The organism is Bradyrhizobium sp. USDA 3364 (assembly GCF_054056355.1).
Genome location: NZ_JBSRYG010000002.1, coordinates 4290726 through 4348396, shown reverse-complemented (window position 1 = coordinate 4348396; position 57671 = coordinate 4290726). Strand labels below are relative to the sequence as shown.

Sequence of the window (57671 nt, the reverse complement as noted above, 5' to 3'; positions counted from 1 at the left end):
ATGCGCTGAGCATCGCCGAGCAGCTTGGCGCGGCCGGCCTCATCCGGCGTCGCCATGATCTGCCGGTACAGCGCGTTGAACGCCTCGGACTTGTAGCCGAGATAGTAATCCGGCTCGGTCAGCTTGACGAGGTCGAACGGCTCGACATGCGCGACGATGGTGAGATCGTAATTGTGCGGGCCGGTGAAGACCTGCGACAGCCACTGCGCCCATTCCACGTTCTCGATCTTGGCGATGATGCCGACCTTGGCGAGTTGCGCCGCCAGGATCTCGCCGCCCTGCCGCGCGTAGGACGGCGGCGGCAGCTTGAGGCTGAGCTCGAGCGGCGTCTTGACGCCGGCTTCCGCCAGCAGCTTCTTGGCGAGTTCGGGATCGTAGGGATTTATGCCGGTGGTATCGAAATAGCCGAGCGAACCCGGCGTGTAGAAGCTGCCGATCGGGGTGCCGAAGCCGTCGACCGCACCATCGATCATCGCCTTGCGGTCGATCGCGGCCAGGATGGCGCGGCGAACCCTGATGTCGTCGAGCGGCCTCTTGCGCTCGTTGATGCCGACGATGGTCTTGGCCTTGGAGCCGCCGATCAGCACGTTGAAGCGCGGATCGGCCTTGAACTGCGCGAGGCTGCGCGCCGCCGCGACCCGCGGAAACGCGTCGACATCGCCCGACAGCAGCGCCGCGACCTGGGCGGCGGGATCGCCGATGAAGCGGATCGTCACCTTGGAAAGCTTGATCGCGGCGGCGTTGCGATACTCCGGCCATTTGACCAGCGTGATCGACGAGCCCTTGGCCCAACTGCCGAGCGTATAGGGCCCGGTGCCGACCGGCTGCGTCACATCGGTCGGCGCGCTCTTCGCCTCGACGATCGAGCCCGATGCCTGGCCGAGCAGGAACGGCAGGTTCGGCTCGGCGTACTTCAGCGCGACGACGACGGTCTCCGGATCGGGCGCCGTCACCGACGCGAACGCCTGGTACAGGCTCCTGTCCTTGTTGGTCGAGGTCGGCGCCGCAGCGCGGTCGTAGCTGAACTTCACCGCCGCGGAATCGAACGACTCGCCATTGTGGAATTTGACGCCCTTGCGGAGCTTGAAAGTGTAGGTCTTGAGATCCGCTGACGCCTGCCAGCTCTCGGCGAGCAGCGGCGACACCGAGCCGTCCTCGTTGATCTTGGTCAGCGTCTCATAGACGTTGTAGAGCGTGACTTCGGCGATGGCCGCGGCGGCCGCGTTGGTCGGATCGAGCCCCGGCGGCTCCAGCGTCATGCCCATCACGACGCTGTCCTTCTTGCCCTGCGCGAGGCTCGGCAGCGGCGCTGCGGCGAGCGCCGCAGCCGCCGCGATGACGCACAATTTCCTCAACATTGGTCTGCTCCCCGGACGTGCTCTTCCATCGGCCTGGGCAGTCCTGCACAAAAGACTAATCGGCCTCGGCGACCACAGGCGGCAGGGCCATCACCGCTTCGGCGTAATGGCAGGCCGCCAGATGGGCGTCTCCTACCGTCCGTAGCGCAGGCGCGGTCTCGCGACAATGGCGGCCGGCCAGCGGGCAGCGCGGCGCGTAGGGGCAGCCGGTCGTGGCCGAGGCCTGCGAGCCGATCACCGGTGCGGCGCGGCGGCGCCGGACACCACCGGCGCGCGCCCGCGGAACCGCATCGAGCAGCGCACGCGTATAGGGATGGGCACTCCGGGCGAACAGATCGGCCGGCCGCCCCTGCTCGACGATCCTCCCCTGATACATCACCGCGATCTCGTCGCAGATGAGATCGACCACCGCGAGGTCGTGACTGATCAGGATGTAGCTCAGGCCGAACTCGTCCTGCAGATCCTGCATCAGATTGAGCACCTGCGCCTGCACCGAGACGTCGAGCGCCGAGACCGGTTCGTCGGCGACGATCAGCTTCGGCTGGGTGATCAGCGCGCGCGCAATCGCAATGCGCTGGCGCTGGCCGCCGGAGAATTCGTGCGGGAACTTGTCCATGTCGGCATCGCGCAGCCCGACCTGCCGCAGCACCGTGGCGACACGCTCGCGCAGGCCGGCGCGATCGATGCGCCCGATCGCCGTCAACGGCTCGGCCACGATGCGCGCAATGGTCTGCCGCGGATCGAGCGAACCGTAGGGATCCTGGAACACCATCTGGAAATCGCGGCGCGCGCGGCGCAGCTCGTCGGGCGGCATCCGGTTGAGGTCGCGGCCCAGCAACACGACCTGCCCCGACGTCGGCCGCTCCAGCGCCATCACCAGCCGCGCAAAGGTCGATTTGCCCGAACCGGATTCGCCGACGACGCCGAGGCTCCTGCCCGGCATGACCTGCGCGGTGACACCGTTGAGCGCATGCACCTGCGCCGCCGGCTTGAACAGGCTTTCGCGCGGCAGGGTGTATTGTTGCGCGAGATCGGTCACCGCAAGCAGCGGCGCCGCAGGCGCGGATTGATCAAGCGCCGTCATGCGCCAACGCCCCCGTCGGCCATCGAGACGTCGGTCCTGACGCAGCGCACGCCATGGCTCGCGCCGACATCGACCACGGCCGGCAGCGCCGCGCGGCAACGTTCTTCCGCGATCGCGCAGCGGTCGGCGAAGGTGCAGCCCGCGGGCAGATCGGCCAGCTCCGGCACGGTGCCGGCGATGGTCTTGAGCCGCGTCCCCTTGCGGGCGCCGAGCCGCGGCCGGGCGCGGAACAGGCCCTGCGTATAGGGATGGCCCATCCGCGTGAACACGGCATCGGTGGCGCCGCTTTCGACGACGGTGCCGCCATACATCACCATCATGCGATCGACATTCTCGGCGATCACGCCGAGATCGTGCGAGATCAGGATCATCGACATGCCGCGCTCCTCGACGAGACCGGCGATCAGGTCGAGGATCTGGCCCTGGATCGTGACGTCGAGCGCGGTGGTCGGCTCGTCGGCGATCAGCACATCAGGCTGGCAGGCCAGCGCCATTGCAATGGTGATGCGCTGGCGCTGCCCGCCGGAGAACTGGTGCGGATAGGCATCGACGCGTTTTGCCGCATCGGGCAGGCCGACGCGATCGAGCAAGGCGATCGCCTCCTGCCGCGCTTGACCCGCCGAGACGGCGGTGTGGCGCAGCAAGGGCTCGGCGACCTGGTGTCCGATCGTGTGCATCGGATTGAGCGCGGTCATCGGCTCCTGGAAGATCATGCTGATGCGGTTGCCGCGCAGCTTGCAATAGGCCCTATCGGATAAGCCGACGAGCTCCGCGCCATCGAGGCGGATGCTGCCGCTGATCACCGCGCTGTCCGGCAACAGCCCCATCAGGGCCAGCGCCGTGACCGACTTGCCGCAGCCGGATTCACCGACCAGCCCGAGCGTCTCACCGCGGCGAAGCGCAAAGCTGACGCCGCGCACGGCCAGCGCCGGGCCGCGGCTGGTGTTGAGCCGGACGCCCAGATTTTTCACCTCGATCAGCGGCGCGTCGCTCATGCTCAACGCTCCCGCGCCAGACGGGGATCGAGCAGATCGCGCAAGCCGTCGCCGAGCAGATTGAGCCCGAGCACCGCGATCGCGATCGCGGCGCCCGGATAGACCGCGAGCATCGGCGACTGGAACAGCAAGGTTTGCGCGTCGTTGAGCATGCGGCCCCAGGACGGCTGCGGCGGCTGGGTGCCGAGCCCCAGATAGGACAGCGCGGCCTCGGCGAGGATCGCGAGCGCGAACTGAATCGTCGCCTGCACGATCAGGATCGAAAGGATGTTCGGCAGCACATGCTCGATGGTGATGCGGAATGAGCCCTTGCCCGCGGCGCGCGCGGCCAGCACGAATTCACGGGCCCAGATCGCATTGCCCGAGCCGCGGGTGACGCGGACGAAGGTCGGAATCTGGAAGATGCCGATCGCGATGATCGACGTCAGCATGCCGGGGCCGGCGACGGCGGCCAGCATGATGGCCGACAGCACCGCGGGGAACGCGAAGGTGAAGTCGCTCATCCGCATGATGAGCTCCTCGGTCCAGCCCTTGCGGGCCGCCGCGATCAGGCCGAGGCAGACGCCAAAGCTCAGGCCGATGCCGACCGCGATGACGCCGACCATGATGGTGGAGCGTGCGCCGACCAGGAGGAGCGAGACGATGTCGCGGCCGAGCACGTCGGTGCCGAGCCAGTGTGCCGCCGACGGCAGGCGCAGTTTCGAAGCGACGTCGATGTCGTAGGCCGACCACGGTGTCCAGACCAGCGACAGCAGCGCGGCGCCGAGCACGAACAGGCTGAGCAGCGCGCCGAGCACGAAACTGCGATGGCGCAGCGCACGGCGCCAGAAGCCGGTCACAGGCCTTGCGCCCGGCACGATGGCCGCGGTGACGGCGGATGCGGTCAGCGGCGCGCTCACAGGTTCGCGACCTTGATGCGCGGGTCGATGAAGGCATAGAGCACATCGACCACGAAGTTCACGATCACGACCATCGCGGCGAGCAGCATCACGCAGTTGCGCACCACGATCAGGTCGCGGTTGGCGATCGACTGGAAGATCAGCCGGCCGAGGCCCGGCAGGTAGAACACGTTCTCGATCACGATGGTGCCGGCCAAGAGATTGGCGAATTGCAGGCCCATGACCGTCATGACCGGGATCATCGCGTTGCGCAGCACGTGGCGCCACAGCACCTCGCGCTTGCCGAGCCCCTTTGCGCGCGCGGTGCGCACAAAGTCCTCGCGCAGCACCTCCAGCACCGCCGAGCGCGTGACACGGGCGAGGATCGCGGCCTGCACCACGGCGAGCGAGATCGCGGGCAGCAACAGCGAGCGAATGCCGGGCCAGACACCGTCATCCCAGCCGGCGAACCCGCCGGCTGACAGCAATTGCAGCTTCACCGAGAACAGCAGGATCAGGAGGATCGCAAACCAGAAGTTCGGCAGCGCGATGCCGACCTGCGTCAGCGACATCACGCCGACATCGCCGAGCTTGTTGTGGTTGGCGGCGGTATAGATGCCGGCGGCGAGCGCCAGCACCACCGTGATCGACATCGACATGATCGCGAGCGGGATCGTCAGCACCAGCCGCTCCGCGATCAGGGCCGCCACCGGCGTGCCATGGACGTAGCTGTTGCCGAGATCACCGACCGCCATGCCCTTGAGCCAGAGCAGGTAGCGGACCATGAGTGGCTGATCGAGCCCGAGCTTGACGGTAAGCGCGCGCACCGCATCGGGCGAGGCGTCGGCGCCCATCAGCATCTGGGCGGCGTTGCCGGGCAGCGCATCGAGCACGAGGAAAATGATCAGCGACGCCGCGAACAGCGTCGCCATTAGGGTCAGGATTCGCCGCAGGAAGAATACGCTCATGCCCGTTCGACGCGTGAGGAACAGGCTGCAGGTTTCACCATGTTCGCGAACGAATGCAAGCCCTTCACGCGGCTAGCGCCGGCCAGCGGCCGAGCAGATCGCTCGCCTGCTCGAACAGCGCCGCCGCGCGCAGCAGTTCCGCATCGGCCCGGAAGCGGCCGACCAGATGCAGGCCGATCGGCAGGCCGTCGCGGCCGAAGCCCGCGGGGATGCTGACCGCGGGATGCCCGGTCATGTTGAACAGCATGGTCCAGGGAAACCAGTGCGGGCGGACGTTGTCGAAGCTCTGCCCGTCGATCTCGATGGTGCCGAACAGATCCTGATCGATCGGCAGCGCCGTGCGGGTCAGGGTCGGCATCGCCAGGAGGTCACCGCGCGCGAACAGCGACTGCACGCGGCGGAACAGCGCGGTGCGCTCGAACATCGCCTGCTGGTAGTCGACGCCGCTGACCCTTGCAGCGAGCGCGAGCTGCTTCAGGAACGTTGCACTGAGGTCATCGGGATGATCGGCTGCGAGCGTCTCGAAGCGGCTGCGCCAGACCGTGTGATTGATGGCGCGCCAGATCGGCTCGATGTCAAAGCCCTCGCCGGAGAATTCCTCGAGTTCCGCACCCAAGCCGGCCAGCCGGTCGAGGCTCGCCTTGAACGCAGCGGCGACATCCGCGGTCACCGGGCGGCCCGGCGGCGACAGGCAGAACAGCACCCGCCTGCCCCTGAGATCACCGCGCGGCGCGGCGCGGTCGAGATAATCAGGCACCGGCACGCCGATCGACCACGGGTCTGACGGATCCTCGCCGGCCATCGCCTGCATCATCAGCGCGGTGTCAGCCACATTGCGCGTGGTCGGGGTGACATAGGTCTGGTTGCCGAAGGCGTCCTGCACCTGGCTGTGCGGGATCACGCCGTTGCTCTGCTTGATCCCGACCACGCCGTTGCAGGCCGCGGGAATCCGGGTCGAGCCGCCACCGTCGGTCGCAACCGCCAGCGGCGCGATGCCGCTTGCGACCGCCACCGCCGCGCCGCCGCTGGAGCCGCCGCTGGAGCGCTCGGCACTCCACGCATTGCGGGTGCGGCCGAACAGCGGCGAGTCGGTCAGGCACTTGCTGCCGAATTCCGGCGTCGTGGTCTTGCCGAGCAATATTCCGCCCTGCGCACGGAGCCGGGCGACTGCGACCGCATCATTGTCGGGCACGTTATCCTTGTAGGGTACCGCGCCGAAGGTGGTCCGTACGCCCCGGGTGCTGACGATGTCCTTCACCGTGAAGGGGATGCCGTGCAGCAGACCGAGCGGCTCGCCGGCCGTGATTTGGCGCTCCGCGGCCTTCGCCTGCGCCATCGCCTCCTCGCCGCACAGCGTGATGAAGCAGTTCAATTCGGCTTGCAACCGCTCGGCGCGCGCCAGCACCGCGGCGGTGATCTCGACCGGCGACACGTCCTTGCGAGCGATCCGGGCGCGAAGTTCAACGGCTGACAGCAGGCACAGGTCGTCGCTCATTCGGCACGCGCTCGCATCGGTATTCGATGAGGGCATCGTGCCGCGCCCCACGCGGCAAGTCCATCGCCCCGCGCGCATGGCTTACCAGGTGTCGGCGGGCAACTCCCGGCTGCGCGGCGGATCGGCGCCCGCGCGGGTGCAGGTGAAGGCGGCGCATTTGCAGGCAAAGGACAGTGCGCGGGTGAGTTCGGCCGCGGACATGCCGGCGAGCCGCTGCCGCGCGATCCGGTCCAGCCGATGCAATGCGGCGAGCAAGGCGGCCTGAAAACTGTCGCCGGCGCCGATCGTATCCACGACGTTGACGACAGGCGCCTTGACCTCGATCGGTCCGGCCTTTTGGTGCCAGGCGGAGGCGCCGTCATTGCTGCGCGTGATGACGACCAGCGATGCGCCGCCGGACAGCAGCGCCCCGGCCCGCGCCGCATAGGCCTCGTCGCCGAACAGATAGGCGAAGTCGACGTCGGACATCTTCACGATGTCCGCCTTGGCGCAGAACGCCAGCATGCGTGCGCGATAGGCGTCCTTGTCCTTGACCAGATTCGGCCGGCAGTTCGGATCGAGCGCGATCGTCACATGCAGGCGCGCATCCTCGATGAAGGCCAGCGTCTCGGCCGCGCCCTTGTCATGCACCAGCGTGGTCGATCCGGTATGCAGGCAGGTGACGCCGTCGAGCGCGATCGCCTCGCGCCGATAGGTCCAGTTCCGCGATGCGGTGTCGGCGTCGTAGAAGGCGTATTGCGTCTCGGTGCCGGTCACGCGCGCAAACGCCAGCGTGGCCTGGCGATCGCTGCGGGTCGCGCGGTCGAGATCTACGCCCGACGCCGCGGCATGATCGGCGATCATCCGGCCGAACGTGTCGGTCGCGATGCCGCCGACAAACCCGGTGGGAACATCGAGCCGCGCGCTTCCGATCGCGACGTTGAGGCAGGAGCCGCCGACCGCGGGCGTCATCGCCTCGCGTCCATCCGCCGTCCGTGACGGCAGGAAATCGATCAGCGCATCTCCGCAACTCAGCAGCATGCAAACACCCTAGGTCGGCGCCTCGCCGGGCGCCCGCTTCATTGCCTCGCGGCTGTCGCGATCGAGCGCCCGCAACATCTTGTGCACGCCGCGCTTCTGGCGGTGGAAATCGGCAAGCTCGAGCATGGTCGGCTCGCTCAACCGCCCGAGCGCCGACATGCCAGCCATTGCAGAGTTGATTGAATGATGCGCGCCGCTGGCGACTGCGCCCAGCATCGCGGCACCGAGCAATACGGGTTCTTGCGTCTGCGGCAACGCCACCGTGTAGCCGGTGGTATCGGCCATGATCTGGCGCACCAAGGGGCTGCGGCTCGCACCACCGCCGATCACGATGGTCTTGCCGCTGACACCATGGGCCTGCAAGGCGTCGATGACGTCGGCAAGGCCGTAGGCAAGCCCGCACAGGCCGGCGACGAACAGCCGCTCCAGTGCCGACACGTCGGTGTCGAGATCGAGCCCCGCGATCACCGCGCGTGAGCCGGGATCGGCATAGGGCGAACGGTTGCCGAGGAATTCCGGCAGGACATGGACGTTGCGCGCGAGCAGCGCGGCCGCGCCGGCATTGCCGCTGCGCGCCAGGATGCGCTTCTCGAGATATTCGATGACGTCGACGCCGTCGCTCTTCGCGGCGGCCGAAACCTCGGCATGCGCCGGATGCGACTTGAGCAGATGATCGATCGCGGCGCCCGCTGCCGACTGCCCGCCCTCGTTGAGCCAGAAGCCCGGCACCATGCCTTCGAAATACGGGCCCCAGACGCCGGGCACGAAGCAGGGATCGACGGTGGTCGCCATGATGCAGGCCGACGTTCCCATGATGTAGGCGAGCCGCTGGCAGACATCGACCTCGGCGCCGGAGCCGCCGCGGCCGCCGATCGCGCCGACGCCGCCGGCATGGGCATCGATCAGCGAGGCGCCGACCGCAGTTCCCGGCATCAGGCCCAGATCGCGCGCGGCATCGTCCGACAGCCCGCGGCCGAGCGGCGAGCCCGGCGGCACGATCTCGGTGCCGATCCGCGCGAAGCGATCGGCCGCGAGCGCCTCGAGCCCGACCCGCTTGAGGAAGGGTTCGCTCCAGCCGCCCTCGCCCGCCACATAGGTCCATTTGCAGGTGACCGTGCAGGTCGAGCGCGCCAGCGAGCCTGACGCGCGGAACGACAGATAGTCGGCGAGATCGAAGAAGTGCCCGGCGGCCTCGAAGGTCGCGGGTTGATGCCGCTTCAGCCAGAGGATTTTCGGGATCTCCATCTCCGGCGAGATGGCGCCGCCGACATAGCGCAGCACGCGGTCGCCGGTCGCGTTGACGAATTCGGTCTCGTCCATCGCGCGATGATCCATCCAGACCACGACGTTGCGCGCGGCATCGCCGGACGGGCTGACGGTGAGCGGCCGCCCTGCTTTGTCGAGCACGACCAGCGAACAGGTCGCGTCGAAGCCGATGCCCCTGACCTGCTCGGGCGCGACTGCCGCCTCGCGCAGCGCATGGCGCACCGAGGCGACGCAGGCCGCCCAGATATCATCGGACGACTGCTCGACGATATCGCCCGGCTCATGCCAGACCCGGATCGGATGCCGGGCCGAGCCCAACAGCTTGCCGGTCTCGTCGAATACACCCGCGCGGGCGCTGGTGCTCCCGACGTCCACCCCGATAAAGGCCTGCCGCATGACCGCTCCGTTATTTGCGGGGCAAGCCTACCAGCAAGTGTAGCCGCCATCGACCAGAACGATGCTTCCGGTCATCAGGCTCGCCGCCTCGGAGGCAAGGAACAAGACGACGGAGGCGATCTCGTCGACCTGTCCCATCCGGGCCATCGGGGTTCCACCGATCCAGGCGTCATACATTTTGGGGCTGTTCTTCACGAAGGCGTTCAGCGGGGTCTCGATATAGGTCGGCGCCACCGCGTTGACGCGAACCCCGCGCGCGCCCCACTCGGCCGCGAGCGATTTGGTGAGATGATGTACCGCGGCCTTGGAGGCGTTGTAGAAGCATTGTTCCTGCGGCTTGTTGACGATGAAGCCGGACATCGAGCCGACATTGACGATGGCGCCGGACTTCGCCTTCAGCATGTGATTGCCGAACGCGCGGCAGCACCAGAAGGTGCCGTTCAGATTGACGTCGATGACGTTGAGCCAGTGCTCGTCGGTCACGGTCTCGGCCGGCGTCTCGCTGCGCGCGATGCCGGCATTGTTGACGAGGATGTCGACCTTGCCGTACTTGCGCACCAATTCGTCGGCGACCGCCGAGACGCGCCCGGAATCCGTCACGTCCATCAGCGCGATATCGGCGTCAAAACCCTTGGCCTTCAGCGCCGCCTGCGCGTCATTGGCGGCCTTGGCGTCGCGGTCGCCGATGATGACCTTGGCGCCGGCCTCCGCCAGCGCTTCGGCGCAGGCGAGCCCGATGCCCTGACCCGCGCCGGTGATGATGGCGGTCTTGCCGCCGAGCCTGAATTTCTCGAGATACATTTTCTTCTTCCTTTGCCTAGAGCCCGCATGTCGCGGACGTGCCGCCCCGGCCAGGGCGAGATCGACTGTGGAGATCCTCCGCGCCCTATGCGTGGATCGATTTTCCGCTGTCGTCGAAACGATGGATGCGCGCCGGATCCGGGATCAGCGACACCTTGTCGCCGGGATGCAGGTCGAGCTCGCCGACATAGCGCGCGGTCAGCATTCCCAGCGGTCCGGCGTCGACATAGAGGAAGGTGTCGCTGCCGAGATGCTCGGCGACCGAGACGGTGCCGTGCCAGCCGCCCTGCCCGTCGCGCTCGACCTTGAGATGCTCGGGGCGCACGCCGATGGTGGTGGCGCCCTGCTGTCTCGCTAGATCGCCGGTGACGAAATTCATCTTCGGCGAGCCGATGAAGCCAGCGACGAACAGGTTGGCCGGCTTCTCGTAGAGTTCGAGCGGCGAACCGTATTGCTCGATCTTGCCGCCGTTCAGCACCACGATCTTGTCGGCCATGGTCATGGCCTCGACCTGGTCGTGGGTGACGTAGATCGCCGTGGTGCCGAGCTGTTTCTGCAAGCGCGTCACCTCGAGCCGCATCTGCACGCGCAGCGCGGCGTCGAGGTTCGACAGCGGCTCGTCGAACAGGAACGCTTTCGGCTCGCGCACGATGGCGCGCCCGATCGCAACGCGCTGGCGCTGGCCGCCGGAGAGCTCGCGCGGCTTGCGGTCGAGATAGGGCGTGAGGTTGAGGGTCGCCGCCGCGGCCTCGACCTTGCGGTTGATCTCGTCCTTGGCGATCCCGGCCATCTTCAGGCCGAACGCGATGTTGCCGCGCACGCTCATATGCGGGTAGAGCGCGTAGGACTGGAACACCATCGACAGCCCGCGCTTGGCCGGCGGCACGTCCACCACGTTGCGTCCGTCGATCAGGATGGCGCCGCCGGTGACGTCCTCGAGCCCCGCGATCAACCTGAGCAGCGTGGTCTTGCCGCAGCCGGACGGACCGACGAAGACGACGAAGGAGCCGTCGGCGATGTCTAGGTCGGCGCCCTTGATGATATGGACCGGCCCGAACGATTTTTGCACACCCTGCAGCGTAATCTGACCCATGGAAAAGCCTTTCTGCTACTTGACCGCGCCGAAGGTCAGGCCGCGGACGAGCTGCCGCTGACTGAACCAGCCGAGCACGAGAATGGGCGCGATCGCGAGCGTCGACGCCGCCGACAATTTCGCCCAGAACAATCCTTCCGGGCTGGAATAGGATGCGATGAACACGGTGAGCGGCGCGGCCTCGAGCGTCGACAGGTTCAACGTCCAGAACGCCTCGTTCCACGCCAGGATCAGGTTGAGCAGCATGGTCGAGGCGAGCCCCGGCACCGCCATCGGCGTCAGCACGTAGATCAGCTCGCGCCCGATCGTGGCGCCGTCCATCCGCGCCGCCTCGAGAATGTCCTTCGGGATCTCCTTGAAATAGGTGAACAGCATCCAGATCACGATCGGCAGGTTGCCGAGGCAGAGGATGAAGATCAGGCCGCTGCGGGTGTCGAGCAGGCCGAAATTCCGGTAGATCAAATAGATCGGCACCAGCACGCCGACCGGCGGCATCATCTTGGTGGAGAGCATCCAGAGCAGCACGTCCTTGGTCCGCTTGGTCGGCGAGAACGCCATCGACCACGCCGCGGGGATCGCGATCAGCATCGCGATCAAGGTCGAGCCGCCGGCGATGATGATCGAGTTGAGCGCGTGGTGGAGATAGTCGCTACGCTCCTGCACCGTGACGTAGTTCTCCGTGGTCCAGTGGAAGAACAGGAACGACGGCGGGATCGCGAACGCTTCGAGCTCGGTCTTGAAGCTCGCCAGCACCATCCAGAGGATCGGGAAGAAGATCAGGAAGCCGACCAGCCAGGCCGCCGCCGTCGAGATCACCTTGTTCCGTGTCGTGACCATCCGCGCCATGACGTTATGCCTCCAGATTCCGGCCGACGATGCGAACGAGGAAGAACGCGACGATGTTGGCGAGCACCACTGCGACCAGTCCGCCCGCCGAAGCGCTGCCGACGTCGTACTGGATCAGCGCCTGCGAGTAGATCAGGAAGGCGATGTTGGTGGTCTGCAGGCCGGGGCCGCCGCCGGTGGTGACGAAGATCTCGGCAAACACCGTGAGCAGGAAGATGGTCTCGATCAGGATCACCACCGTGATCGGACGCGCCAGATGCGGCAGCGTGATGTAGATGAAGGTCGAGATCGCGCTCGCCCCGTCCATCTCGGCCGCCTCCTTCTGCTCCTCGTCGAGCGATTGCAGCGCGGTGAGCAGGATCAGGGTCGCGAACGGCAGCCACTGCCAGGAGATGATCAGGATCACCGAGAACAGCGGCGCGTCGTTGAACCAGTCGATCGCCGGCAGGCCGAACAGATGCGCAATCCAGGCGAACAGGCCCGACACCGGATGCATCAAGAGGTTCTTCCAGACCAGCGCGCTCACCGTCGGCATCACGAAGAACGGCGCGATCACCATCAGCCGGACGATCGAGAGCCCGACCACCTGCTGGTCGAGCAACAGCGCCAGCGGCACGCCAAGGATGATCGTGATCGCGAGCACCGAGCCGACCAGCACCAGCGTGTTCTGCAGCGAGGCGAGGAAGGCGGGATCGGTGAGGAAGTAGCGGAAGTTCTCCAGCCCGACGAAGGATTCGGAGCCGGGATCGAGCAGATTGTAGTGCAGGGTCGCGAAGTAGATCGTGAGCGCCAGCGGCACGATCATCCAGATGAACAGCAGCGCCACGGCCGGCGTGAGCAGCGTGCGTGCGAGCAGTTGGGTCTGCTGGGTCGCCATCCCCGCCTCCTTCTTAAGGAAAGGAGCGACCATCCAGCTGCGGGACAGGATGGTCGCGAGTGGCCCAGCTCGGGAGGTCTAAGCTGGTCGGGAGGCCGGGGCGTTTGACACGCCCTGGCTGTTGTCAGGCGTGCTCTACTTGATGTAGCCCGCGCGCTTCATTTCGCGCTCGGTCGCGGATTGCGCGGCTGACAGCGCCGCATCGACTGACGTCGAGCCGGACAACGCGGCCGAGAACTGCTGGCCCACCTGGGTGCCGATGCCCTGGAATTCAGGGATCGCCGCATATTGCACACCCACGTAAGGCACGGGCTTCACGGTCGGGTGGCTCGGATCAGCCGCATCGATCGAGGCCAAGGTCATCTTGGCGAACGGCGCCGCCTTCAGATACTCGGGATTCTGGTACAGCGAGGCCCGTGTTCCCGGAGGCACGTTGGACCAGCCTTCCTTGGACGCGACGAGCTTGGAATAATCCTTGCTGGTCGCCCAGGCGATGAACTTCTCGGCCGCATCGACCTTCTTCGAGCCGGCGGGGATCGCCAGGCTCCACGCCCACAGCCAGTTGGCGTTCTTGCCGAGGCCGGTGTTCGGCGCCAGCGCGAAGCCGACCTTGCCGGCGACCGTGGACTGCGCCGGGTTGGTCACGAAGGATGCCGCCACCGTGGCGTCGATCCACATCGCGCATTTGCCGGCGTTGAACAGCGCGAGATTCTCGTTGAAGCCGTTGGAGCTGGCGCCGGGAGGGCCGGCCTGCTTCATCAGGTCGACATAGGTCGTGAGCGTCTTCTTCCATTCCGGCGAATTGAACTGCGGCTCCCACTTCTCGTCGAACCAGCGCGCGCCGAAGGAATTGGCCATCGCGGTCAGGAACGCCATGTTCTCGCCCCAGCCGGCCTTGCCGCGCAGGCAGATGCCGTAGACGCCGGCCGACTTGTCGGTCAGCTTCTTGGCGGCGTCGACCACGAAGTCCCAGGTCGGGCTTTCCGGCATCTTCAGGCCGGCCTTGTCGAACAGGTCGGTGCGGTACATCACCATCGAGCTCTCGCCATAGAACGGCGCGGCGTAGAGCTTGCCGTCGACCGACACCGCATCCTTGATCTTCGGCAACAGGTCGCCGACGTCGTAATCGGCGCCGAGCTTGTCGAGCGGCACCAGCCAGTTCTTCTTGGCCCAGATCGGCACCTCATAGGTGCCGATGGTGAGCACGTCGAACTGGCCGCCCTTGGTGGCGATGTCGGTGGTCACGCGCTGGCGCAGCACGTTCTCTTCGAGCGTCACCCATTTGACTGATATGTCGGGGTTCTTCGCGGTGAATTCGCTGGTGAGCCCCTGCATGCGGATCATGTCGCCGTTGTTGACGGTCGCCACTGTCAGCGTGGTCTGGGCGATCGAGGGGGCAGAGATCAAAAGACTGGCCGCGCCCGCAACGGCGCAAAGGACGTTTTTCAAGGTGACCTCCCTTATGTCACGTTGAGCATATGCCCACGTGTTGAGCGTATGTTCATCCTGTCGTCAAAATTTGTCAAGCGCGCGGGGGGCGCCGCCGTGCGCGATTGCGGGTTCCACCACAGCCTGGAATGGAGGTTTTTGCGGAAGCGAACAGGATCGTTCTATGCCGCGGCACAACCGTTACTCCTCATCCTGAGAGCTTGTGAAGCTATTCACCCGTCATTGCGAGGAGCGATAGCGACGAAGCAATCCATGCTTCCGCGTATGCCGCGCGATGGATTGCTTCGCTTCGCTCGCAATGACGCGGATAGAGCTGCGCGCCCCGTCACCCTGAGGAGCCTGCGAAGCGGGCGTCTCGAAGGATGCAGGCCCGAGATGTAAGCCCAACCGGGCCTCATGGTTCGAGACGCGCATCCCGCGCTCCTCACCATGAGGGGCAAGACGGCAAGCTACCGATCGAGCACCACGCGTGCCGTCGCCTCATCGGTGATCAGGCCGTTGATCACCCGGCCGACCAGCGCGGCCTTGATCGACGGCACCTTGGCGGCGCCGACGGCCGCGGCGATCGTGGTCGAGACCGCGGGGATCTGCGGCGGAATGCTCGTCAGCCGCTTGTTGGTGCCGCCCTTGATCAGACGGCCCTTGGCATCATAGGCCCACCCCGTGATCTCGCCGACCGCGCCGAGCCGCATCATCTCGAGCAGCTCCTCGCGGGTGACGAAGCCGTCGACATGGACCTGGGCCTTCTGGTCCATCTGGCCGATGCCGATCAGCCGAAGATCGGCCTTGGCGGCGACCGCCCTCACCCGGGCGATCGGATCGATGCGGACCATGCGGTTGCGCTCGTCCTCGCTCGACATCAGGAACGGCAGCGGCATCGGGTAATGGCGCGCGCCGGTGCGGTCGGCCAGCCGCCCCACCGTGTCGTAGAAGCTCGCCGAGCCGTCGGCGGAGATGTTGCCGACCAGCGAAACGATCTGGTGATCGGGCCGCTCGATCGGCGAGACCCGCTCGACCGCGGCGCGCACCGCGCGGCCGGTGCCGAGCGCGACGATGACCGGCGTCTCCGAGCGCAGCGTCATCTCCAGCAGATTGGCGCTGCGCTCCGCAATCCCGGCATTCGACAGCGGCGCCGCCGGATCAGTCGGCACCACGTCGCAATGCACCAGACCGAACCGCTCCTTGAGCCGCGAGGCCAGCTCCATGCAGGCCGCGATCGGGTGTTCGAGGCGAAACGTGATCAGCCGCTCCGCCAGGCACAGCGAGACCAGGCGCTGCGCCGAGGCGCGCGACACCTGCAGCATCTTTGCAATTTCGTCCTGGGTGTGGCCCGCGATGAAATAGAGCCAGCCGGCGCGCGCCGCATCGTCGAGGCGGGACTTTTCGTTGTCGGGCGCAGCCATCGTCCTGTGTCAGCCTTCCATCCAGAAATCCGTCATCGCGGCGAAGATTCGATCCGCCCCGGCCCGCCGCAGCAGAGCACTGCCATCCGCCAACCGATAGTGGGCGCCGCCGACAAATCCCCACACTTTCATGCCCGCCGCCTTCGCGGCCGTCACCCCGCTGACGCTGTCCTCGATCACGAGCGTGCGGCGCGGCTCGGCTGCCATCGCGCCTGCCGCATGCAGGAAAAGATCCGGCGCCGGCTTGCCGTGCCTGACCACCTGCGAGGAGTAGAGCCGCGGCCCGAAGAACGCAGCAAGGCCGGTCAGCTCCAGCGAGAACCTTACCCGATCGAGATCACTCGATGAGGCGACGCAATACGGCAGCCGCAATTCCGTGAGCACCGCCGCGATGCCGGCGATCGGCGTGAGCTGCGAACGAAACGTCTCACGCACCTGATGCGCCAATTCAGGCAGAAAGGTCGCGGGCAACGGCTTTCCCACGCCACGACAATAGTCGACCAGGGCCGTGGTGCTGCGCCCGAGAAAGAGCTCCAGCACCCGCTCGGTGCTCATCTCGATGCCGGCCCGCACCATCGCCTCGGCGAGACAGCGGCAGCTCAATTCCTCGCTGTCGACAAGCACGCCGTCGCAGTCGAAGATGACCAGATCTGTCTCGGGAAGCCGCGGATCCATCCCGACATGAGATCATATGCTCACGCCATGAGCAATAGATCACAATTTTCGCGCGGAATGCCGCGCCTCAAATGGTCGCGGTGCACCGCCGGGGATGCTGTGCGACAAGGCGAAATGCCGCATGACACACCTCTGATCGCGACCGTCGTCGCGGGTCTTGGATTAGCTTTCGTCTTCGGAACCATCGCCCAGCGCTTCCGGGTTCCGCCACTGGTCGGCTATCTGCTCGCGGGCGTCGCGGTCGGTCCGTTCACGCCCGGCTTCGTCGCCGACCAGGCGCTGGCCACCGAACTCGCGGAGCTCGGTATCATCCTCCTGATGTTCGGCGTCGGCCTGCATTTCTCGCTGAACGATCTGCTGTCGGTGCGCGCGATCGCGGTGCCCGGCGCGGTCGCCCAGATCCTGGTCGCGACATTGATGGGCCTCGGCCTCGCGCTCTTGATGGGCTGGACCGTCGGCGCGGGCCTGGTGTTCGGGCTGGCGCTGTCGGTCGCCAGTACCGTCGTGTTGCTGCGCGCGCTGCAGGAACGGCGGCTGATGGACACCGAGCGCGGCAAGATCGCGGTCGGCTGGCTGATCGTCGAAGACCTCGCCATGGTGCTCGCGCTGGTGCTGTTCCCGGCGGTGGCGAGTTTTCAGGGCGGTGACGGCGCAGCACTCGTCTCCGATCCGCTCGCCGCCCGCTTCGGCCTCGGGCTGACCGGCGTGCTGGTGCTGACGCTGATCAAGATCGCCCTGTTCATCGCGCTGATGCTGGTGGTCGGACGGCGGCTGATCCCGTGGGTGCTGCACTACATCGCGCACACCGGCTCGCGCGAGCTGTTCCGGCTCACCGTGCTCGCGATCGCGCTCTGCATCGCGTTCGGCGCGACCAAGCTGTTCGGGGTTTCGCTGGCGCTCGGCGCCTTCTTCGCTGGGATGATGCTGCGGGAATCGCCGCTCAGCCAGCGCGCCGCCCAGGAGACGCTGCCGCTGCGCGACGCCTTCGCGGTGCTGTTCTTCGTCTCGGTCGGCATGCTGTTCGATCCGCTCAGCGTGGTGCGCGAGCCCTGGCCGTTCGCAGCGACCTTGTTCGTCATCGTGGTCGGCAAGTCGCTCGCCGCGCTGCTGATCGTCGCGCTGTTCCGGCATCCGATGGCGACCGCTTTGATGATCTCCGCGAGCCTTGCCCAGATCGGCGAATTCTCCTTCATCCTCGCGGAGCTCGGTGTCGCGCTCAATCTGCTGCCCAAGGCCGGCCGCGACCTGATCCTGGCCGGCGCGATCTTCTCGATCATGCTCAACCCGCTGGTGTTCGCGGTGATCGACTGGCTGACGGCGCGGCTCGAGAAGCCGCAAGCATCGTCGCCAACCGTCGCGACCGCCGAGCCGATCCCGGTTACCGACTTGCAGGGTCACACCATCCTCGTCGGCTACGGCCGGGTCGGCAGCATTGTCGGCGACGCCTTGCATCAGCGCAACGCGCCATTCCTTGCGGTCGAGGCCTCCGACGACATGGTCGCGAAACTCAGGCAGCGCGGCATCGAAGCCCTGATGGGCAACGCCGCGCGCGCCAGCGTGCTGCGCGCGACCAATCCGGCCGGCGCGCGATCGCTGGTCATCGCCATTCCCGAAGCGTTCGAGGCCGGTCAGATCGTCGAGCAGGCGCGCGCGGCGAATGCCGAGATCCAGATCATCGCGCGGGCGCATTCGGACGCCGAGGTCGATCATCTGAAGGGACTCGGAGCCGACATCGTGATCATGGGCGAGCGCGAGATCGCCCGCGGCATGATCGAGGAGCTCGACCGGGGACACGCGGGTGTGGCCACGCCAGATGCGGCGACCGTAAGGGAAGATTCCGCAGCCTGAGCTGGCGGCGCACACCGTCCAGGGCTATGCCCGTGCCTTGCGCGGAATGAATGGAGATCGAGAGATGGCGTTCAAGAGCCCACACGTTTCGCTGGTGTCGTTCTCGATCGAGATCGGCGCCGAGGACACCACCAGCGTGATGCAGATCGAGACCGATTTGCATCTGAACCCGCGTCATCCAAGCTACGACACGGCCGCAGTGGAGCGGCTGGTGCGCGACGCGCAGGCCTATCTCGCCGGCAATGCCAGCCAGGTCACGCAAGTACGGCTGGTTTCCAATCGCAGCGGCCAGACCTGACGAGATCAACCACCGAGGAATGCAGGCGCCAGATCTTCCTGCACGATGATGTTGGCGGCTTCCGTCGTCAGCTCGCTGCCGACAAGGTCGAGATTCTTCGCGGCTTCGAACAGCATCGAGCGGACGTCATCCGGCGTCAGCACGCCCTTCGCGATCAGCTTGCGCACCAGCGCCTGCAAGATGAGAACGTCGATCTCGCCATGGGCGAGCGGCGTCGGCTTGTCCGTCATGATCGTCTCCCGGGCTGGGTTCGGTGGGGTGCGGCGGCTAGCGCGGCGGTGACGCGATGTCCTTGTGCAATTGCTCGAACGCGCGGCGCAAGCCGTGCAGCTGATCGATCAGATGCAGGATGACGTCGATCCCCTCGTCGTTGACGCCGAGGTCACCCTTCAGGTCGCGGATCAGATGCGCGCGCGCCACGTCGGTGTCGGAAAAATTGATCTCGCTCGCGGTCTCGTCCGGGACCAGCCATTGCTGCTCGATCCAGAACTCCAGGGTCTGCACCTCCAGACCCGCATCGATGAGAAACTGCTGCTTGTTCATGATGCACCATCCTCGCGCGGATTGAATGCCTTGCGATCCCAGCTCGACACGAACGCTTCAAGCGCGGGATCGGGTCCCTTGGGCAGGACCACCTTCAACTTGACGAACTCATCGCCATGACCGCCGCCGGCGCGCGGCGCGCCCTTGCCGCGCAACCGCATCGTCGTGCCGGTGTTGGCGCCCTTCGGCACCGTCATGGTCACGGCACCGGTCGGCGTCGGGACGTTGACCTTGCCGCCGAGCACCGCCTCGGACAACGAGATCGGCAATTCCAGCGAGATGTCGTCGCCCTCGCGGGTGAAGCGCGGATCGGGACGAACCTCGACCTCGATCAGCGCATCGCCGGGACCGCCCTTGCCACTGCCGGGCATGCCCTTGCCGCGCAGGCGGATGACCTGGCCATCGACGAGTCCCGGCGGGATCGTCACGTCAAGGGTGCCGCCGTCGGGCAATGTCAGCCGCTTGCTCGCACCGGTGATCGATTCCGCGAAGTCGATCGCAAGGCCGTAGTGCAGGTCGCGGCCGCGCCGGTTGGCACGTGCCTGCTCGCTGCGCCGGAGCAGCTCGGCGAATGCGTCGTCCTGGTCCATGTAGTCGGCATAGCCCGAACTGTCGGCATAGGGATGCCCCTCATCGGCGGTGGCGAAATCCCGGTAGTAGCGATGCTGCGGCCGCTCGGCGCCGCTGGCATCGATCTCGCCGGCGTCGAAGCGCTTGCGCTTGTCGGCATCGCTCAGCAGATCGTTCGCGGCAGCGACTTCCTTGAACTTGTCTTCGGCCGCCTTGTCACCCGGATTGAGATCCGGGTGCAGCTTCTTCGCCAGCTTGCGATAGGCCTTCTGGATATCGGCCGCAGACGCCGTCGGGGCAACGCCAAGGACCTCGTACGGATTTCTCACAACCTGCTCCGCAACACCGTGAGTGCACCTGCAATCATGAGGGCGCAAAAGCAGGCGATTTGCAAGTGCGCAGGCCCGCCGTCCGGCAACGGGCGACGCAGCATGCGTTCAGGTCACCGCCGCCTTACGAGGTATGTCCGGGATCCAGATAGTTCGGCATGTTCTTCTGCTGCTGCGGCGTCATCTTGGCGGTATCGGGCTTGCCCGGCACGCCCCGCGGACCGAGCAGAGCTCGCTGCATGTCGTCCTCGCTCAACCGCGGCTTTCGATCGTCAAGCTGTCCATCGCCGCCGTGACTCTGTGCCATCACCGACCTCCTCTGATGATTGCTTGCGCGCGGACGGAAGAATACCGCGCTCCGCCGGAACGAGCCAGCGGAGCGCGAACGTCGCGTCAGTGCTGCTCCTGCCGCTTCTCCTCGGCAGGGTGGCCTGCCGCAGGATGCGGCGCGGCATGAACATGCGGCGCGGCCGGATGCGGCGGCGCGGCCTGAACGTGCGGCTCCGGCCTTGCGGCCTGCTGCGGATGGGGCTCGGCCGGCTGCGGATGCGCGGCGGGCGGCTGCGGAGCATGCGCCTCGGGGTGCGGCACCGCCTCAGGCCGTGCTTCGGGCCTTGCTGCCGTCTCCGGTCGCGCGACCGGCTTCGCGGCGGGCTCTTCCCTGCGCACTTCCTCGGGCTTCTTCTCCTGCACGGCAGGCCGCGCCGCTTCCGTTGCCGGGTGCGGCTCGACCTTGGGCGCGGCGGCAGGCGCTGCGACCGCAGGCTTGTTCGCCTCGGCGGGTGGATGCGCCACTGCGCCCTTCTCCGGAACCGGAAGCGCATGGGACCCGGCAGCGGCCGGTGCGCCCGGGTGCGGCTCAACCTTGGCTTCGGGAGCAGCAGGAGTTGCGCGCTTCTCCTCGGCCGCGGGCTTGTTCTGCTGCGCGGCCGGAAGCTCCTTGCCCGGGACCGGGAGCGCGTGGGCGTTAGCCGGTGCGGTCGCCGGCGCCGCAGCTGTTCCCGGATGCCCCGGCTCCGCAGCCGCCGGCTTTGCAGCGGTGGCAGGCGCCGCCTCGCCGGCCGCCCGCGCGCGGACCACGCCCGGTCCCTTCAACTCGCCCGGACGCGCCGTTGCGGCGACGGCCGGCACGCCGTTGTTGGTGCGCTTGAACAGGCTCGGGTCCTGGCTTGCGGTCTCGACCTGCTTGCGTTGCAGCGGCGTCGCCGCGAAGTGCTGCTCCTTGGCGACCGCGCGCTCGGCAGGCGTGGGCCGCACGTCGATGCCGCCGTGGCCGCCATTGTAGCTGACGTTGTTGACGGTGGTCTGATTGACCGTGATGTTCTTCTCGTACACGTTGTTGATCTGCGCGCCCTGCAGATTGTTCACCGTGCGATTGTAGAAGAAGTTGCCGCGATCCCAGCGGCCGCCTTCATAGCCGGAGCCGCCGTAGCCGAAGCCGTAATTGATGCCGCCGTAGAAGCCGACGCGGTCACCCCAATAGCCCTGATGGTAAATGAAGCCGCCGCCAAACGCGCCCCAGTAACCGGGGGTCCACAGCAGCCCGACGCGCGGCGGCTGCACCCAGGTGCCCGGCACCCAGTAGTAATCGCCGCGATCCTCGTCCCATGACCAATTGCCCGGCGTCCACATGTAGCCAGGACCGGGAACCGGAGGCTGATCGTATGTCGGCAACGGCGGCGGCGCAGTCTCGACGGCAGAGACCGGCGAGCACGCCGCATCCTGCGCGATTGCTGGCACGGCAGTCACAAAGGACAGCGCCGCTGCAATCGCTGCACACGACACGGTCGATAGGAGACGAGTGGTCATTGGGAGCCTCTTCGATGAGCACGTTGAACGTGAGCGCCGGAACAAAAGTTCCGCGCATCGGCAATTCACCGACGCACTCATCGCTAGCGCTTTGACCTTACACCAGCCTGAAACGCACCGACGCAAAGCGGAAACGCACATACGCAGCCATTCATCGACAGTTCAGAGTGTGCCGTGACAGCGCTGCGCGATTCAGTGGAACAACGCACGACGCTCACAGCATCATCGATGCGCACGACACAGTGCGCGGTCAGCGTTTCCGGAAACGCGAATCCGACTCTGGCCTTCGCACGATTTCAGCGATCCGGACCCGCCGGGTTGCGCGCTGCGCAGAGAATTGCGATCGGCCCCATCGGCGTGATGCGTGGGCGGGGCTTGCCGGTGCTGCCGTAGCAGTACCTCCCGACGAGTGCCAACGGCGAACAACTCATTCGCAAAGCCTCGGATGCGATATGCCGACAGCCGCGCGTGGCGATTGACACTCCCAAGAAAGGACCACACGATGCCAATTGCGGCAGCATCGCGCCCGCGGTTTTCCGCCGGCACAATTGCGCTGGGCTGCCGCATGATGGATGTCATCGTTCCGCCATCTGTCGACCGGCGGCAATGCATGGCATGACGTGATCTCGACGAGCCTGTGTTGCCCTGAGGTGCCACGATGAACATTGAAAAATATACCGATCGCGTCCGCGGCTTCATTCAGTCGGCGCAATCGCTCGCGATGCGCGAGGGGCACCAGCAGTTCTCGACGCTCCACATCCTGAAGGTGCTGCTCGACGACAATGAAGGCCTCGCGGCCGGCCTGATCGACCGGGCCGGCGGCAACTCGCGCGCGATCCTGAAAGCGACCGAGGACGCGCTGGCGAAAGTGCCGAAGGTCAGCGGCGCGGGCTCCGGACAAATCTATCTGGCTCCCGAGACCGCGCGCGCCTTCGCCGCGGCGGAACAGGCCGCCGACAAGGCCGGCGACAGTTTTGTGTCGGTCGAACGTCTGCTGCAGGCCCTGGCGGCCGACAAGGACAGCGAGGCCGGCAAGCTGCTCGCCAAGGGCGGCGTCAATCCGCAGAACCTGAATGCGGCGATCAACGCGCTGCGCAAGGGCCGCACCGCCGACAGCGCATCGGCCGAGAATGCCTATGACGCGCTGAAGAAATACGCCCGCGACCTCACCCAGGCCGCGCGCGACGGCAAGCTCGACCCGGTGATCGGCCGCGACGAGGAGATCCGCCGCACCATCCAGGTTCTGTCGCGGCGAACCAAGAACAATCCGGTGTTGATCGGCGAGCCCGGCGTCGGCAAGACCGCGATCGTCGAAGGCCTGGCGCTGCGCATCGTCAATGGCGACGTGCCGGAAAGCCTGCACGACAAGGCGCTGCTCGCGCTCGATCTCGGTGCGCTGATCGCGGGCGCGAAATATCGCGGCGAGTTCGAAGAGCGGCTCAAGGCCGTGCTGCAGGAAGTCACCTCGGCCGAAGGCGGCATCATCCTGTTCATCGACGAGATGCACACCCTGATCGGCGCCGGCAAGAGCGACGGTGCGATGGATGCATCGAACCTGCTGAAGCCCGCGTTGGCCCGCGGCGAGCTGCATTGCATCGGCGCCACCACGCTCGACGAATACCGCAAGCATGTCGAGAAGGACCCGGCGCTGGCGCGGCGCTTCCAGCCGGTGTTCGTCTCGGAACCGACGGTCGAGGACACCATCTCGATCCTGCGCGGCCTGAAGGACAAATACGAGCAGCACCACGGCGTGCGCATCGCGGATTCGGCGCTGGTCGCCGCCGCCACGCTGTCGAACCGCTACATCACCGATCGTTTCCTGCCCGACAAGGCGATCGACCTGATGGACGAGGCGGCAGCGCGGCTGAAGATGCAGGTCGATTCCAAGCCGGAAGAACTCGACTCGCTCGATCGCGAGATCATCCGCCTGAAGATCGAGCAGGAGGCGCTGAAGAAGGAGACCGATCTCGGCTCCAGGAGCCGGCTGCAGACGCTCGAGAAGGATCTCGTCGATCTGGAGAAGAAGTCGGCGGACATGACGTCGAGATGGCGCTCGGAAAAGAGCAAGCTCTCCGATGCGCAGAAGATGAAGGGCGAGCTCGAGCAGCTGCGTACCGAGCTCGCCAATGCGCAGCGCAAGGGCGAATTCCAGAAGGCAGGCGAATTGGCCTATGGCCGCATTCCGGAGCTCGAGAAGAGGCTCGCGGCGGTCGAGGCCAGCGAGACCTCCTCCGCCAGCGAGACCGTGACCGCCGACAATATCGCGGCAGTGGTGTCGCGCTGGACCGGCGTCCCCGTCGACAAGATGCTGGAAGGCGAGAAGGACAAGCTGCTGCGCATGGAAGAGATGCTCGGCAAGCGCGTCGTCGGCCAGGCCGAGGCCGTGCGTGCGGTGTCGACCGCGGTGCGCCGCGCCCGCGCCGGCCTGCAGGATCCCCAACCGGCCGATCGGCTCGTTCATGTTCTTAGGCCCCACCGGCGTCGGCAAAACCGAACTCGCAAAGGCGCTCGCCGAATACCTGTTCGACGACGAGACCGCGATGATCCGACTCGACATGTCCGAATACATGGAGAAGCACTCGGTCTCGCGGCTGATCGGCGCGCCTCCCGGCTATGTCGGTTATGACGAGGGCGGCGCCCTGACCGAAGCGATCCGGCGGCGGCCCTACCAGGTGGTGCTGTTCGACGAGATCGAGAAGGCGCACCCCGACGTCTTCAATGTGCTGCTGCAGGTGCTCGACGACGGCCGTCTCACCGACGGCCAGGGCCGCACCGTCGACTTCCGCAACACGCTGATCATCATGACCTCGAACATCGGCGCCGAGTACCTCGTCAACCAACCGGAGGGCCAGAGCACAGGCGCGGTGCGCGAGCAGGTGATGAATATGGTGCGGGCGCATTTCCGCCCCGAGTTCCTCAACCGCATCGACGAGATCATCCTGTTCCACCGGCTGCAGAAGAGCGACATGGGCCGCATCGTCGAGATCCAGTTTGCGCGGCTGCGCAGGCTGCTCGAGGATCGCAAGATCGAGCTGGAGCTCGACCCGAAAGCGCGCGACTGGCTGGCGCAGAAGGGCTGGGATCCGGCCTACGGCGCCCGGCCGCTGAAGCGGGTGATCCAGCGCAGCGTGCAGGATCCGCTCGCGGAGATGATCCTTTCCGGCGACGTGCGCGATGGCTCGGAGGTCAAGCTCTCGGCCACCAAGGCCGGCCTCACCTTCAACGGCAGAAAGCCGGAGAACGCCGCGGCGGACGAATTCGAACCGGTGTGAGACAAGCCCGGGCTACCAACGACGCGCGCTGTCATCGCCGCGTCGTCTGGGCGCATCATATGCAAGCTGATCTTCAACCAGGGAGAGCGCCATGACGCAGAACATCAAGGACAACATGGAGGTCATCGGCGCCGATGGCGTGCATGTCGGCACCGTCGATCGCGTCGAAGGCAACCGCATCAAGCTCAAGAAGAGCGAGAGCGACGGCTTCCACAAGGGCCACCACCACTTTATCGAACTCGGCTTCGTCGCCGGCGTGGAAGGCACCAAGGTCCGGCTATCGGCCAACGCCGCGATCGCGGTGACCCTCGAGGAAGAGAAGTCCGGAAAGCCCGTCGATTGACGCAGCCGCCTCTGCAAGCGGGTGGGCCATCCGAGCCCTTGTAATGGTTCTGGTTGCGTGCTCCTCTGCCTTTGTCTGGACGTCAATCTGGCGTCCGGCCCTGCCTTTTCGTCGCCAGAATCGCCGTTGGTCAAGGAGACATGCGTGCCATCAGCCGTTCCGCAACCGGTCGCTGCGAAGCTGACGCGCGCGGCCATCTTTCTTGCGGTCACGATCAAGCCCGATCCGGAATATGATGCGGTGGTGCGGTCGCTCTGCGCCGACCTGGCTGCGCTGGTGCGCGCCGTCGGCTTCCGCGATCTCGAGGGCCGGCTGTCCTGCGTGATGGGCATCGGCTCGGATGCCTGGGACCGGCTGTTCGGCGCGCCGAAGCCGCAAGGCCTGCATCCGTTCCGCGAGATCAACGGCGTCCACCACGCCGTCGCGACCCCGGGCGACCTCTTGTTTCACATCCGCGCCGTGCCGATGGACCTGTGCTTCGAGCTCGCGACCCAGATCATGTCGCGGCTCGGCGATGCCGTTGCCACTTCGGACGAGGTGCACGGCTTCAAATATTTCGACGAGCGCGACCTGCTCGGCTTCGTCGACGGCACGGAGAATCCGGAAGACCAGGCGGCAACCGATGCCACCATCATCGGCGACGAGGACGCGGCCTTCGCCGGCGGCAGCTATGTGATCGTGCAAAAATACCTGCACGACATGAAGAAGTGGAATGAGCTGCCGGTCGAGATGCAGGAGAAGATCATCGGCCGCACCAAGCTGTCCGACATCGAGCTCGATGACTCCGTGAAGCCGAGCTATGCGCACAACGCGCTGACCACCATCGTCGAGAACGGCGAGGAGCTCGATATCGTCCGCGACAACATGCCGTTCGGCAATATCAGCAAGGGCGAGTTCGGTACCTATTTCATCGGCTATGCCAAATCCCCGCACCGGATCGAGCGGATGCTGGAGAACATGTTCGTCGGCAAGCCGCCCGGCAATTACGACCGCCTGCTCGACTTCAGCCGTGCCGTGACCGGCACGCTGTTCTTCATCCCGTCGGCCAATTTCCTGGAGGATGCCGCGAATGCGGCGCCTCCCTCCGCCGAACCGTCGCTGGATGACGCCAAGGATGACGCCGAGGCTGACGACAAACCCGCGCCAAGACAGCCGCCGTCCGACGGCTCGCTCGGCATCGGCTCACTGAAAGGAGACGCTGGACATGAATAATCTTCATCGGGGATTAGCCCCCATCTCGGACGCGGCCTGGGCCCAGATCGAAGAGGAAGCCTCGCGCACGTTGAAGCGCCATCTGGCGGCGCGCCGTGTCGTCGATGTCGATGGCCCGAAGGGAACCGATTTCTCCGCCGTCGGCACCGGCCATCTGAAGAAGATTGCGACGCCCGGTGACGGCGTCGAGGCGATGCAACGCGACGTCCGGGCGCTGGTCGAGCTGCGCATCCCGTTCGAGCTCTCGCGCCAGGCGATCGACGATGTCGAGCGCGGCTCCAATGATTCGGACTGGGATCCGCTGAAGGACGCCGCGCGCAAGATCGCGTTCGCCGAGGATCGCGCGGTGTTCAATGGCTACGCGGCCGCCGGCATTCAGGGCATCCGCCAGGGCACCAGCAACCCGGTGCTGACGCTGCCGTCGAGCGTCAAGAATTACCCTGGCGTGGTCGCGCAGGCGGTCAGCCAGTTGCGCCTCGCCGGCGTCAACGGCCCCTACACGCTGCTGCTCGGCACCGAGCCCTATACCGCGATCGGCGGCGCGACCGACGACGGCTATCCGGTGCTGCAGCACATCCAGCGCCTGGTCGACGACAGGATCATCTGGGCGCCCGCGATCGAGGGCGGCATCCTGCTGACCACCCGCGGCGGCGACTTCCAGCTCTCGATCGGCCAGGATCTTTCGATCGGCTATCTCAGCCACTCCGCGACCTCGGTCCAGCTGTATTTCCAGGAGACGATTACCTTCCTGATGCTGACCAGCGAGGCGTCAGTGGTACTTGCGCCGGAGGCGAAGAAGCCTGCTTAGCCCCATCGGCGTTGACTCGAGAAGTCTCCGGCCGTTGCCGAGGCTTCCACCAAACGTGAAACGGAGAGGAGGCGCGCATGCAGGAATATGATCTCTACCTCAACGCCAAGAAGGCGGCGGTCGGTCTCTATGTCCGCAAGGGCGCCGGCCTCCCCGATCTGGCCGATGCCAAGGACTGGGTGTTCGACGGCACCTCGACGCCGGCCAACCTGCCGCCGCAGCTCGTGAAGGAGATCGAGGCCAACGGCCACGCCTTCCGCGACATGGACTGAGCGCGGCGGCCGGCTAAAGCGCGATGAGATCGGGTTGAAGCGTCATCGCGTTTTGGCTTGCTATTTGGGCATGTTCTCCGCGCAAACGCTTCGCGTTTGTCGCGAGGGAAAACCGCTTCGCACTTTTCTGGATCATGCTCTATTTCTCGCCGACCTTCACCGGTGCGGTCTCGGGCAGCAGGCTCATCGCCACGATGCCGACCACGGCCGCGAGCAAGAGATACCAGGACGGCGCCAGCGGATCGCCCGACACGTGCAGCAGCCACGTGACCACGAGTTGCGCGGTGCCGCCGAACGTCGCGATCGCGACCGCGTAGATCGTGGCGAATACGCCGCCGCGAATGTTCTGCGGCAGCGCTTCCGTGAAGGCGGCATAGAACGCCGTGAACGGCAGCGAGCCGATGAATGACAGGACGCCGAAACCGAACAGCAGCGACCACGCGCCGGGATCCCGGACGATCCACAGGAAGGCCGGATAGGTCAGCACCAGCACGACCAGCTGCGGCCAGATCATGATCGGCTTGCGCCCGAGCCGGTCGGCAAGCCAGCCGCCGAGCACCGCGCCGATGATCTGCAACCCGTTGCTCACCAGCGATACGGTGAACGCCAGCGACGGCAACACGTGCAGCGTGTTCTTGGCGTAGGTCGTCATGTATTGCGTCACGTAGGTCGAGATCGTGCCGCTGGCCAGGATCATCAGCGCCAGCACGATCACGCGGAGGTGCCGCCGCGCCAGCGCGACGTGGTTCGAGCTCTCGACGGCGGCGGCAGCGCGCTCGCCGTGGGGCACCGTTTCCGGCAGCGTGCGACGCATCCAGATGCCGAACGGCAGGCAGACTGCCCCGAGCAGGAACGCGACGCGCCAGCCATAGGCCTGGAGCATGTCGGGCGCCATCGTGCTGCTCAGGATGACGCCGACAAGCGCGCCGACCGTCGCCGCGATCTCCTGGCTGGCGGGCTGCCATGCCACCACCAGGCCGCGGTTCCTCGGCGCTGCGATCTCGATGAGATAGGCCGTGGTCGGCCCGACCTCGCCGCCGAGCGCAAAGCCCTGAACCATGCGCGCCAGGATCACGATGATCGGCGCCACGATGCCGATCGCGGCATAGGACGGCGTCAGCGCGATGGTCAGGATCGCGCCGCCCATCAGCGCGAAACTCAGCAACATCGCCGGCCGCCGGCCGACGCGGTCGGAGAAGATGCCGAGCACGATGCCGCCGATCGGCCGCGTCAGGAACCCGGCGCCGAAGGTCGCAAGCGACAGCATGAGGCTGCCGTATTCGCTCTGCGCGGGGAAGAAGGTGTGGCCGATCTCGGTCGCAAAGAAGCTGTAGGTGATGAAGTCGTAGAACTCCAGCATGTTGCCGATGGTCGCGGCAAAGGCTGCGCGCTTGACATCGAATTCCCTGCTCGCAATCTCGGACAACGCCCTCGGTTCCTTGTCTGCTTGTGCGAGGGGAGTATTATTCCTCCGATCATGTTAAGCAAGGCGTGGCGCGCGCAGCGCGATCTGCATGTGACGCAAGCGAAGAAGGACAGATCCGATGCCGGCTGAAAAGCTCTTCATCAACGCGAGGCTCGGTGACGGCACGAGCCGCGATATGCTGGTTCGTGGCGGCCGCATCGTTGCGATCGAAGCGAGCGGCGCGCGTCCGGCCGGAGCCGAGATCGTGGATCTCGGCAACGCGCTTGTCGTGCCCGGCTTCGTCGAGGGCCACATCCATCTCGACACCAGCTTCTATGGCGACAGCTGGCGGCCGCACCGGCCCTGCACCAACGGATTCGACGTCCATGAGCGGGTTGCGTTTCAGGCCGAGAACCTCGCGGCCGCAGCTCCGATGGACGTGCGGGCGCGGAACCAGCTCGACCTCTGCATCGGGCATGGCACGACGCAGATGCGCAGCCACGTCATGGTGGACGGCTCGGTGGGCCTGAAGTCGCTCGAGACCATCCTGAGGGTGCGCGACGAATACAGGCACCTGATCGACATCCAGCTCGTGGCGTTTCCGCAGAGCGGTATCCTCAAAAGCCCCGGCACGCCGCAATTGCTCGATGAGGCCATCAAGCTCGGCGCCAATGCCGTCGGCGGGCTCGATCCCGCCAGCTTCGATCGCGACGTCGAGGGGCATCTCGCCGTCGTGTTCGGCGTCGCGCAGAGGCACGGCGTCGATGTCGACATCCATCTCCATGATGGCGGCATGCTCGGTGCCTTCGAGGTCGAGCAGATCGCGGCGCGGACGCGCGCGCTCGGTATGGAGGGCCGCGTCGCCGTCAGCCATGCCTACGGGCTCGGCGACATTCCCGCCGATGCGCTGAAGAAGACCGCCGACGTCCTGGCGCGCTCGGGTGTGGCGATCATGACGAATGCGCCGGGTAGCCGGCCGTTCCCGCCCGTCGCAACGCTCAGGAACGCCGGCGTCACGGTGTTCAGCGGCAACGACAACATCCGCGACTCCTGGTGGCCCTATGGCGATGGCGACATGCTGGGCCGCGCGATGATGATCGGATACCGCTCGGGCTTCTACACCGATGACGAACTCGCGATCGCGTTCGACATGGTCACCGCGGCCGGTGCCAAGGCGCTCAGGCTGCAAGACTATGGCCTGCATGTGGGCGCGAAGGCCGACTTCGTGACCTTGAACGCCGTGCATATCCAGGAGGCCGTGGTCGCGCGGCCTGCCGGGCGGTCCGTCTACAAGAACGGCATCCTCGTCGCGCGCGACAATCGCGTTGTCAGGTAATCCAGCGGGGCTCAGCGACGCGGTGGAATGATCGCGCGAAGGATGTCCGCCTTCCAGCGTTGCCGGGCGCCGTCGAACGCCGCGAAATCGTGATCAAATTGCCAATAGGCCCACGCCCAGCCGTTTCGCTCCGCGCCTCTCGCCATGAACGACAGATACTTCGCCCGGCTCTCCGCCGGCGCGCGCTCGTAGACGCCGAACTCGCCAAGATAGATTGGGCGCTGCTCCTTCTCCGACCAGGACCGGACCTTGTCGAAATCGGCGGCGGCCTTCGCCTGGTCTTCCGCTGAGCCCCAGCTCAACGGGCCGATCTTCGAGAAGATCGCCGACCACGGCGCGCCTTGATGGGTGAATTGCAGCGGCAGGTAATAGTGGAATGTGACGATGAGGTTCCTGTCGCCGGCGGGCAGCGCCAGCCGGTCGATCGGCAGCTCCTCGGTGTTCAGGACGGCGACCACGACATTGCGCTGCGGGTTGGTCTCCCTGATGATCGCAAGGCAATCCGCGAGCAGCGCATTCCACTCGGCCGAGGTCATGTGCCCGCCCGGCTCGTTCAGTATCTCGAACAGCAGCGCCGGGTATCGTCCCGCATAGCGCGACGCGACCTGGCGCCAGAATGCCTTGAGCTTCACACCGCACACCGCAACGTCGCGCTGGCAGAGAGCGGTGTCGTGCTCATCGAGGATCGGAACGAGCCTGTTCGCTAGCACCTGCTCGATCACGGCGTCGAGGCGCCGCAGCACGGCATCATCCAGGATGTTGCCGGAATCCATGTGCCTGAAGCCGAAGAAGTTGATCCGGACATGCGAAAAGCCCGCCTTGCGGATCGCGGCGAGGTTTTCCAGGCGGAAGGGTGCGTTCTGGTAGCCTTCCCAGATGCCGTCATAGCCAAGAATATTGATGCCGCGCCCCAGCGCCGCGACGTCTGGAGACGCGCCCTGCCCGGCTGCACTCACCGGCGAGATCAGAACGGCAGCAAGCAGCGCCGCCGGCAGGACGCTGAAGGCTCTCCGCAGAAGCAATCGAAACGCCGTCATGGCTGCTCCAACCCGCGCAATCGGACACGCGACGCCGGCACCGGCCGGCAGATGGCGAAGAAGAACGCGATCAGCAGCACCGACGTGAACATCGTCGAGCGAAGGAACACCGTCTCGGTGAAGTTGGTCTGGCAGTTGAGGAACACAAACCCGATGATCAGCGCGCAGTGCAGGCGGTCGATTGCGCGCGCGGCGATCAGGCAGAGCATCTTGTAGGAAAACAGGAACACGCTTGCCGTGAACAGGAAATAGCCCAGGAATCCGGTCTCGACCAGAACGGCGATGTAGCCGTTATGGTAATTGTCGAGCACCCAGCCGTGGTTCTGGTTGAAATAGTCGTAGATCTCCGGATTGGTCCAGAACCCGTTGATGCCGAATCCAAGCAATGGCGCGTCATCGAAATGGCTGATGGCGTACTGCCAGATGAAGGTTCGCTCGGTGAAATCGATCGTCGTGTCGAAGACGTGAATCGAGTCGTATCCGGTCGTGTAGAAATACAGGACCAATAGTGCTGCCGCGACGCACATCACGCATGGCAGGACGGCGTAGACCTGCATGCATCTGACCGACCACAGGGACGTCAGCAGCAGCGCGCAGGCCACCAGCGACAGGGCACCGGCGCCGCGCGACTCCGAGAGCATGACGCAGGCCGAGGCCAGCACGAACGTCACGAGGAACGGCAGCCATCCCTGTCCGGTGATCTTCCGATAGCAAGCGAAGAACATCAGATAGGCGCTGGCGAAGCCGAGGGTTTGCTTCGATTCGAAGACGCCCTGCCACTGTCCCTTGTGCATCCAGGTCTGATCGATCCCAATGTCAGGGAGGGCGACCGCGCAGAACGCCGAGCCTGCAATCAGTACGAAGAGACCGCGGGTCGTCGCCTTCACGATGTCGTCGATGTCGAGGCGGGTGATCATGCAGAACGCGCCAAGTGTCGTGATCGCAAGTGCCGCCGCCTTCATGAGCGAAGCAGGGCTCAGACTGGTCCAGAACACGGAAACCGTCGCGAATGCATAAAATGCGACGATCACCAAAGTGTCGAGATTGAAGGCCAGCCGCAGGCACGGTCGGATGAACAGGCTCGCGTAGATCGGCACAGCCCACATCAGGAGCGCGACGGCCTGCTGCACCAGGGTCAGCTCGGTCGGCAGCAGCGCGGCGTGAAAGGTCCCCATCGACATGATCACATTGATGGTGATCGACCAGCCGACGACGGTCCGCGCGAAGCTGCCTGCCTCTACGCTGGGCGTTTGCCAGATCGGATCGTCGAAGGCACGGCCATCCATATTGTACTCCGCTCATCAGATGAGCTTGCACTCCGGTGGATCGGGCCGGAGTGCGTATTGCACTCGGTGCGCTTCAGTCTTTGGTTGAGGATCGGGTCCTGTTGAACAACAGATAGAGAGCGTGCGGATTGGTCGTCAGATAGCGCCAGAACAACCGCCGTGGCTCGAGCCAAAGCCGCCAGGCCCATTCGAGGCCGACGATCTGCATCCATCTCGGCGCGCGCGGCCGCGAGCCGGACAGGAAGTTGAACAATCCGCCCGAGGTCTTGATGACGCCGACATTGCCGAGCCGCTGCATGTATTCGTCGACGAAGGCCTGCTCGTAAGGCACACCGAGCGCGACCCAGAGGAAGTCCGGCGCCAGGGCGTTGATCTCGTCCACCTTGGCCCGCAGCGCATCGCCGCGCAGATAGCCGTGCGAATGGCCGACGATCTTGAGCGCCGGATACGCCCGGCGGACATTGGCGATCGCCGCCTTGTTTTCGGCCTCGTTCGCGCCAAGCAGATAGAAGGTCAGCCCGAGTTCTTCCGCCTTGCGCGCGACGTCGTGGAACAGATCCGTGGTCGCGACGCGTTCGGGAAGCGGCTTCGACGACTTGAGTTTGGACACCATGACCAGCGGCTGCCCGTCGGCATTGATCAGGTCGGCGGCGCGGAACAGCCGGTCGGTCATCGGCTCGGTCGAGCAGCGCGACAGCACCTCGCCATTGGCCGATGTCAGGTACAGCGGACGATTGACGCGCCGGTTCGGATACACCGCATCGACCATGAAGTCGGCGGTCTGCTCGCGATCGAGCACCGCGAGCCGCAGCCCGCCGACGGTTGCCCGGGGGACCCCGGCGGTCGCAGCCCTGCCGACAGGATTGACGCGGCGCTCCCGCACCCCGCTCGACGTCGATGATCCGGTCGAGGACACCTGCTCGCCACGCGAAGTGTTGCAAATCCGGACAGGCGGAGCAGCCGTGTCCGAATTGAGACGCTGAGGCCGCTCGCGATCGATCTGCGGGCGCAACTTTGCATGGGAAACGCGGGCTTTTGGGCTGTGACTCAACATTTCAGCAGGGCTCCAGTACTTGCGTGCCCTGAACTGCAATATCCAGTCCAGACCTGCGCGATATCTCGCCGCAGTGTCATTGGTTCGGGCCGTAAAGAAATTGTTAACGATGCCGGTCGCTCGGCGTGGCCATAGAGGCGCGCCATCACCGGTCGATCCACCGAGGCAACGCGCGATCAGCAACAATGTGCAAAGGTCGAGTCACTACATTAATACAAATCGTATTCTGCCGCTGCCCGAGCCGATCAGCCTTGCTATAAGGACACCGCGCCGGGTTTGGTCGGCGCTTTGAAACAATCGTCTTGTTTGGTCTCACATGAATAAGAATGATGACGCCTTCGATGTCAGCATCGACGACGCATTCGACTTCTTATCTGAAGAATATGCTGACTTGTTTGAGGGCTCGGACGCGACCGCCTTCCAGCATCCGCTGTGGCTGGACAGTCTCTACCACAAGCTCGCTCCCGCCGCGGCCGCGAAGCCGCTGGTCGTCGTCGTGCGTCATCGCGCAAGCAAGGCGCTTGCAGCCGTGCTGCCGATGCTGCGCGTCCGGCGCGGGCCGATGCGCACGATTGAATTCGCCGATCTTCGCGTGTCCGACTACCTGTCGCCGGTCTGCAGCACCGCGACGTTCGCCGATCTGCTGCAGGACCGGCAGGCCTGCGAGAAGCTTCGGAAACTGATCCGGCCATTCGACCTGCTGCGCATGCCCAAGCTGCTCGATGCCAGGATGCCGATCGAGAATTTGTTCGGTGCGCCGCACCGCAGCCTGATGGATACCAATGCCTACGCGACGGTGCTGGCCGCGTCGTTCGAGCAGTGGCAGATCAATGCATTGGGCAAGTCCTATACGAAGGAGCTGGCAAAGAAATGGCGCCAGATCCACAAGAAGGGCACGCTCACCTTCTCGTGCTGCAACGACGCCGCTTCCATCGGCGAGGCCATGGCGACGATGCGGAAGTTTCGCGGTCCGCGCTTCCATGCACATGGTGACGGCGACCTGTTGCAGCGTCCGGAGTATTTCGATTTCTATTCGAGCGTGGCGCTGCGCGGCCTGGGCTCCTTTACCCGGCTCTATGCCATGAAGATGGACGGCAACGTCATCGCCACCGCCCTCGGGCTGGTGCACCGCGACAGCCTCCTCGTCGTCATGACGGCATTCGATGTCGAGGGGTACAAGAGCCAATCGATCGGCGCGCTGACGTTCGAGAGCGTCGCCAAGGATTGCATCGCGCGCGGCTGCCGGGTGCTGGATTTCACCATCGGTGACGAACCCTACAAGATGCAGTTCGGCGGTCAGCCGACGCCGATGTCGGCCGTGACGCAGGCCGGCAGCGCGGCCGGCGCGCTCGCCCTGTTTGCCCTGAAGCAGGCGCCCTGGATCAAGCAGGCCGCCAAGCGGGTGACCGACCTCAGGCCGATCCGCACCTCGACCGGCACGCGCTAGCGCCGCCGGAAATCGGCTATCGCACTTACCGGAGCGCGCTACGAACGCGCATGACCCATCCCGGATGAATCCGGTCCACCTGATGCGTGACCATGCGGCGCAGGAAGTGCAGCTTCCGCTGCATGGTCCAGCGTACATCGGTGTTCGCGGTCAACGCCTGCCGGTAGCGCGCCAGTTGCAGCGAGTGCTGGTCGGCGGCGAGCTTGTCCCGATCGGAATAGAACTGTGCGATCTTCTCCGTGCCCATGCCGTCGGTCTCGAGCCAGCGCGGCACATACTCGGTGCAGAGACGCTCGACATCCACCAGCAGGCGGCTGACGCCGGTTCCGGCCGCGGGACAGTTGGTCTGAAACGCATCGCCGATCAGCACGACGCCCGGCTGCAGATGGCCTTCTGCCACGGACAGGTCCATGACCCAGTTGTGCACCCGGCCGACGATCTGGAAATCACCGAGATAGGGCTGCAATCCCGGCATCAGGCGAAGCAGCGTCCGCCTGGTGTCGCGGCGCAGCTCGCGCATGATCGGATCGGTCGGATCGCGGAACATGAACAGGTTCGCCCGCATGCCGCCCGACATCGGAAACAGGCTGAGATAGTCGACGCCGTCGGCCACCTCCTTGCCGTAGCAGGTCAGGCCATCGAAGCCGAACGGCGCATTATCCGGCCGCGCGATCGTGAAGCCGAACGTGACCGAGTGGCGCGCGGCAATCATCTGCCGGCGCATGCCGAGATTGTAGCCGAGCGCGCCCGCCATGCCGGTCGCCAGAATGACCAGGCGCGAGACGACGCGCTTTCCGGAGGCCAGCGTCAGTTGCTGGCGATCCTCGCTGCAGCTGACATTGGTCACCTGGTCGAGCAGGAAGGTCGACGCTTCGGGCGTCAGGCCGCGGGCCATGTCGACGAGATTGGCATAGGAAATCCCGTAGGACCGGCCGACGCCGATATCGACCAGCCGGCCGCCCCTGATGTTGAGCACCCGGTCGTAGGACGAGGCGACGGCCTCGACGTCGTCGATGAAGCCGAGGCGGCGCAGGATGTCGATCTGCCGCCCGGCGATCTTCTCGACGCGGAATTCATCCGGCGGGATCGAGCGCTTGTCGAGCAGGACGACCCGGTAGCCGGCACGGGCGAGCACGGCTCTCGCGAGCGAGCCTGCCAGACCGGCGCCGACGATGGCGACATCCGTTTCAATCATGTCAGCCTCGCGGGTCGCGATCGGCTGGGTCGTGCTTTCCTCGGCAATCATCATGTCCGCTCCGAACGGCTAATTGGCCGCAGGACTGCAATTTCCTTGCCTGCCCCGCGGCCTTGCGGAACGCGTTCGATCGTTGAGGTTAACGAGATCACCTGGACTGCGACCAGCAGGTGTTCGGCACACGACTTGCACCAAAAATGCTCATGAAACTGATCTCTTGGAGCCTCCGCAGCAGAACGGCGGGGCAATTGCCTGGCCGTGGAGCTTCGATGACTGCCGCTGACGCGCAAACCCGGCCTCGACCGGCCCGGCCGATGCCGCCGGTCCGAGCGCCGGAGCAAAATCCGGTCTGCACCGTTTGGAGACAGCGCGGTCGGCAACGTTCCAGAATGGAGCAGCAGCGCGACCCGTCGGCCGGGTTCACAGTTGCAGGGAACCTGGGCGCCATGCGGAAGGAACGGAATCTTAGCAAGAGAACATTAACACTCCAGACTTCACCGATTGCTACGGTCAACAGCCTGACTGGATATTGAGACGTCTCTGGTGATTGCCTCTGTTCTTCAACTGCTCCGGCGCGACGTCACGCGCGGCGTTGCCGGGACCATCCTGCTGAAGGTTGGCAGCGGCGGGCTCGCGTTCGCGTTGTTTTCGCTGGCCGCGCGGGCGATGACGCCCGACGCGTTTGGAAACTTCGCGACCCTGCTTTCGGTCGCCCAGATCGCCTCGGTGGTGGGCCTGGTCGGCCAGGAATTGCTGCTGGTTCGCTTCCTCAATGAGTATGAGGTGCGCGGTCAGGCCGATTTCACCAAGGGCGTGCTGCTGTCGAGCTTGAAGTACTCCGCGATCGGGATGCTGATTTCGATTGCCGCAATCGCGGCGGCGGCAGGCATTCGCGGCGAGTGGTGGCTGCTGATCCTCTCGGTCTCGGCGTTCACTGCCGTCAATGCCGGCCTGATGCTCGGCAGCCAGATCGCGCGCTCCCTGGTCAGCATCCTGATGGGCGAAGGCAATCGGGAGTTCTTCTGGCGCGTTGCCGTCGTCCTGGTCCTGATCGCCGTGCTGTTCGGCCACCGGCAGCTCACCCCAACCGAATTGTTCAGCGCAATGACGGTCGCCATGGCGCTCGGGCTGGTCGTGCAGATCGTCTCGATCGTGCGCGTGCTGCCGAACCTGCGCGCGGTCACGGCGCGGTTCGAGACCTCGCGCTGGAACCGGAGTGCATTCCGCTTCTGGCTCTCCTCCATTCTCGAAGCGGCCAATCAGTATTTCGACGTCATCCTGGTCTACTGGATGCTGGATCCGGCCACGGCCGGCGTTTACTTCGCGGCCTCACGCCTGGCGAACCTCTTCGCGATGCTCTCGGCCGCGCTTTACACGTTCGGCGCACGGCGGCTTCCGTCGCTGTATTTCAGCAAGAACCACGTCGAGCTCGAGCATACGCTGAAGCTGATGGCCGAGGTCACCGCGCTCTGCGTGCTCAGCGGCCTCGTCATCGTCTGGATTGGCGCTCCCTATCTTCTCGGCCTGTTCGGGCCGCACTTCGCCGCGCAGCAGTGGGTGCTGATCGTGCTCGCAATCGGAACGGCGTTCCAGGCGGCGGGCGGGCCGTCCGCCGCGGTCCTGCAACTCACCGGGCACGAGCGCGATTATGTTCCTGTCGTCGCCGCCAACGTGGCGTTGCGGCTGGTGGGCTTCGTCGTGCTGATCCCCTGGCTCGGCGTGCTGGGTGCGGCGATCTCGGCGACGGTTTCCCTGATGCTCGCCACCATCGCGCTCAACGTGCTGTGCCGCCGGCGCACCGGCGTCGACCCGTCAATTCTGGTGCTGTCGCATCTGTGGTCGTCGAAGGGCGGCGCCTACGCCGTCCGCGTTGCCGACAGCAACGACTAGGGCGCGATGAGATCAGCTTGAATCGTCATCGCGCCTTGGGTTCTTGCTTAAGCATGATCTTTTCGGAGAACCGCTTCGCACTCTTCCGGATCAGGCTCTAGGACCTCAGCCCGCCTTCAGCTTGCCAATCCCAGAGCGGCGCCCTGCGGACTGCGAACCGCGGCGTCGACCGTCACGCGATTGACGACCAATGCGATCGGGACCGAACCGAAGCCGGACAGGTCGGTTCGCGCCTTGCCGATCGCAACCGGGTTGGCGGCGCCCTCGCGAACCACGAGGATCACCAGGTCGGCATGGGCGGCCAGCGCCACCGCGGCCGGCTGCATGGCAAACGACGATGCATCGACGATGATCAGGCCGAAATCGGCGCGAATGTCATCCGGCGGATAGGGCGGCGCCTTGCTGCTGGCGCCCAGCAGCTCGACGACCGACGGCAGGTCCGTCTTGATGATCCCCGAGCCTTGCGTCGCCGCGGTGTCGGCGCGCCTGGCTTCCACCTCGATCAGAACGCTGAGCATCCCGTTCTTCACGGCGGAGCGGTTGAGCGAGCGAGCGACGGTGCTGCCGCCCGCGCCGGCCTCGACCGACAGCAGCAGCGCCACCTTGCCGTGGTCCCCCGGAAGCCGCTCGATGTTCTCGATCAAGAGCTGAAGATGCGGACTGAGATCGGGCTCGGCCACCGCCGAGATCGGGGTCTGCCAGACGCTCCGGACGGCATCTGATGATACCATGTTGGGAATGCGGGCCAGCACCGGCATGCCCGGCGGCAATGCAGGTTGCGGCGCGGCCGGCGCCGGAGCGGGCGTCTCGGCACGACGCGGCGGCGGAATGGTCTTGATTGGGAGCTGCTTCAGATTCAGACCGGGAACGGCGACGATCGCGGTCGAGGTCAGCAGCGAGACGATCGCGAGCACGGCGAGCAGCAGCGGAAGCGGCGGAAGCGTCGAGCGCACCGGCGGCGTCGCAGGCGATGCGACCTTGGTTTGCGAGCTCTGCAGCAGCCGCTGCTCGTCGGTCGTCTTGTAGCGCGAGAGGAACTGCTCGTAGATGTTCTTGTTGGCATCGGCGTCGCGCTGCAGATCCTGCAGCTTAACGAGCGCCTGACCGTCGACCAGGATCTGCTGCTCGGCCGCCTTCAGCTGATCCTCGAGCGCCTTCTGCTGGTCGCGCTGGGCGTCGTATTCGGACTTCGCGGTGTCGATGCTCTTCTTGCGCTCGATCTCGATCTGCCGGTTGAGGTCGTTCAACTGGCTGAGCGATACCACGAGGTCGGGATGACGGTCGCCGAGCACCGCGCGCTTCTGCGCGATCTGGTCGTTGAGCGTGGAGCGCTGGGCGCGCAGCGCGCTCAAGAGATCCTGCTTGACCGGCCCGTCGACATTCGCCTTCAGGTCGCGCTGCGATTGCTCGTAGCGCGCCTTGGCCTCCTCGGTGCGGGCACGCGCGGCGGCGACCTGCTGTGTGAGGTCGGTCACGCGCAATTGCTGCGTGGTCGATTCCTTGCCGGCGTTGACGATCCGGTGCTCGAGCTTGAACTTGGCAACGGCATCTTCCGACGACCGCAGCCGGTCGTTCAATGTCTTGAGTCGGCTCTTCAGCCAGTCGGCGGCCTCGTCGGTCGCCACGCTGCGGGTTCCGCGCTGGCTGGCGACGAACGCCTCGGCCACCGCGTTGGCGTAGTACGCCGCGCGCTGCGGGTTGTTGGACGTGAACTTGATGGCGATGACATAGGTCAATCCGCGCCTGGAGATATCGAGCCGGTTGCGAAACCGCTCGAGCAGGCGCGTGGGATCGGTCCGGCCGCCCGCGATGTCGCTGTCCTCGGCGATCTTGAGCTGGTCGATCAGCGGCCCGAGAAATCCATCGGATTTGGCGATCTCGACGTAGCTTTGCAGTGCTGCGGCATCTTGGCCGATGCCCGGCAGGACGTCCTGATCCGCGGTCACCCGCTGCTCGCGCGGGTCGACGACGACGAGCGCGGTCGCCGCGTAGCGCGCCGGGACCAGCATCAACAGGATGACACCGATCGCGAAGATGATCGCGGCCAGCATCAGGATGCGTTGACCGTTCTCGCGGAAAAAAGCCACCACGCCGGGAATGCTTAGCATGCCTTTGGTGGTTTCCGCGGAAGATTGGCTCGTCGGCACGCCGGCCGTTTCCCACGACGCTGCGGGTTCCGTGACTTCGGAACGTCTCGGGCCTACGCGGCTACCGAACTTCATGAGGTTCTGACTCAAATTCAACTGACGGCACCGTTCGGCGCCTGCTCCAACGTAAATATCTATGGTTAATCTGCGGTTACCCCCTCCTGGCGCGGCCGTAACCAATTAGTTAACGAGGCGGTTGTACCCTATGTGTGAGACAATGACTCTCGATTGCTGGCAATGTCTGATCGCACTAAATGAGCAGTAACCTCAACACGCGCTACTCGGTGTACGAGCACGCTTCGCGTGATAAATACGCGCGCAAAAATGAGGGAGGCGAGTCCACTCCCTCGACGGGTGAGGAATCCGTGCTGCATTATTCACCAAGCACAGAATTGCGCGAGGCATCGACCGCATCGGGCGATCGACCGAACGAGAGCAAGCCGAAGCTGCGCGTCGTCCTGGTGCAGACCCAGGCCGAGAACGCCGGCGCGCAGGAGATATCGCGGCTGCTCGGCGCCGGCCTCACCGCGCGCGGCTATCACGTCAGCAACCTGTTCTTCTTCCGCAAATCGGACTCGTTCGACGAGCCGCCCAATACGTTCTATTGCGCGCAGACCCGCCCGGGAAATCCGGTGGCGCTGATGCGGATGCTGTGGACGCTCGCCGGCCATCTCAGGACCATCAGGCCGGACGTCGTCCTCACCTTCCAGCACTTCGGCAATGTGATCGGCGGCGGCGTGTCGCGCCTCGTCAGCCGCGCGCCTGTGATCGCCAACCAGGTCTCCTCGGCGCTGTCGATGAGCATGCCGGTGCGCGCCGCCGACATCGTCATGGGCTCTGCCGGTTTCTTCCAGTGCATCACGCTGAATTCGCGCGACATGGAGCGGGAATACGCCCGCTATCCCGCGCCCTATCGCGCGCGGATGAAGCACGTCCCGCATGGCTTCGACGACAAGTCGGACAGCCTGCCGAAAGACGTTGCACGGCAGCAGTTCAGGCTGCCGGCGGATCGCACCCTGCTCGGCTGCGCGGCGCGGCTGCACCCGCACAAGCGGCTCGATGCGGCCATTCGCCTGATGTCGGCCGACCCGTCCTGGCACCTTGCTCTCGCCGGTCAGGGTGCTGACGAGGCGCGGTTGAGAGCCCTGGCGGCCGAGCTTGATGTCACGGACCGGCTGCACTTCATCGGCGAGATTCCACCGCGCCAGATGGCCGATTTTCTGGCCTGCCTCGATGTCTTCGTCTTCCCCACGCAGGCCGAGACATTCGGCCTCGCGGCGGTCGAAGCCGCGAGCGCCGGCATTCCCTGCGTCGTCAACGATCTTCCCGTGCTGCGCGAGGTGCTGTCCTACCAGGGACGGCCTGCGGCAGTGTTCGTCGACGCCGCCGACGAGGCCGAATTCTCGGCCGCCGTGTCGAAGGTGCTGACAGATCGTTCGTTGAGCGACCAGCTGCGGCAAAGCGCCGTGGGTCTGAAGTCGCGTTATTCTTTGGATGCCATGATAGAGGAATACGTCCGCATTCTCGGCAACGCCGTCGGAGCGCACGCGCAGTAGGAAGTTGGGCTGGCTATGATTATCGAGTTTCGCTGCGATCGTGAGCAGGCGCGGCTCTGGATGTGCCGTGAGTCACTGCACATCAACGATCAGGATATTCCCGTTCAAATCACCTGGACCACGACGCCGGCGCCGCGCCCCGCCGGTCTCGACATGCTGTTCGAGCTCGAGCGCATCGTGCTGCGCAAGGGCAAGGCCGGCGGTGCCGACAGGCTGAAGGCGATCCCGGAGCGGCCGCGCGCGGGCAACCCCGACGCGGTGGTCGACTTCACCAGCGCCGAGCGCGATCCGGATTGCTCGGCCAGGCTCTATCTCCGTCCACGGTTCAACGGACACGCGGGGGAGAATGCCGCGCTGGCGGCCATTCTCGCCGGCGACCTGCCGGTGATCGAAATCGTCAATGAGCTCGACGGCACGGTCGTGGACCGCGGCCACCCCTCCGCGGAAACCGCAGCCGGCCTGAGCGGCGGGCTCGAAGCCGTCATGGCACGCACGCTGTCCATGCTGCCGCCGATCCTGTCGGGGGCTCCGCGGCTGGTGCCGCAACTGGCTGTTCCGGCGAACGGCAGCGCAGCACCGAATCCGGCACCCTTTGTCTTGCGTGGCGTGGCGACTTCGATCGCGAAGGAGATCTATCGCCTGTGCTGCTATGCGCCGCATTGGCATGTCGGCTGGCGCTTCGCCGAGAACGCGGATATCTGGCGCAGCGGTGACCTGTCCGGCCCGGCCTGGAACGTGCTCGGCGATCCCGGCAACCACTTCTATGCCGATCCCGTCCCGGTGAAATGGCAGGGTCGAACCTTCGTCTTCTTCGAGGACCTCGACCACCGGGTCGGCAAGGGCACCATCTCCGCCATCGAATTCGACGGTAAGGGCCCGGTCGGCGAGGTGCTGCCGGTGCTGGAAGAACCCTGGCACTTGTCCTACCCGTTCATGATCGAGAGCGACGGCGAACTCTGGATGATCCCGGAAAGCACCGGGCACCGCGACGTTCCGCTCTACAAATGCATCCGCTTTCCGGACAAGTGGGAGCGTCACTCAACGCTGCTGACCGGGCTCGAACTTGCCGACGTGACGATCACGCAGCGCGATGGCCTCTACTACATGTTCGGCGCCTGGCGCGACGGCACCGGCGGATATTCCGACACGCTGGCGATCTACTACGCCGAGCGGCTGTTCGGACCATGGCTCCCACACGCAAGCAATCCGGTGCTGATGGATCGCGCCACCACGCGGCCGGCCGGAAACTTCGTGACCGTCAACGGCGGACTGTGGCGGCCGGTGCAGGACTGCACCAACGGATACGGCGCGGCGCTCGGACTCGCGGAAGTGCTCGAACTGTCGCCGACGACGTACCGGCAGGCGGTCCGCCACCTGCTCAAGCCCGGGCCGCTGTGGACCGGACGCAAGCTGCACACCCTCAACCGGTGCGGCCAGCTCGAGGTGATCGACGGATCGCGGGTCCAGCCGAAGACCACGGCCTTCATGGCCAGCCTCCGGTCGGGCGACCGATCATCGCAATGGGATTGGCGCAGCGCGCTGGTGAAGCCGGTGGCGCGTCGGCTGCACTAGCGCGTTGACGCGATGGACTAGCTCAGTTCGTGTCGGCGCTCAACACGCCGCCGAACTGTTCCCACGAGCTTCCGGTCCAGCGTTGCAGCTGAAGCTGCGTGTAGGCCATGCTGTTGTCGGGACCGGTGTTGATCGTAATGCCCGGCATCAAGGTCGGCAGCACCAGCCCCTTGATGTTGCGCGCCTGCTTGACGATGTTCTCGCGCGACAGGTCGTCGCCGCATTGCTTGAGAACCTGCTCCAGGATCTGGCCCTGCTGGGTGCCGAACAGATAGTTGTTGTCGCCGATGTCGGCGCCGGGAAGATATTTCTCGAAGTGCGCACGGTACCACTTCATGCCGGGATCGTCGGCCCACTTCTTGTCGTTCGGATCCTTGGTGATGGTTGCGACCACGACGCCCACCGCCTTGTCCGCCCCGGCCGGCACGATGGTGGCGGAGACCGAGCTCGACACGTAATTGACGATGGTGAGCGGCGTCCAGCCGATCTCGCTCGCCTTCTTGATCGCCTGGGCGGCGAATTTCGGCGTGCCGGCGATCAGGAATGCCTGCGCGCCCGATGCCTTCAGCGTCACCACGCGGGATTCGATCGTCGGCTCGGTGACCTCATAGGGAGACGTCACCACCTTCTTGTCGAAGTCGGCCTTCAGGGTTTCCTTGAACGCGGTGACGAAGTCGCGGCCGAGATCGTCGTTCTGGTAGAGGATCGCGATCTTCGCATCGGGCGCCGTCTGCGTGATGTACTTGGCGTAGATCTTCCCTTCGGTGTTGTAGCTCGGCAGTCCCGTGGTGGTCAGCGGAAACTCGCTGAAGTTGGCAAACTTGGTCACGCCGCTGACGACGAACAGGTGCGGCACCTTTTTCGCGGTGACGTATTTGATGGTCGCGCCGATGCCGGGTGTGCCGAGTGGGCTGAACAGGAACGCCACCTCGTCGCTCTCGATCAGCTTCCGGGTCTGCTCCACCGCCTTGGGCGGCGAATAGGCGTCATCGTAGGTAATCAGGTTGATCTTGCGCCCGTTGACGCCGCCGCGGTCATTGACGGAATGGACGTAGGCGATCAGGCCCTTGCCGGTATTGCTGAGCGGCGATGCCGGGCCGCTGAACGGAAATGTCGCGCCGACCTTGATCTCCGATTCCGAGATACCCGGCGTTTCAGCGCGGACCGGAGCGGCAGCAAACGCGACGAGCATTGCAACGGATACCGCAAGCTTCCTCAAAGACATCGAATTCCCCCTTGGCCTTTATGAATTGATCGGCTGTTGCCAACGCCGCGCAGCGCCTACCAGACTTCGCCGAACGGTCTGATCTCGACATTGAACGACCACGCGCAGCGGTCCTGGTGGGTGACGTGCCAGATCTCGTCCGCGATCGCCTTCGGCTTGATGAAGAAGTCGTCCGGCCGCTCCGGCCAGCGCTTCCGCGTCCATTCCAGATCGATCACCGCATCGATCACGACATAGGCGACGTGCGCGCCGTGCGGCCCAAGATCGCGCGCCATTGCCTCGGCGAGGATCCGCTGCGCCGCCTTGGTCGGCGCGAAGCCCGCGAAGCCGGCTTTGCCGCGCAGCGCCGACGTGTTGCCGCTCGCGACGATGGCGCCCTTGCCGGCGCTGACCATCGCCGGGGCAAACCGCCTGGCCAGGTACAGCAGGCCCATCGTGTTGACCTGGAAGTTGCGATTGAGAATCTGCGGATCGATCTCGCGGAAGGTGCCGAACGCGCCGCCGACGGCGTTGTGGATCACAACATTGGGACTGCCGAGGTCGCGCTCCACGGCCGATGCCACGTTTTCGACCTGCGCGGGATCGGACACGTCGCAGCGATAGGCCTTTGCGCTGGGCAGCTGCTGCGCGAGCGCGGCGAGCCGCTCCTCGTTCCTCGCAAGCAGCGCGACGCGATAGCCGCCTTCTGCAAACCTCCTGGCGAGCGCCGAGCCGGTGCCGGGTCCAACGCCGGATATCAGACAGACGGGTGCGGACATGCGATCAATCCTCCGCGTTAGAGCCAGCAGGTGTCATGGTCAGGCCGCTGCCTTCGATCGCAGCTTCTCGACATAAGGCTTGAGGTCCGGCGCAAAATGCGCGTGCGCGACCAGCCGGGCAAAGTGAGCGAACATCAGCGGATACACATCCTGCACCCCGGGATGCAGGATCCTGGTCAATCCCTGCTTGTCCAATTGCTCGCTCCGCCCGTACTCGTTCATGAACAGCGCGAGCTCGGCGGCAAAGCAGATGTCGGCAATCGAGATGCCGTCCCCGACCAGCGTCTCGCGCCGCGGCGACAGCGCCTGCTCGATCCCGGACGCATAGATCGAGAACGCATCCCTGGCGCGGGCATGAATGGCTGCGTCGACTGTGCCGCCCGACAGTGCGAGCAGATAGATCTGGGTGTCGCGCGCGAACACCAGGCTGACATCGAGAAAGCTGTCGATCCTTGATGCCTCGTAGGCGTCACGCCCGTAGAGCGGGAACGCCGCCTCGCCGAGCCGCGCCACCGCGCGCATGATGCTGTTGGATTCGAAGATTCCGACCTTGCCGTCGGCGCCGAACGCGGCGGGCACATTGCCGAACGGATGCGCCGCCATGAACGCATCGGTCTTGTATAGCTGCGCGCCGGTCAGGCCGACCTTCCCGGTCCGCGCGAGCGAGGCGAGTTCAGCGCGCTCCTGCTCCGACAGTGGATGGGCATCGTAATCCCACAGCCAGTCCCGCAACTCCTTGCCCGAGGCGCCTCTGACCTCGATCTCGACGCCGCAGAACCGGGCCGCGATGGTTGCCTTCCAGACCCGCGGGTTCGGCATGTAGGAGAAGATGCGCAAGGCGGCCATGGCGGCTGCTCCAAATGCTATTGTCTCAGGCGGCCAGCTTCAGGATCTTGACGACGTCAGCGGGCTCGCGGATCGGCTGCGGGTTCGCCCGTGTGAAGATCGACAGCATCGCGTTCCTGCCGATCAGCTCGAAGCGGTCTTCGCCGACGCCGACATCGGCAAGCCGCCGCGGCAGACCGAGCTCCGCGATGAACGCCGCAAACGCCTCGCCGGCGTCACGCCCCGGCGCGCCGAGGGCGGCGGCGATCGATTGCTGGGCCGCCTCCGTCGCCGGACGGTTGTAGCGCAGCACGCTCGGCATCATCACCGCCGTGCAGAAATAATGCGGGACGTCGCAGGTGCCGCCCAGCACATGGCCGATAGCGTGGCTGGCGCCCATCGGCACCCGCGACTGCAACCCGAACGCCGACAGCCAGGAGCCGAGCTGGCAATTCAGCCGCGCGGCTTCGTCGTCGGGATTGGCCTTGGTGCGCAGCAGGCCGTCGTGCAGATAGCGCAGCCCCTGCTGGCAGACTGCGTCAACCAGGACACTGGGCCGGCTGGAGCAGATCGCCTCGATGCCGTGATCCATCGCGCGCGTGCCCGAGCCGAGCCAGAGCTTCTCCGGCGTGTACTTCGTCATCGCCGGATCGAGGATGATGCTGCGCGGCATCATCATCGGGTGGTTGAAGATCTGCTTCAGCTTGCGGCTGGTGTCGGTGACCAGCGCACCGGAATTGTACTCGCCGCCGGAGAGCGTGCTGGGGATCGCGATCATCCGGACCTTCGGCGTCCGGAACGGGCCGAAGCGGCGATCCGGCGTAGTCTCGAAACCGTCGAGCCCGGCCGGCTCGAAGATCGCGTGCTCGATGCACATCAGCACGATCTTCGCCGCATCGACCACCGAGCCGCCGCCGATTGCAACGACGAGATCGGCCCTGGCATCGCTGGCCAGCCGTGCGATCTGCGTCACCACGTCCCGCGTGGTGTGCTGCGGCACGCCGTCGAAGGTCGCAGCATGGCGATCGCCGAGTGCCTTGCGGATCTTCTCGACCTCGTCGGTCGTGGTGTTCAGCGTGCGGCTGGCGATCAGATGGACGCGCCTGGCGTCGAGCCGCTCGGCCTCCTCGCGCAACGCCTCGGCCGCCGGCTTGCCGTAGATCACGGATTCCATGGTGGGATATTGATGGCTGCCGGTGACGCCCATGCTTTGCACTCCCTCGATGTATCCGCGGGTCACGCCGCCGGTCAGGCCGACAGCTTGGTGAAGTCAGGCTGACGCCGCTCGGCGAAGGCGGCAAAGGCCTCGCGCGCCTCGGGCGTGGTCAGCCGCTGCTTGAACAGCACGCCTTCCTCGGCGATCTGCGCCGCGATCCGCTGGTGCTCGCGCATCAGCTGCTTGGTCATGGCGAGCGAACCCGCCGGCCGCTTGGTCAGCGCGATCGCCGCGTCATGCGCCTTCTTGCGCAGATCGGCCTGCGGCACCACGGCATTGGCGAGGCCCGATGCCAGCGTGCCCTGCGCGTCCATCGGCTCGCCGAGCGCGAACATCGCATAGGCGCGCGCATGCCCGATCCGCAACGGCAGCAGCCAGCTCGACGCCGCCTCCGGCACCAGCGCGAGATTGACGAACGGCGTGATCAGCCGGGCATTCTCGGCGAGATAGACCAGGTCGCAATGCAGTAGCATGGTGGTGCCGACGCCGACCGCATTGCCCTGCACCGCCGCGACCAGCGGCTTACCGACCTTGCTGATGGTCTCGATGAAGCGGTGCGCGGGGCTATCGACCGCGGCCTCGCCACGCGCCTGGCTCGCGAAATCAGCGAGGTCATTGCCCGCGGTAAAGCTGTCGCCGTCGCCCTGGAACAGGATGACGCGGACGGATGGGTCCGCCTCGGCCTGCTTCAACGCGTGCGACATGGCGTCATACATGGCGCCGGTCAGCGCGTTCTTCTTCTCGGGCCGTTGCAACGTCAGCGTCATGACGCCACCGGCTATCTCAACCTTGACATGTTCCTTCATGGCCATCTCCTCAGGCGACCGCGCGGGCGCGCTTGGTTTCGAATGTGCCGTCGAGGAAACCGGTCAGCCGTTGCCGGATGATCTGCTCAGCCTCGGCCATGATGCGGTCGATCAGCTCCTTGACCGTCGGGATGTCGTTGATCAGGCCGACCACCATGCCACAGCTCCAGGCGCCGGCATCCATCTCGCCCTCGATCATCACCTTGGGATAGACACCGGCGACCTGCTCGTGGATGTCCTCGATCTTCAATTTGGCGCCCCTCTCGCGCTCGATCTCGAGCAGCTCATCGACACCCTTGTTCTTCAGCACCCGCTCGGTATTGCGCAGCGCGCGCATCACCAGACGCGTGTCGAGCTCGTCGGCATCGAGCAGCGCCTGCTTCACATTGGGATGAACAGGCGCTTCCTTGGTCGCGATGAAACGCGTGCCCATATTCATGCCGGCGGCGCCCATCGACAGCGCCGCGACCAGGCTGCGCGCATCCGCCATGCCGCCCGAGGCGACGAACGGGATTGTCAGCTCGTCCGCCGCGCGCGGCAGCAGGATCATGTTCGGGATGTCGTCCTCGCCGGGATGTCCGCCGCACTCGAAGCCGTCGACGCTGACCGCATCGCAGCCGATCTTCTCGGCCTTCAGCGAGTGCCGCACCGAGGTGCATTTGTGGATCACCTTGATGCCGGCGGCCTTCAGCGCCGGCATGTACTGTTCGGGGCTGCGGCCCGCGGTCTCCACCGCCTTGACGCCGCCCTCGCGGATCGCTGCGATATATTCCGGATAGGGCGGCGCGGTGAAGCTCGGCAGGAAGGTGAGGTTCACGCCGATCGGCTTGTCGGTCATGTCGCGGCAGCGCGCGATTTCCTTGGCCAGCAGCTCCGGCGTCCGCTGGGTCAGGCCGGTGATGATGCCGAGACCGCCGGCATTGGACACCGCGGCCGCCATCTCCGCGAAGCCGACATAGTGCATGCCGCCCTGGATGATCGGATGCTGGATCCCGAACAGTTCAGTGATTGCTGTCTTCACAGATGTCTCCCGCGTTGCCGGTCAGTGGACGATTTCGAACAGGCCGGCCGCGCCCATGCCGCCGCCGATGCACATGGTCACGACGCCGTATTTCGCCTTGCGCCGCCGGCCCTCGATCAGCAGATGGCCGGTGAGCCGCGCCCCCGTCATGCCATAGGGATGGCCGATCGCGATCGAGCCGCCATTGACGTTGAGCGTCTCCGGATCGATGCCGAGCTTGTCGCGGCAATAGATCACCTGCACCGCGTAGGCCTCGTTGAGCTCCCAGAGATCGATGTCGTCGATCTTCAGATTATGCCGCTTCAGCAGCCGCGGGATCGCGGCAACCGGGCCGACGCCCATCTCGTCCGGCTCGACGCCGGCGGCGACGAAGCCGCGGAAGATGCCGAGCGGCTTCAGCCCCTTCCGCGCGGCGATCCTGTCGCTCATGATCACGCAGGCCGAGGCGCCGTCCGAGAGCTGGCTGGCATTGCCGGCGCTGACGGTCTTGCCCTCGAACACCGGCTTGATCTTGGCGAGCCCCTCCGCCGTGGTGTCGGGCCGCGGGCCTTCGTCCTTGGCCAGCGTCACCTGCTGGAAGCTGACCTCCTTGGTGTCCTTGTTGACCACGGCCATCTTGGTCGTGAACGGCACGATCTCATCGTTGAAGCGGCCGCCCTGCAGGGCGGCGCCGACGCGCCGCTGGCACTCCAAGCTGTATTCGTCCTGTTTGTCGCGGCCGATCCCGTAGCGCTCGGCGACGACCTCTGCGGTCTCGAGCATCGACATGTACATCTCGGGCTTCATCGCCATCAGCTCGTCGTCGACGGCGTGGAACCGGTTCATGTGCTCGTTCTGCACCAGGCTGATCGACTCGATGCCGCCGCCGATCGCGATCTCGACGCCGTCCAGCATCACCGAGCGGGCGGCGACCGCGATCGCCTGCAGGCCGGAGGCGCATTGCCGGTCGATGGTGGTGCCGGCAACGGTGACCGGAAGTCCGGCGCGGATCGCGCCCTTGCGCGCGACGTTCATCACCATGGTGCCCTGCTGCATCGCGCAGCCCATCACCACGTCCTCGACCTCACCCAGCGCGATGCCGGCGCGCTTCACGGCTTCGGCCATCACATGGCCGGCCAGGGTCGGGCCGTCGGTGTTGTTGAGCGCGCCGCGATAGGCCTTGCCGACGCCGGTGCGTGCGGTGGAAACGATGACTGCATCCTGGGACATGCTTGCCTCTCTGAATTAAGCCGCGTCGAGCTGCGCATAGCGCAGCACGTGGTAGGCGGGATCGCCGAACTGGATGTTGATGGAAGAAATCCGCTTGAAGTAGTGGCCGACATTGAGCTCGTCGGTCATGCCCATGCCGCCGTGCAGCTGCACCGCCTGGTCGGCCACGAACTTGCCGGTATAGCCGATCTTGGATTTTGCACCCGACGCCAGCCGGGAGACGCCGGCTTCGTCGTCCCTGAGGCTGAGGCTGAGGTGCTGCATCAGGGATAGCGCTTCCTGATGCGCGATGAACATGTCGACCATCCGGTGCTGCAGCACCTGGAAGCTGCCGATCGTGACACCGAACTGCTTGCGCGTCTTGGAATAATCCAGTGTCGCGTCATTCAGCTCGCCGATCGCGCCAACCGCCTCGGCACAGAGCGCGCCGATGGCGCGGTTGCGGCAAGCCTCCAGCGCGGCGACGCCCTCGCCTTCCTTGCCCAGCAACTCCCCGCGCACGCCGCGCAGGCTGATCTCTGCCGCGCGGCGGCCATCGATGGTCCTGAAGCTCTGCAGGTCGAGATTGGCGGCGCGGCGATCGACGACGAACAGGCTGACGCCGCCGCGATCGTGACGATGGCCCGAGGTGCGCGCAGAGACGATGAGGTAGTCCGCCCATGGCGCGGCGATGACCGCGGTCTTCTCCCCGCTCAGCACATAGTCGTCACCGTCCCGGCGCGCCGTGGTCGTGACGGTCGCAAGATCGAAGCGCGAGCCCTTCTCGGTCCAGGCCAGCGCCCAGAGCTTCGATCCCGCGATGATGTCGGCGATATAGGCCTGCTGCTGCGCCTCGGAACCCGCCTGCTCGATCAGGCCGCCAGCCACCACGACCGTCTCGAGGAACGGCTCGACCACGAGATGCCGGCCGAACTCCTGCATGATGATCATGGTCGACAGCGGCCCGCCGCCGAGCCCGCCGGCGGCCTCCGAGAACGGCGCGGCGAGCAGGCCGAGCTCGGCGAATTCGGCCCACTGCTTGCGGCCAAGACCCTCCTCGCTCGCGACGATCTTGCGGCGGGCGTCGAAATCATACTGGTCGCGCAGCAGCCGCTGGACGCTGGACCGCAACAATTCCTGCTCTTCCGTGAACTGGATATCCATCCGATCCTCTCGTTGCGCTGCTGCTAGAGCGTGATGAGACGCGCGTTGTGTCCTTGTTTGGGCATCGCGCCCTAGAGACCAAGCACCGCCTTGGCGATGATGTTGCGCTGGATCTCGTTCGATCCGCCGTAAATCGAGAGCTTGCGCGAGTTGAGATACTTCTCCGACGCGGTGTGGCCGTAGTCAGGGCCCGGCATGAAGTGATTGGCGCTGACCGGATGCTCGCGGATCGCAAGCCCATAGTTGCCGATCGCCCGATGCGTCAGCTCGGTGATATCCTGGAAGATCTCGGTGCCGCGGATCTTGAACAGCGATGCGGCCGGACCCGGATCGATGCCGCGCGCCATCTGCGCGACGACGCGAAGCTCGGTCGCCTCCAATGCCAGCACGTCGAGCTCGACGCGGGCGATATCCCTGATGAATTCGAGATGTGCCGGATCGTCTTCGGGGATCTCGGCCTTCACGATCTTCTTCAGCCGGTTGAGATAGCGCGTCGAGCGGCCGATGCCGGCCATGCTGGTGCGCTCATTGCCGAGCAGGAATTTGGCGTAGGTCCAGCCCTTGTTTTCCTCGCCGATCAAATTCTCGGCGGGGACGCGGACGTTCTCCAGGAAGACGTCATTGACCTCGTGCGAGCCGTCGATGGTGATGATCGGGCGGACGGTCACGCCCGGCGACTTCATGTCGATCAGGAGGAACGAGATGCCGGATTGCGGCTTGGCCGTGGGATCGGTGCGGACCAGGCAGAAGATCCAGTCCGCATGCTGCGCCAGCGTGGTCCAGGTCTTGTGGCCGTTGACGATGTAATGATCGCCGTCGCGCACCGCCTTGGTGCGGACGGTGGCGAGATCGGAGCCGGAGCCCGGCTCCGAATAACCCTGGCACCACCAGTCCTCGCCGGACAGGATGCGCGGCAGGAATTTCTTCTTCTGCGCGTCGTTACCGAACGTGTAGATGACGGGACCAACCATGGTGACGCTGAACGCCAGCGGCGGCATGGTGCCGGCGCGCGTCGTCTCCTGCTCGAAGATGAAGCGACGGGTGATCGACCAGCCCGGCCCGCCATGTTCCTTCGGCCAGAGCGGCGCGATCCAGCCCTTGTCGTGCAGGATGCGATGCCACAGCAGCATCTGCTCCTTGGAGAGATCAGTCTCCGGATTGGCGACGCGCATCTCCGCCGGATAATTGTCCTTGATGAAGGCGCGAACCTCGTCGCGAAATGCCGCATCTTCAGGGGATAGCGCGAGCTCCATCTGCCGTGCTCCTTACCACTTCTCGCCGAAGGGCCGGATTTCCAGCTCGAAGGTCCAGGCGCTCTTCGGCTGCTGGTAGAGCTGCCAGTAGGACGCGGCGACCGACGCCGGCGGCATCAGCAAATCGGGATTGTCGAGCGCGTTCGGGCCGAGTGCCTCGAGGCGGCGCTGCCGCACCCATTCGGTGTCGACGCCGGAATCGATGATCAGATGCGCAACGTGGATGTTCTTCGGGCCCAGCTCGCGCGCCATCGCCTGTGCCACGGCACGCAGGCCGAACTTGGCGCTGGCAAAGGCGGCATAACCGCTGCCGCCGCGGAGCGACGCCGTCGCGCCGGTGAAGAAGATGTTACCCGCTCCCCGCGCCGTCATCAGCCGCGCCGCCTCGCGTCCCGCCAGGAAGCCGGAATAGCAGGCCATTTCCCACACCTTGCGGAACACGCGCTCGGTGGTCTCGAGGATCGGGAAATTGACATTGGCGCCGATGTTGAAGATGCAGACCTCCAGCGGCGCATGCTTGTCGGCGTCGTTGAGGAAGGCAGTGATCTCCTCCTCCTTGCGCGCGTCGAGCGAGCGCGCATGTATCTCGCCGCCCGCGGCCTCGATCTCCTTGACCAGCGGCGCGAGCTTGTCGCCATTGCGGCGGCCGGCGAAGATCGTGAAGCCCTCGGAGGCGAACTTCTTGGCGATCTCGCCGCCGATGAAATCACCGGCACCAATGACGGCAACCGTCCTGTTTCTCTTCTGCATGGTGTTCTCCGGTCTTGCTCGAGTGAATTGTTCTGCGGACGGTGCGCCAGTTCAGCTGCGCAACGATTCCGCCAGCTTGTGCTTCAACAGCTTGCCCGTCGATGTCGCGGGCAGCGCGTCCATCAGGATAATCTCCGACGGCCGCTTGTACGAGGTCAGTTGCGGAGCAACATGGGCCATCAGGTCCTGCGCGGTCACCGTCGAGCCCTTGATCAGCTGCACGAAGGCGACGACTTCCTCGTTGCCCTCGACCGCCCGGCCGACCACGGCGCACTGCACAACAGCGTCATGCGTGCTCAGCACCGCCTCGATCTCGGCCGGATAGACGTTGAACCCGGAGCGGATGATCATCTCCTTGGTGCGCCCAACGATATAGAGCGCGTCATTCTCGAAGCGGGCGAGATCGCCGGTATTGAACCAGCCGTCGGGATCGATCGCCTTGGCGGTCAGATCGGGCGCGCGGTAATAGCCGCGCATCACGTTCGGGCCACGGACGTGAAGCTCGCCGACTTCGCCCGGTGCAACCGGCTTGAGGTCGCGGCCGACCAGCCTTGCTTCGATGCCCGCCATGACGGCACCGACCGCGTGGTCGGCCCGCGGGTTGTCGGGCCGGACACCGGAGATGCCCGGCGAGCATTCGGTGATGCCATAGCCGTTGAGCAATGGGAGGCCGAGTTCCTGTTCGACCCGGGACTTGAGTTCGAGGTCGAGCGGCGCGCCGGCCACCGAGATCACCCGCAACCGGCCGCGATCGAGCTTCGGCAGGCCGGCATTGCGGCGGTATTCGAGCAGGCGCTGATAGGTCGCGGGCACGCCGTTCAGGATCGTGATGCCTTCCTCGGCCATCGCCTTGACCAGGGCGACCGGATCGTATTTTGCGACGAGGCGCACGGTGGCGCCGACCATCAGGGTCATGGTCAGCAGCGAGATGCCGACGATATGCGAGATCGGCAGCACGCAATATTGCACGTCGTCGGGCCCCATCTTGCGGAAGGCCGCGGTACCGCGGGCGCTGAACAGGAGATTGCGATGGGTCAGCATCACGCCCTTCGGCGTGCCCGTGGTGCCGGACGTGTAGATGAGGACCGCGACCTGGTTGGCGCCGTCAGCCTCGACCGGCTCGGCCACCGTTGCCAGGTTCAGGCTGGTGACGGCGATCCCGCGGAGCGGGCCGACATCCTGCACGATGGCCTCATAACGCACGGCATGCGCGGCCGCCTCCTGCGAGACGTCGGCGGTCAGCAACACGCGGCGGGCGCCGCTGTGGTCCCTGATCTGATCTAGCTCACGCGGCGACAGCCGCGGATTGACCACGATCGACCAGACATCGAGCCGGCTTGCCGCCAGCAGCAGGCAGGCGAGCGGAATGGAATTCTCGCTCACGATCATCATGCGGTCGCCGGCGCGGATGCCGAGCGCCTGCAAAGCGGCGGCGACGCGATCGACCGCTTGATCGAGCTCGCGATAGGTCAGCCGCATCGAGTCGTCGATCAGCGCCGGATGATCCGGCGTCGCCACGACGTGGCGATTGATCACCTCGTGGATGCGGTTCGGCAAGCCTTCCACACTTCCTTCAGCAATTTGGGTCGACGCCTGCACTGCAACCTCCCTGCATCAGCCCTTCGGGCTTGATTGTTGTGTTGAGGAATGTCCCGCTCAGGCGGTCTTGCGCTGGCCGGCGGCCAGCTGCGCGACGATCTCTTCCTCGACCTCGCGCAAGCGGTCCTTGCCGAAGAAGATCTCGTCACCGACAAAGAAGGTCGGCGAACCGAACGAACCACGCGTCACGGCATTGCTGGTGTTGTCGATCAGCTTCTTCTTCACCTCGTCCTGCTGGGTGCGGGCGATGATGCGGTCGATGTCGAGGCCGGAGGACAGGAACGCCTCGCGGAACACCTGCGGATCGTCCATCTTCTTAGGCTCGGACCACATGTGGTGATAGGCGGCGCGGAAATACGGCTCGAACAGCCCTTCGAAATCGGCGGCGACGACGCCGCGCATCAGCATCAGCGTGTTGACCGGAAAGAACGGGTTCGTCCTGAACGTCGTGATGTTGTAGCGGCGCAGGAAGCGCTCGGTCTCGAGCGCGTTGTATTCGGGCTTGTTCTTGATGCCGCGGAGTGACTCGCCCGGCGACATGTTGCCGGTTGCCTTGTAGACGCCGCCGAGCAGCACCGGGACGTAATCGAACTTGACGCCGGTCCGCTTCTCGATGCCCGGCAGCGCAAGTTCGGCGAGATAGGCGTTGGGGCTTCCGAAATCGAAGTGAAATTCGACCTTGAGCGGAGCAGCCATGGAACGCCCTTCCCTTCGATTGGCAGCGCTCGTCCGTCGCCGCCGGTTGATCGTGGCGGGGACCATAAGTTCTATTTTAGAACTGTCAATATGATATTTGTCATGTAATAGGTCATGCGAAGGCATCCTATTGAAATTACGTCAGTTCTGTTTTAGAATTTTATTTATACTGCCGTCGCAGATTGCTGGAGACGCCGATGAAATGGGATGCTCTCGAGGAGGAGCCGTGCTCGCTAGCCCGCACCGTGGCCGTGATCGGCGACCGCTGGAGCCTGTTGATCCTGCGCGAATGCTTCTTGCGCATCCGCAGGTTCGATGACTTCCAGGCGTCGCTCGGGATCACGCGGCATCTGCTCGCCGACCGGCTGAAGAAGCTCGTTCGATTCGGCGTTCTGCGCAAGATACCCTATCAGGAAGCGCCGAAGCGCTACGAGTACATCCTGACGCAGAAGGGACTCGACCTCTATCCGATCATCATGTCGATCGTGCACTGGGGCAACATCCACATGGTCGACGCGCGCGGCCGGCCGATGCTGCACGAACACAAGACTTGCGGGAAGATGTTCGACCCCGTCATGGTCTGCTCGGAATGCGGCGAGCCGCTGAGCGCGAAGGCCGTCCACGTGCATCCGGGTCCCGGCGCGCGAAAATCCTCACCCGTGCATGCACGGGCGCAGGAGCGGACCAAGAAGGGCGCGAGGCCCGCTTAGCTCCTGATACCCATCTCAGCTCTGCAGCGACGCGCGAGTTGCCTCGTCTCACATGATCCCGTGCTTCCTGAGCAGCGCCTGCTCATCGCCTGTCACCCAACCGAATATCCTCGGCTGTGCGTCGTGCGTCTGCACAAGGTAGTGGACGTCGAAATCGATCGTAACATCCGGCTGGCTATCGCGGACATAGGTCGCCGTCCACGCGACATGGGTCATGCAATGGCCATCATCGATCGGCGAGATTTTCAGATCGCGTATCTGCATCGCCTTGGTTCCGATCGATCGATAGTGGGCATATCCCTGACTCATGGCCTGCATGAGCTTCTCATCATTCTTCCCCGTCATGATTCCATGCGGGGATGCGGCGATGAACTCGGCGGCATAAAATGAGCGCACCTCGTCCATGTTGACGTCGCCAACAAGAGCCTGCCCAAAGCATCGTTCGTACCGTTCGAATAGCTTCCTTACGTTGGCCTCCATGGCTATCTCCCATCGTCGGCGATCTCCTGGCAGCCGCAAACAAGGCGGGCCGTTCGACCCATCTCATGCAAGCCTATTTCACCAGCGTCGCGCCCGTTTCCGGATGCTGCAGCCAGCCGAGCAGCGCCTCGTGGAAGCGCGCCGGCG

52 protein-coding genes and 1 pseudogene (2 of these 53 cut by a window edge) are annotated in these 57671 nt (G+C 65.4%); 13 read left to right on the top strand and 40 right to left on the bottom strand.

Translation table 11 applies throughout. The features are described from left to right. The 15 genes from ACVILL_RS20530 to ACVILL_RS20460 form a co-directional block, all read right to left on the bottom strand. Positions 1–1358, bottom strand: partial view of an ABC transporter substrate-binding protein gene (locus ACVILL_RS20530; RefSeq protein ID WP_456730715.1) — the 5' portion only. It extends 133 nt beyond the left edge of the window; the window shows 1358 of its 1491 coding nt (coding positions 1–1358); it begins with the start codon at positions 1356–1358; its stop codon lies beyond the left edge, outside the window. Between the two features lie 55 nt (positions 1359–1413). Then, complete coding sequence (locus ACVILL_RS20525; protein WP_456730714.1) at positions 1414–2442, bottom strand: ABC transporter ATP-binding protein; 1029 nt, start codon at positions 2440–2442, stop codon at positions 1414–1416. Next, positions 2439–3437, bottom strand: coding sequence for an ABC transporter ATP-binding protein (locus tag ACVILL_RS20520; RefSeq protein WP_456730713.1), 999 nt, complete (start codon positions 3435–3437; stop codon positions 2439–2441). The genes ACVILL_RS20525 and ACVILL_RS20520 overlap by 4 nt, the downstream gene beginning before the upstream one ends. Positions 3438–3439: 2 nt before the next feature. Next, the gene (locus tag ACVILL_RS20515; RefSeq protein WP_456730712.1) at positions 3440–4336 is read right to left on the bottom strand and encodes an ABC transporter permease; all 897 of its coding nucleotides are present in this window, start codon (positions 4334–4336) and stop codon (positions 3440–3442) included. After that, complete coding sequence (locus tag ACVILL_RS20510; protein ID WP_456730711.1) at positions 4333–5283, bottom strand: ABC transporter permease; 951 nt, start codon at positions 5281–5283, stop codon at positions 4333–4335. The genes ACVILL_RS20515 and ACVILL_RS20510 overlap by 4 nt, the downstream gene beginning before the upstream one ends. A gap of 64 nt (positions 5284–5347) precedes the next feature. Further along, entirely contained in the window at positions 5348–6778 is a 1431-nt protein-coding gene (locus tag ACVILL_RS20505) for an amidase (protein ID WP_456730710.1), read from the bottom strand. An 81-nt stretch (positions 6779–6859) separates the two neighbouring features. After that, positions 6860–7798: a carbohydrate kinase family protein gene (locus tag ACVILL_RS20500; protein ID WP_456730709.1), complete on the bottom strand. Its 939-nt coding sequence runs from the start codon at positions 7796–7798 to the stop codon at positions 6860–6862. 9 nt (positions 7799–7807) lie between these two features. Continuing rightward, a complete protein-coding gene (locus ACVILL_RS20495) occupies positions 7808–9460 on the bottom strand; it encodes an FGGY-family carbohydrate kinase (RefSeq protein ID WP_456730708.1) in 1653 nt (550 codons plus the stop codon). 27 nt (positions 9461–9487) lie between these two features. Next, the gene (locus ACVILL_RS20490) at positions 9488–10261 is read right to left on the bottom strand and encodes an SDR family NAD(P)-dependent oxidoreductase (RefSeq protein ID WP_456730707.1); all 774 of its coding nucleotides are present in this window, start codon (positions 10259–10261) and stop codon (positions 9488–9490) included. Positions 10262–10346: 85 nt separating this feature from the next. Further along, a complete protein-coding gene (locus ACVILL_RS20485; protein ID WP_456730706.1) occupies positions 10347–11354 on the bottom strand; it encodes an ABC transporter ATP-binding protein in 1008 nt (335 codons plus the stop codon). Between the two features lie 15 nt (positions 11355–11369). Then, on the bottom strand, positions 11370–12200 hold the full coding sequence (locus tag ACVILL_RS20480; protein ID WP_456730705.1) for a carbohydrate ABC transporter permease: 831 nt from the start codon (positions 12198–12200) through the stop codon (positions 11370–11372). A 4-nt stretch (positions 12201–12204) separates the two neighbouring features. Continuing rightward, positions 12205–13077: a carbohydrate ABC transporter permease gene (locus ACVILL_RS20475; RefSeq protein WP_024583852.1), complete on the bottom strand. Its 873-nt coding sequence runs from the start codon at positions 13075–13077 to the stop codon at positions 12205–12207. A gap of 135 nt (positions 13078–13212) precedes the next feature. Beyond that, positions 13213–14526: an ABC transporter substrate-binding protein gene (locus ACVILL_RS20470; protein ID WP_456730704.1), complete on the bottom strand. Its 1314-nt coding sequence runs from the start codon at positions 14524–14526 to the stop codon at positions 13213–13215. A gap of 449 nt (positions 14527–14975) precedes the next feature. Further along, a complete protein-coding gene (locus ACVILL_RS20465; protein WP_456730703.1) occupies positions 14976–15929 on the bottom strand; it encodes a sugar-binding transcriptional regulator in 954 nt (317 codons plus the stop codon). 9 nt (positions 15930–15938) lie between these two features. Further along, complete coding sequence (locus ACVILL_RS20460; protein WP_456730702.1) at positions 15939–16604, bottom strand: HAD family hydrolase; 666 nt, start codon at positions 16602–16604, stop codon at positions 15939–15941. A 114-nt stretch (positions 16605–16718) separates the two neighbouring features. Between ACVILL_RS20460 and ybaL the strand changes: the two genes are divergently transcribed. Together ybaL and ACVILL_RS20450 are read left to right on the top strand one after the other, a co-directional pair. Continuing rightward, entirely contained in the window at positions 16719–18452 is a 1734-nt protein-coding gene (gene ybaL / locus ACVILL_RS20455; protein WP_456730701.1) for a YbaL family putative K(+) efflux transporter, read from the top strand. A gap of 64 nt (positions 18453–18516) precedes the next feature. Continuing rightward, positions 18517–18750, top strand: a complete 234-nt coding sequence (locus ACVILL_RS20450; protein WP_456730700.1) for a hypothetical protein — start codon at positions 18517–18519, stop codon at positions 18748–18750. A 5-nt stretch (positions 18751–18755) separates the two neighbouring features. On the opposite strand, the gene ACVILL_RS20445 is transcribed toward ACVILL_RS20450, so the two are convergent. From ACVILL_RS20445 to ACVILL_RS20425, 5 genes are all read right to left on the bottom strand, one after another. Further along, positions 18756–18980, bottom strand: a complete 225-nt coding sequence (locus tag ACVILL_RS20445) for a hypothetical protein (protein WP_016843345.1) — start codon at positions 18978–18980, stop codon at positions 18756–18758. Positions 18981–19017: 37 nt separating this feature from the next. Further along, positions 19018–19293, bottom strand: coding sequence for a chaperone modulator CbpM (locus tag ACVILL_RS20440; RefSeq protein WP_456730699.1), 276 nt, complete (start codon positions 19291–19293; stop codon positions 19018–19020). After that, entirely contained in the window at positions 19290–20192 is a 903-nt protein-coding gene (locus ACVILL_RS20435; RefSeq protein WP_456730698.1) for a DnaJ C-terminal domain-containing protein, read from the bottom strand. Before ACVILL_RS20435 ends, ACVILL_RS20440 begins: the two co-directional genes overlap by 4 nt. Positions 20193–20316: 124 nt before the next feature. Further along, positions 20317–20499, bottom strand: coding sequence for a hypothetical protein (locus ACVILL_RS20430; protein WP_456730697.1), 183 nt, complete (start codon positions 20497–20499; stop codon positions 20317–20319). 86 nt (positions 20500–20585) lie between these two features. After that, positions 20586–22001 (bottom strand): hypothetical protein, encoded by a 1416-nt coding sequence (locus tag ACVILL_RS20425; protein WP_456730696.1) that lies wholly within the window; start codon positions 21999–22001, stop codon positions 20586–20588. 658 nt (positions 22002–22659) lie between these two features. Here ACVILL_RS20425 and clpB point away from each other — a divergent pair. From clpB to ACVILL_RS20400, 5 genes and pseudogenes are all read left to right on the top strand, one after another. Beyond that, positions 22660–25273, top strand: a pseudogene (clpB, locus tag ACVILL_RS20420) (ATP-dependent chaperone ClpB). Positions 25274–25364: 91 nt separating this feature from the next. Continuing rightward, a complete protein-coding gene (locus ACVILL_RS20415; protein WP_456730695.1) occupies positions 25365–25616 on the top strand; it encodes a DUF2171 domain-containing protein in 252 nt (83 codons plus the stop codon). Between the two features lie 144 nt (positions 25617–25760). After that, complete coding sequence (locus tag ACVILL_RS20410; RefSeq protein WP_456730694.1) at positions 25761–26828, top strand: Dyp-type peroxidase; 1068 nt, start codon at positions 25761–25763, stop codon at positions 26826–26828. Next, on the top strand, positions 26821–27636 hold the full coding sequence (locus ACVILL_RS20405) for a family 1 encapsulin nanocompartment shell protein (RefSeq protein WP_456730693.1): 816 nt from the start codon (positions 26821–26823) through the stop codon (positions 27634–27636). Before ACVILL_RS20410 ends, ACVILL_RS20405 begins: the two co-directional genes overlap by 8 nt. Positions 27637–27713: 77 nt before the next feature. Then, the gene (locus ACVILL_RS20400; RefSeq protein ID WP_456730692.1) at positions 27714–27908 is read left to right on the top strand and encodes a hypothetical protein; all 195 of its coding nucleotides are present in this window, start codon (positions 27714–27716) and stop codon (positions 27906–27908) included. Positions 27909–28047: 139 nt separating this feature from the next. Here ACVILL_RS20400 and ACVILL_RS20395 read toward each other — a convergent pair whose 3' ends face one another. Further along, positions 28048–29334, bottom strand: a complete 1287-nt coding sequence (locus tag ACVILL_RS20395) for an MFS transporter (RefSeq protein ID WP_456730691.1) — start codon at positions 29332–29334, stop codon at positions 28048–28050. Positions 29335–29452: 118 nt separating this feature from the next. Between ACVILL_RS20395 and ACVILL_RS20390 the strand changes: the two genes are divergently transcribed. Then, positions 29453–30649, top strand: coding sequence for an amidohydrolase family protein (locus ACVILL_RS20390; RefSeq protein WP_456730690.1), 1197 nt, complete (start codon positions 29453–29455; stop codon positions 30647–30649). A gap of 11 nt (positions 30650–30660) precedes the next feature. Here ACVILL_RS20390 and ACVILL_RS20385 read toward each other — a convergent pair whose 3' ends face one another. From ACVILL_RS20385 to ACVILL_RS20375, 3 genes are all read right to left on the bottom strand, one after another. Further along, a complete protein-coding gene (locus ACVILL_RS20385) occupies positions 30661–31686 on the bottom strand; it encodes a glycoside hydrolase family 5 protein (protein ID WP_456730689.1) in 1026 nt (341 codons plus the stop codon). Continuing rightward, positions 31683–32972: an O-antigen ligase family protein gene (locus tag ACVILL_RS20380; RefSeq protein ID WP_456730688.1), complete on the bottom strand. Its 1290-nt coding sequence runs from the start codon at positions 32970–32972 to the stop codon at positions 31683–31685. The genes ACVILL_RS20385 and ACVILL_RS20380 overlap by 4 nt, the downstream gene beginning before the upstream one ends. Before the next feature lie 73 nt (positions 32973–33045). Further along, positions 33046–33855, bottom strand: a complete 810-nt coding sequence (locus tag ACVILL_RS20375; protein WP_456734311.1) for a WecB/TagA/CpsF family glycosyltransferase — start codon at positions 33853–33855, stop codon at positions 33046–33048. 487 nt (positions 33856–34342) lie between these two features. On the opposite strand from ACVILL_RS20375, the gene ACVILL_RS20370 reads away from it, so the two are divergent. Beyond that, the gene (locus tag ACVILL_RS20370; protein ID WP_456730687.1) at positions 34343–35473 is read left to right on the top strand and encodes a GNAT family N-acetyltransferase; all 1131 of its coding nucleotides are present in this window, start codon (positions 34343–34345) and stop codon (positions 35471–35473) included. A gap of 25 nt (positions 35474–35498) precedes the next feature. On the opposite strand, the gene ACVILL_RS20365 is transcribed toward ACVILL_RS20370, so the two are convergent. Then, on the bottom strand, positions 35499–36719 hold the full coding sequence (locus tag ACVILL_RS20365; RefSeq protein WP_456734310.1) for an FAD-dependent oxidoreductase: 1221 nt from the start codon (positions 36717–36719) through the stop codon (positions 35499–35501). A gap of 492 nt (positions 36720–37211) precedes the next feature. Here ACVILL_RS20365 and ACVILL_RS20360 point away from each other — a divergent pair, with 492 nt between their 5' ends. Beyond that, a complete protein-coding gene (locus tag ACVILL_RS20360; RefSeq protein ID WP_456730686.1) occupies positions 37212–38558 on the top strand; it encodes a lipopolysaccharide biosynthesis protein in 1347 nt (448 codons plus the stop codon). 116 nt (positions 38559–38674) lie between these two features. Here ACVILL_RS20360 and ACVILL_RS20355 read toward each other — a convergent pair whose 3' ends face one another. Continuing rightward, entirely contained in the window at positions 38675–40780 is a 2106-nt protein-coding gene (locus tag ACVILL_RS20355; RefSeq protein WP_456734309.1) for a GumC family protein, read from the bottom strand. Positions 40781–41070: 290 nt separating this feature from the next. On the opposite strand from ACVILL_RS20355, the gene ACVILL_RS20350 reads away from it, so the two are divergent. After that, a complete protein-coding gene (locus tag ACVILL_RS20350; protein ID WP_456734308.1) occupies positions 41071–42261 on the top strand; it encodes a glycosyltransferase family 4 protein in 1191 nt (396 codons plus the stop codon). Positions 42262–42276: 15 nt separating this feature from the next. Further along, on the top strand, positions 42277–43833 hold the full coding sequence (locus tag ACVILL_RS20345) for a glucosamine inositolphosphorylceramide transferase family protein (RefSeq protein WP_456730685.1): 1557 nt from the start codon (positions 42277–42279) through the stop codon (positions 43831–43833). 22 nt (positions 43834–43855) lie between these two features. On the opposite strand, the gene ACVILL_RS20340 is transcribed toward ACVILL_RS20345, so the two are convergent. From ACVILL_RS20340 to ACVILL_RS20285, 12 genes are all read right to left on the bottom strand, one after another. After that, positions 43856–45058 (bottom strand): ABC transporter substrate-binding protein, encoded by a 1203-nt coding sequence (locus ACVILL_RS20340; RefSeq protein ID WP_456730684.1) that lies wholly within the window; start codon positions 45056–45058, stop codon positions 43856–43858. Between the two features lie 56 nt (positions 45059–45114). Beyond that, positions 45115–45816 (bottom strand): SDR family NAD(P)-dependent oxidoreductase, encoded by a 702-nt coding sequence (locus ACVILL_RS20335; RefSeq protein ID WP_456730683.1) that lies wholly within the window; start codon positions 45814–45816, stop codon positions 45115–45117. A gap of 39 nt (positions 45817–45855) precedes the next feature. Beyond that, entirely contained in the window at positions 45856–46662 is an 807-nt protein-coding gene (locus ACVILL_RS20330; protein ID WP_456730682.1) for a glutathione S-transferase, read from the bottom strand. Positions 46663–46687: 25 nt separating this feature from the next. Further along, a complete protein-coding gene (locus ACVILL_RS20325) occupies positions 46688–47848 on the bottom strand; it encodes an iron-containing alcohol dehydrogenase (RefSeq protein WP_456730681.1) in 1161 nt (386 codons plus the stop codon). A gap of 41 nt (positions 47849–47889) precedes the next feature. Next, complete coding sequence (locus tag ACVILL_RS20320) at positions 47890–48663, bottom strand: enoyl-CoA hydratase-related protein (RefSeq protein WP_456730680.1); 774 nt, start codon at positions 48661–48663, stop codon at positions 47890–47892. A 10-nt stretch (positions 48664–48673) separates the two neighbouring features. Further along, complete coding sequence (locus ACVILL_RS20315; RefSeq protein ID WP_456730679.1) at positions 48674–49684, bottom strand: NAD(P)H-dependent flavin oxidoreductase; 1011 nt, start codon at positions 49682–49684, stop codon at positions 48674–48676. Between the two features lie 21 nt (positions 49685–49705). Continuing rightward, on the bottom strand, positions 49706–50893 hold the full coding sequence (locus ACVILL_RS20310) for an acetyl-CoA C-acyltransferase (protein ID WP_456730678.1): 1188 nt from the start codon (positions 50891–50893) through the stop codon (positions 49706–49708). A gap of 15 nt (positions 50894–50908) precedes the next feature. Then, a complete protein-coding gene (locus ACVILL_RS20305) occupies positions 50909–52036 on the bottom strand; it encodes an acyl-CoA dehydrogenase family protein (RefSeq protein ID WP_456730677.1) in 1128 nt (375 codons plus the stop codon). 71 nt (positions 52037–52107) lie between these two features. Continuing rightward, positions 52108–53289, bottom strand: coding sequence for an acyl-CoA dehydrogenase family protein (locus ACVILL_RS20300; protein WP_456730676.1), 1182 nt, complete (start codon positions 53287–53289; stop codon positions 52108–52110). A 12-nt stretch (positions 53290–53301) separates the two neighbouring features. Next, positions 53302–54039: an SDR family oxidoreductase gene (locus ACVILL_RS20295; RefSeq protein WP_456730675.1), complete on the bottom strand. Its 738-nt coding sequence runs from the start codon at positions 54037–54039 to the stop codon at positions 53302–53304. 51 nt (positions 54040–54090) lie between these two features. Beyond that, positions 54091–55605 (bottom strand): class I adenylate-forming enzyme family protein, encoded by a 1515-nt coding sequence (locus ACVILL_RS20290; RefSeq protein ID WP_456734307.1) that lies wholly within the window; start codon positions 55603–55605, stop codon positions 54091–54093. A gap of 90 nt (positions 55606–55695) precedes the next feature. After that, positions 55696–56334 carry a DsbA family protein gene (locus ACVILL_RS20285; protein ID WP_456730674.1) on the bottom strand — a complete coding sequence of 213 codons (639 nt, stop codon included), beginning with the start codon at positions 56332–56334 and terminating at the stop codon, positions 55696–55698. A 197-nt stretch (positions 56335–56531) separates the two neighbouring features. On the opposite strand from ACVILL_RS20285, the gene ACVILL_RS20280 reads away from it, so the two are divergent. Further along, entirely contained in the window at positions 56532–57044 is a 513-nt protein-coding gene (locus ACVILL_RS20280) for a winged helix-turn-helix transcriptional regulator (RefSeq protein ID WP_456730673.1), read from the top strand. 48 nt (positions 57045–57092) lie between these two features. Here the strand turns inward: ACVILL_RS20280 and ACVILL_RS20275 are convergent, their stop codons facing one another. Together ACVILL_RS20275 and ACVILL_RS20270 are read right to left on the bottom strand one after the other, a co-directional pair. Beyond that, positions 57093–57524: a nuclear transport factor 2 family protein gene (locus ACVILL_RS20275; RefSeq protein ID WP_456730672.1), complete on the bottom strand. Its 432-nt coding sequence runs from the start codon at positions 57522–57524 to the stop codon at positions 57093–57095. Between the two features lie 73 nt (positions 57525–57597). Further along, positions 57598–57671, bottom strand: the 3' end of a protein-coding gene (locus ACVILL_RS20270) for an alpha/beta fold hydrolase (RefSeq protein WP_456730671.1). The gene runs 970 nt beyond the window's last position; 74 of the gene's 1044 nt are visible here — the last part of the coding sequence; its start codon lies beyond the right edge, outside the window — the gene reads right to left on this strand; the stop codon is at positions 57598–57600.

Coding starts and splice junctions, on each gene's coding strand:
- ACVILL_RS20400 (WP_456730692.1), top strand. CDS start 27,714: ATGCAGGAATATGATCTCTACCTCAACGCCAAGAAGGCGGCGGTCGGT.
- ACVILL_RS20330 (WP_456730682.1), bottom strand. CDS start 46,662: ATGGCCGCCTTGCGCATCTTCTCCTACATGCCGAACCCGCGGGTCTGG.
- ACVILL_RS20510 (WP_456730711.1), bottom strand. CDS start 5,283: ATGAGCGTATTCTTCCTGCGGCGAATCCTGACCCTAATGGCGACGCTG.
- ACVILL_RS20295 (WP_456730675.1), bottom strand. CDS start 54,039: ATGCAGAAGAGAAACAGGACGGTTGCCGTCATTGGTGCCGGTGATTTC.
- ACVILL_RS20340 (WP_456730684.1), bottom strand. CDS start 45,058: ATGTCTTTGAGGAAGCTTGCGGTATCCGTTGCAATGCTCGTCGCGTTT.
- ACVILL_RS20385 (WP_456730689.1), bottom strand. CDS start 31,686: ATGACGGCGTTTCGATTGCTTCTGCGGAGAGCCTTCAGCGTCCTGCCG.
- ACVILL_RS20285 (WP_456730674.1), bottom strand. CDS start 56,334: ATGGCTGCTCCGCTCAAGGTCGAATTTCACTTCGATTTCGGAAGCCCC.
- ACVILL_RS20430 (WP_456730697.1), bottom strand. CDS start 20,499: ATGGCACAGAGTCACGGCGGCGATGGACAGCTTGACGATCGAAAGCCG.
- ACVILL_RS20485 (WP_456730706.1), bottom strand. CDS start 11,354: ATGGGTCAGATTACGCTGCAGGGTGTGCAAAAATCGTTCGGGCCGGTC.
- ACVILL_RS20275 (WP_456730672.1), bottom strand. CDS start 57,524: ATGGAGGCCAACGTAAGGAAGCTATTCGAACGGTACGAACGATGCTTT.
- ACVILL_RS20370 (WP_456730687.1), top strand. CDS start 34,343: ATGAATAAGAATGATGACGCCTTCGATGTCAGCATCGACGACGCATTC.
- ACVILL_RS20425 (WP_456730696.1), bottom strand. CDS start 22,001: ATGACCACTCGTCTCCTATCGACCGTGTCGTGTGCAGCGATTGCAGCG.
- ACVILL_RS20480 (WP_456730705.1), bottom strand. CDS start 12,200: ATGGCGCGGATGGTCACGACACGGAACAAGGTGATCTCGACGGCGGCG.
- ACVILL_RS20405 (WP_456730693.1), top strand. CDS start 26,821: ATGAATAATCTTCATCGGGGATTAGCCCCCATCTCGGACGCGGCCTGG.
- ACVILL_RS20280 (WP_456730673.1), top strand. CDS start 56,532: ATGAAATGGGATGCTCTCGAGGAGGAGCCGTGCTCGCTAGCCCGCACC.
- ACVILL_RS20520 (WP_456730713.1), bottom strand. CDS start 3,437: ATGAGCGACGCGCCGCTGATCGAGGTGAAAAATCTGGGCGTCCGGCTC.
- ACVILL_RS20445 (WP_016843345.1), bottom strand. CDS start 18,980: ATGACGGACAAGCCGACGCCGCTCGCCCATGGCGAGATCGACGTTCTC.
- ACVILL_RS20390 (WP_456730690.1), top strand. CDS start 29,453: ATGCCGGCTGAAAAGCTCTTCATCAACGCGAGGCTCGGTGACGGCACG.
- ACVILL_RS20365 (WP_456734310.1), bottom strand. CDS start 36,719: ATGATTGCCGAGGAAAGCACGACCCAGCCGATCGCGACCCGCGAGGCT.
- ACVILL_RS20355 (WP_456734309.1), bottom strand. CDS start 40,780: ATGAAGTTCGGTAGCCGCGTAGGCCCGAGACGTTCCGAAGTCACGGAA.
- ACVILL_RS20490 (WP_456730707.1), bottom strand. CDS start 10,261: ATGTATCTCGAGAAATTCAGGCTCGGCGGCAAGACCGCCATCATCACC.
- ACVILL_RS20310 (WP_456730678.1), bottom strand. CDS start 50,893: ATGTCCCAGGATGCAGTCATCGTTTCCACCGCACGCACCGGCGTCGGC.
- ACVILL_RS20440 (WP_456730699.1), bottom strand. CDS start 19,293: ATGAACAAGCAGCAGTTTCTCATCGATGCGGGTCTGGAGGTGCAGACC.
- ACVILL_RS20505 (WP_456730710.1), bottom strand. CDS start 6,778: ATGAGCGACGACCTGTGCCTGCTGTCAGCCGTTGAACTTCGCGCCCGG.
- ACVILL_RS20305 (WP_456730677.1), bottom strand. CDS start 52,036: ATGGATATCCAGTTCACGGAAGAGCAGGAATTGTTGCGGTCCAGCGTC.
- ybaL (WP_456730701.1), top strand. CDS start 16,719: ATGCCGCATGACACACCTCTGATCGCGACCGTCGTCGCGGGTCTTGGA.
- ACVILL_RS20450 (WP_456730700.1), top strand. CDS start 18,517: ATGGCGTTCAAGAGCCCACACGTTTCGCTGGTGTCGTTCTCGATCGAG.
- ACVILL_RS20525 (WP_456730714.1), bottom strand. CDS start 2,442: ATGACGGCGCTTGATCAATCCGCGCCTGCGGCGCCGCTGCTTGCGGTG.
- ACVILL_RS20495 (WP_456730708.1), bottom strand. CDS start 9,460: ATGCGGCAGGCCTTTATCGGGGTGGACGTCGGGAGCACCAGCGCCCGC.
- ACVILL_RS20345 (WP_456730685.1), top strand. CDS start 42,277: ATGATTATCGAGTTTCGCTGCGATCGTGAGCAGGCGCGGCTCTGGATG.
- ACVILL_RS20465 (WP_456730703.1), bottom strand. CDS start 15,929: ATGGCTGCGCCCGACAACGAAAAGTCCCGCCTCGACGATGCGGCGCGC.
- ACVILL_RS20475 (WP_024583852.1), bottom strand. CDS start 13,077: ATGGCGACCCAGCAGACCCAACTGCTCGCACGCACGCTGCTCACGCCG.
- ACVILL_RS20335 (WP_456730683.1), bottom strand. CDS start 45,816: ATGTCCGCACCCGTCTGTCTGATATCCGGCGTTGGACCCGGCACCGGC.
- ACVILL_RS20300 (WP_456730676.1), bottom strand. CDS start 53,289: ATGGAGCTCGCGCTATCCCCTGAAGATGCGGCATTTCGCGACGAGGTT.
- ACVILL_RS20460 (WP_456730702.1), bottom strand. CDS start 16,604: ATGGATCCGCGGCTTCCCGAGACAGATCTGGTCATCTTCGACTGCGAC.
- ACVILL_RS20325 (WP_456730681.1), bottom strand. CDS start 47,848: ATGGGCGTCACCGGCAGCCATCAATATCCCACCATGGAATCCGTGATC.
- ACVILL_RS20500 (WP_456730709.1), bottom strand. CDS start 7,798: ATGCTGCTGAGTTGCGGAGATGCGCTGATCGATTTCCTGCCGTCACGG.
- ACVILL_RS20415 (WP_456730695.1), top strand. CDS start 25,365: ATGACGCAGAACATCAAGGACAACATGGAGGTCATCGGCGCCGATGGC.
- ACVILL_RS20320 (WP_456730680.1), bottom strand. CDS start 48,663: ATGAAGGAACATGTCAAGGTTGAGATAGCCGGTGGCGTCATGACGCTG.
- ACVILL_RS20380 (WP_456730688.1), bottom strand. CDS start 32,972: ATGGATGGCCGTGCCTTCGACGATCCGATCTGGCAAACGCCCAGCGTA.